The sequence below is a fragment of the Kitasatospora sp. NPDC023176 genome (assembly GCF_055560495.1).
The window spans coordinates 55325-111304 of the sequence record NZ_JBVHIP010000031.1; the positions used below are offsets into that span (position 1 = coordinate 55325).

54 protein-coding genes (1 of these 54 running past the window's edge) are annotated in these 55980 nt (G+C 73.5%); 11 read left to right on the forward strand and 43 right to left on the reverse strand.

Annotated features, from left to right (window positions below):
- The 4 genes from ACZ3YL_RS32320 to ACZ3YL_RS32335 all read right to left on the reverse strand — a co-directional run.
- Positions 1–855, reverse strand: the 5' portion of a protein-coding gene (locus ACZ3YL_RS32320) for a hypothetical protein (RefSeq protein ID WP_465660815.1). 207 nt of this gene lie to the left of the window's left edge; 855 of the gene's 1062 nt are visible here — the first part of the coding sequence; it begins with the start codon at positions 853–855; its stop codon lies off the left edge, out of view.
- A gap of 299 nt (positions 856–1154) precedes the next feature.
- The gene (locus ACZ3YL_RS32325) at positions 1155–2132 is read right to left on the reverse strand and encodes a hypothetical protein (RefSeq protein WP_223243250.1); all 978 of its coding nucleotides are present in this window, start codon (positions 2130–2132) and stop codon (positions 1155–1157) included.
- Positions 2133–2378: 246 nt separating this feature from the next.
- The gene (locus tag ACZ3YL_RS32330) at positions 2379–2888 is read right to left on the reverse strand and encodes a hypothetical protein (protein WP_465660817.1); all 510 of its coding nucleotides are present in this window, start codon (positions 2886–2888) and stop codon (positions 2379–2381) included.
- 351 nt (positions 2889–3239) lie between these two features.
- Positions 3240–4691 carry an amidase gene (locus tag ACZ3YL_RS32335; protein WP_465660872.1) on the reverse strand — a complete coding sequence of 484 codons (1452 nt, stop codon included), beginning with the start codon at positions 4689–4691 and terminating at the stop codon, positions 3240–3242.
- 138 nt (positions 4692–4829) lie between these two features.
- Here ACZ3YL_RS32335 and ACZ3YL_RS32340 point away from each other — a divergent pair, with 138 nt between their 5' ends.
- Positions 4830–5444 carry a TetR/AcrR family transcriptional regulator gene (locus ACZ3YL_RS32340; protein WP_188308674.1) on the forward strand — a complete coding sequence of 205 codons (615 nt, stop codon included), beginning with the start codon at positions 4830–4832 and terminating at the stop codon, positions 5442–5444.
- 141 nt (positions 5445–5585) lie between these two features.
- Here the strand turns inward: ACZ3YL_RS32340 and ACZ3YL_RS32345 are convergent, their stop codons facing one another.
- The 5 genes from ACZ3YL_RS32345 to ACZ3YL_RS32365 are packed head-to-tail and all read right to left on the reverse strand — an operon-like array spanning position 5586 to position 11502.
- Positions 5586–6362, reverse strand: coding sequence for a 3-oxoacyl-ACP reductase (locus tag ACZ3YL_RS32345; protein WP_223243251.1), 777 nt, complete (start codon positions 6360–6362; stop codon positions 5586–5588).
- The gene (locus tag ACZ3YL_RS32350; RefSeq protein WP_188308676.1) at positions 6359–7732 is read right to left on the reverse strand and encodes an aldehyde dehydrogenase family protein; all 1374 of its coding nucleotides are present in this window, start codon (positions 7730–7732) and stop codon (positions 6359–6361) included. The genes ACZ3YL_RS32345 and ACZ3YL_RS32350 overlap by 4 nt, the downstream gene beginning before the upstream one ends.
- Positions 7729–8520, reverse strand: a complete 792-nt coding sequence (locus ACZ3YL_RS32355; RefSeq protein WP_465660819.1) for a gamma-glutamyl-gamma-aminobutyrate hydrolase family protein — start codon at positions 8518–8520, stop codon at positions 7729–7731. Before ACZ3YL_RS32355 ends, ACZ3YL_RS32350 begins: the two co-directional genes overlap by 4 nt.
- Positions 8517–9875 carry a glutamine synthetase family protein gene (locus ACZ3YL_RS32360; RefSeq protein WP_465660821.1) on the reverse strand — a complete coding sequence of 453 codons (1359 nt, stop codon included), beginning with the start codon at positions 9873–9875 and terminating at the stop codon, positions 8517–8519. Before ACZ3YL_RS32360 ends, ACZ3YL_RS32355 begins: the two co-directional genes overlap by 4 nt.
- Before the next feature lie 43 nt (positions 9876–9918).
- Positions 9919–11502 (reverse strand): amino acid permease, encoded by a 1584-nt coding sequence (locus ACZ3YL_RS32365; RefSeq protein ID WP_465660823.1) that lies wholly within the window; start codon positions 11500–11502, stop codon positions 9919–9921.
- A gap of 214 nt (positions 11503–11716) precedes the next feature.
- On the opposite strand from ACZ3YL_RS32365, the gene ACZ3YL_RS32370 reads away from it, so the two are divergent.
- Both ACZ3YL_RS32370 and ACZ3YL_RS32375 read left to right on the forward strand, forming a co-directional pair.
- Positions 11717–12466: a FadR/GntR family transcriptional regulator gene (locus ACZ3YL_RS32370; protein ID WP_317621402.1), complete on the forward strand. Its 750-nt coding sequence runs from the start codon at positions 11717–11719 to the stop codon at positions 12464–12466.
- 376 nt (positions 12467–12842) lie between these two features.
- Positions 12843–14318: a protein kinase domain-containing protein gene (locus tag ACZ3YL_RS32375; RefSeq protein ID WP_465660825.1), complete on the forward strand. Its 1476-nt coding sequence runs from the start codon at positions 12843–12845 to the stop codon at positions 14316–14318.
- A gap of 78 nt (positions 14319–14396) precedes the next feature.
- On the opposite strand, the gene ACZ3YL_RS32380 is transcribed toward ACZ3YL_RS32375, so the two are convergent.
- From ACZ3YL_RS32380 to ACZ3YL_RS32390, 3 genes are all read right to left on the reverse strand, one after another.
- Positions 14397–15872: an FAD-dependent monooxygenase gene (locus ACZ3YL_RS32380; RefSeq protein ID WP_465660827.1), complete on the reverse strand. Its 1476-nt coding sequence runs from the start codon at positions 15870–15872 to the stop codon at positions 14397–14399.
- A gap of 75 nt (positions 15873–15947) precedes the next feature.
- Entirely contained in the window at positions 15948–16340 is a 393-nt protein-coding gene (locus tag ACZ3YL_RS32385) for a nuclear transport factor 2 family protein (RefSeq protein WP_465660829.1), read from the reverse strand.
- A 266-nt stretch (positions 16341–16606) separates the two neighbouring features.
- Entirely contained in the window at positions 16607–17014 is a 408-nt protein-coding gene (locus tag ACZ3YL_RS32390) for a DUF3291 domain-containing protein (RefSeq protein WP_188308681.1), read from the reverse strand.
- A gap of 104 nt (positions 17015–17118) precedes the next feature.
- Between ACZ3YL_RS32390 and ACZ3YL_RS32395 the strand changes: the two genes are divergently transcribed.
- From ACZ3YL_RS32395 to ACZ3YL_RS32405, 3 genes are all read left to right on the forward strand, one after another.
- The gene (locus ACZ3YL_RS32395; RefSeq protein ID WP_188308682.1) at positions 17119–17745 is read left to right on the forward strand and encodes a MerR family transcriptional regulator; all 627 of its coding nucleotides are present in this window, start codon (positions 17119–17121) and stop codon (positions 17743–17745) included.
- 125 nt (positions 17746–17870) lie between these two features.
- Positions 17871–18068: an RICIN domain-containing protein gene (locus tag ACZ3YL_RS32400; protein ID WP_465660831.1), complete on the forward strand. Its 198-nt coding sequence runs from the start codon at positions 17871–17873 to the stop codon at positions 18066–18068.
- Positions 18069–18207: 139 nt separating this feature from the next.
- On the forward strand, positions 18208–18978 hold the full coding sequence (locus ACZ3YL_RS32405) for a carbonic anhydrase (protein WP_188308684.1): 771 nt from the start codon (positions 18208–18210) through the stop codon (positions 18976–18978).
- Positions 18979–19387: 409 nt separating this feature from the next.
- On the opposite strand, the gene ACZ3YL_RS32410 is transcribed toward ACZ3YL_RS32405, so the two are convergent.
- Positions 19388–19591, reverse strand: a complete 204-nt coding sequence (locus tag ACZ3YL_RS32410; protein ID WP_465660833.1) for a hypothetical protein — start codon at positions 19589–19591, stop codon at positions 19388–19390.
- A gap of 92 nt (positions 19592–19683) precedes the next feature.
- Between ACZ3YL_RS32410 and ACZ3YL_RS32415 the strand changes: the two genes are divergently transcribed.
- Positions 19684–20775 carry a DUF5937 family protein gene (locus tag ACZ3YL_RS32415; RefSeq protein ID WP_188308686.1) on the forward strand — a complete coding sequence of 364 codons (1092 nt, stop codon included), beginning with the start codon at positions 19684–19686 and terminating at the stop codon, positions 20773–20775.
- Between the two features lie 67 nt (positions 20776–20842).
- Here the strand turns inward: ACZ3YL_RS32415 and ACZ3YL_RS32420 are convergent, their stop codons facing one another.
- The 3 genes from ACZ3YL_RS32420 to ACZ3YL_RS32430 all read right to left on the reverse strand — a co-directional run bounded on the left by ACZ3YL_RS32420 (position 20843) and on the right by ACZ3YL_RS32430 (position 23459).
- Positions 20843–21304, reverse strand: coding sequence for a mannosyltransferase YkcB-related protein (locus ACZ3YL_RS32420; protein WP_465660835.1), 462 nt, complete (start codon positions 21302–21304; stop codon positions 20843–20845).
- 242 nt (positions 21305–21546) lie between these two features.
- Positions 21547–22410, reverse strand: coding sequence for a serine hydrolase (locus ACZ3YL_RS32425; RefSeq protein ID WP_317621407.1), 864 nt, complete (start codon positions 22408–22410; stop codon positions 21547–21549).
- 101 nt (positions 22411–22511) lie between these two features.
- Positions 22512–23459 carry a LysR family transcriptional regulator gene (locus ACZ3YL_RS32430; RefSeq protein ID WP_465660837.1) on the reverse strand — a complete coding sequence of 316 codons (948 nt, stop codon included), beginning with the start codon at positions 23457–23459 and terminating at the stop codon, positions 22512–22514.
- A gap of 136 nt (positions 23460–23595) precedes the next feature.
- On the opposite strand from ACZ3YL_RS32430, the gene bla reads away from it, so the two are divergent.
- Positions 23596–24567, forward strand: a complete 972-nt coding sequence (gene bla, locus ACZ3YL_RS32435; RefSeq protein ID WP_188308690.1) for a class A beta-lactamase — start codon at positions 23596–23598, stop codon at positions 24565–24567.
- Positions 24568–24678: 111 nt separating this feature from the next.
- On the opposite strand, the gene ACZ3YL_RS32440 is transcribed toward bla, so the two are convergent.
- The 11 genes from ACZ3YL_RS32440 to ACZ3YL_RS32490 form a co-directional block, all read right to left on the reverse strand.
- Positions 24679–25290, reverse strand: coding sequence for a hypothetical protein (locus tag ACZ3YL_RS32440; protein ID WP_188308691.1), 612 nt, complete (start codon positions 25288–25290; stop codon positions 24679–24681).
- A 52-nt stretch (positions 25291–25342) separates the two neighbouring features.
- Positions 25343–26479, reverse strand: a complete 1137-nt coding sequence (locus tag ACZ3YL_RS32445) for an eCIS core domain-containing protein (RefSeq protein WP_465660839.1) — start codon at positions 26477–26479, stop codon at positions 25343–25345.
- A 247-nt stretch (positions 26480–26726) separates the two neighbouring features.
- The gene (locus ACZ3YL_RS32450) at positions 26727–27326 is read right to left on the reverse strand and encodes a hypothetical protein (protein ID WP_465660841.1); all 600 of its coding nucleotides are present in this window, start codon (positions 27324–27326) and stop codon (positions 26727–26729) included.
- A gap of 78 nt (positions 27327–27404) precedes the next feature.
- Complete coding sequence (locus ACZ3YL_RS32455) at positions 27405–28217, reverse strand: maleylpyruvate isomerase family mycothiol-dependent enzyme (RefSeq protein WP_188308694.1); 813 nt, start codon at positions 28215–28217, stop codon at positions 27405–27407.
- Between the two features lie 115 nt (positions 28218–28332).
- The gene (locus ACZ3YL_RS32460) at positions 28333–29439 is read right to left on the reverse strand and encodes a YncE family protein (protein ID WP_465660843.1); all 1107 of its coding nucleotides are present in this window, start codon (positions 29437–29439) and stop codon (positions 28333–28335) included.
- A gap of 56 nt (positions 29440–29495) precedes the next feature.
- Positions 29496–29624: a hypothetical protein gene (locus ACZ3YL_RS32465; protein ID WP_262986099.1), complete on the reverse strand. Its 129-nt coding sequence runs from the start codon at positions 29622–29624 to the stop codon at positions 29496–29498.
- Between the two features lie 258 nt (positions 29625–29882).
- A complete protein-coding gene (locus ACZ3YL_RS32470; protein WP_188308696.1) occupies positions 29883–30296 on the reverse strand; it encodes a hypothetical protein in 414 nt (137 codons plus the stop codon).
- A gap of 198 nt (positions 30297–30494) precedes the next feature.
- Positions 30495–31586: a vWA domain-containing protein gene (locus tag ACZ3YL_RS32475; RefSeq protein ID WP_188308697.1), complete on the reverse strand. Its 1092-nt coding sequence runs from the start codon at positions 31584–31586 to the stop codon at positions 30495–30497.
- Positions 31587–31805: 219 nt separating this feature from the next.
- On the reverse strand, positions 31806–32243 hold the full coding sequence (locus ACZ3YL_RS32480; protein WP_188308698.1) for a tautomerase family protein: 438 nt from the start codon (positions 32241–32243) through the stop codon (positions 31806–31808).
- A 47-nt stretch (positions 32244–32290) separates the two neighbouring features.
- On the reverse strand, positions 32291–32917 hold the full coding sequence (locus ACZ3YL_RS32485; protein WP_188308699.1) for a 2OG-Fe(II) oxygenase: 627 nt from the start codon (positions 32915–32917) through the stop codon (positions 32291–32293).
- A gap of 65 nt (positions 32918–32982) precedes the next feature.
- Positions 32983–34059 (reverse strand): CaiB/BaiF CoA transferase family protein, encoded by a 1077-nt coding sequence (locus tag ACZ3YL_RS32490; protein ID WP_465660846.1) that lies wholly within the window; start codon positions 34057–34059, stop codon positions 32983–32985.
- Between the two features lie 201 nt (positions 34060–34260).
- On the opposite strand from ACZ3YL_RS32490, the gene ACZ3YL_RS32495 reads away from it, so the two are divergent.
- Complete coding sequence (locus tag ACZ3YL_RS32495; protein WP_188308701.1) at positions 34261–34683, forward strand: organic hydroperoxide resistance protein; 423 nt, start codon at positions 34261–34263, stop codon at positions 34681–34683.
- A 121-nt stretch (positions 34684–34804) separates the two neighbouring features.
- Here the strand turns inward: ACZ3YL_RS32495 and hemL are convergent, their stop codons facing one another.
- The 12 genes from hemL to ACZ3YL_RS32555 all read right to left on the reverse strand — a co-directional run bounded on the left by hemL (position 34805) and on the right by ACZ3YL_RS32555 (position 48794).
- Positions 34805–36133, reverse strand: coding sequence for a glutamate-1-semialdehyde 2,1-aminomutase (gene hemL / locus ACZ3YL_RS32500; protein ID WP_188308702.1), 1329 nt, complete (start codon positions 36131–36133; stop codon positions 34805–34807).
- Positions 36134–36224: 91 nt separating this feature from the next.
- Positions 36225–38267 carry an acetate--CoA ligase family protein gene (locus ACZ3YL_RS32505; RefSeq protein ID WP_188308703.1) on the reverse strand — a complete coding sequence of 681 codons (2043 nt, stop codon included), beginning with the start codon at positions 38265–38267 and terminating at the stop codon, positions 36225–36227.
- Positions 38264–39580, reverse strand: a complete 1317-nt coding sequence (gene hemA / locus ACZ3YL_RS32510) for a glutamyl-tRNA reductase (protein WP_188308704.1) — start codon at positions 39578–39580, stop codon at positions 38264–38266. The genes ACZ3YL_RS32505 and hemA overlap by 4 nt, the downstream gene beginning before the upstream one ends.
- 118 nt (positions 39581–39698) lie before the next feature.
- Entirely contained in the window at positions 39699–40724 is a 1026-nt protein-coding gene (gene hemB / locus ACZ3YL_RS32515) for a porphobilinogen synthase (protein WP_188308705.1), read from the reverse strand.
- A 132-nt stretch (positions 40725–40856) separates the two neighbouring features.
- Positions 40857–41657: an aspartate/glutamate racemase family protein gene (locus ACZ3YL_RS32520; protein ID WP_188308706.1), complete on the reverse strand. Its 801-nt coding sequence runs from the start codon at positions 41655–41657 to the stop codon at positions 40857–40859.
- Positions 41658–41726: 69 nt separating this feature from the next.
- Positions 41727–42929, reverse strand: coding sequence for an FAD-dependent oxidoreductase (locus ACZ3YL_RS32525; protein ID WP_188308707.1), 1203 nt, complete (start codon positions 42927–42929; stop codon positions 41727–41729).
- Complete coding sequence (locus ACZ3YL_RS32530) at positions 42926–43675, reverse strand: maleate cis-trans isomerase family protein (protein ID WP_465660849.1); 750 nt, start codon at positions 43673–43675, stop codon at positions 42926–42928. The genes ACZ3YL_RS32525 and ACZ3YL_RS32530 overlap by 4 nt, the downstream gene beginning before the upstream one ends.
- Positions 43676–43832: 157 nt before the next feature.
- Entirely contained in the window at positions 43833–44369 is a 537-nt protein-coding gene (locus ACZ3YL_RS32535; RefSeq protein ID WP_262986100.1) for a helix-turn-helix transcriptional regulator, read from the reverse strand.
- A gap of 102 nt (positions 44370–44471) precedes the next feature.
- Positions 44472–45410: a DMT family transporter gene (locus ACZ3YL_RS32540; RefSeq protein WP_188308709.1), complete on the reverse strand. Its 939-nt coding sequence runs from the start codon at positions 45408–45410 to the stop codon at positions 44472–44474.
- Between the two features lie 224 nt (positions 45411–45634).
- Entirely contained in the window at positions 45635–46600 is a 966-nt protein-coding gene (locus tag ACZ3YL_RS32545) for a LysR family transcriptional regulator (RefSeq protein ID WP_223243255.1), read from the reverse strand.
- Positions 46601–46689: 89 nt separating this feature from the next.
- Positions 46690–47607 (reverse strand): TIGR03619 family F420-dependent LLM class oxidoreductase, encoded by a 918-nt coding sequence (locus ACZ3YL_RS32550; RefSeq protein WP_188308710.1) that lies wholly within the window; start codon positions 47605–47607, stop codon positions 46690–46692.
- Positions 47604–48794, reverse strand: a complete 1191-nt coding sequence (locus tag ACZ3YL_RS32555; protein ID WP_188308711.1) for an MFS transporter — start codon at positions 48792–48794, stop codon at positions 47604–47606. Before ACZ3YL_RS32555 ends, ACZ3YL_RS32550 begins: the two co-directional genes overlap by 4 nt.
- A 363-nt stretch (positions 48795–49157) precedes the next feature.
- On the opposite strand from ACZ3YL_RS32555, the gene ACZ3YL_RS32560 reads away from it, so the two are divergent.
- Positions 49158–50732, forward strand: coding sequence for a glutamate--tRNA ligase (locus tag ACZ3YL_RS32560; RefSeq protein WP_317621405.1), 1575 nt, complete (start codon positions 49158–49160; stop codon positions 50730–50732).
- A gap of 129 nt (positions 50733–50861) precedes the next feature.
- Here ACZ3YL_RS32560 and ACZ3YL_RS32565 read toward each other — a convergent pair whose 3' ends face one another.
- From ACZ3YL_RS32565 to ACZ3YL_RS32575, 3 genes are all read right to left on the reverse strand, one after another.
- On the reverse strand, positions 50862–51545 hold the full coding sequence (locus ACZ3YL_RS32565; protein ID WP_223243256.1) for a helix-turn-helix transcriptional regulator: 684 nt from the start codon (positions 51543–51545) through the stop codon (positions 50862–50864).
- Between the two features lie 578 nt (positions 51546–52123).
- Entirely contained in the window at positions 52124–53215 is a 1092-nt protein-coding gene (locus tag ACZ3YL_RS32570) for a ParB/RepB/Spo0J family partition protein (protein ID WP_465660852.1), read from the reverse strand.
- 285 nt (positions 53216–53500) lie between these two features.
- The gene (locus ACZ3YL_RS32575; protein WP_465660854.1) at positions 53501–54070 is read right to left on the reverse strand and encodes a hypothetical protein; all 570 of its coding nucleotides are present in this window, start codon (positions 54068–54070) and stop codon (positions 53501–53503) included.
- Between the two features lie 227 nt (positions 54071–54297).
- Here ACZ3YL_RS32575 and ACZ3YL_RS32580 point away from each other — a divergent pair, with 227 nt between their 5' ends.
- Positions 54298–54999 carry a DUF4328 domain-containing protein gene (locus ACZ3YL_RS32580; protein ID WP_465660856.1) on the forward strand — a complete coding sequence of 234 codons (702 nt, stop codon included), beginning with the start codon at positions 54298–54300 and terminating at the stop codon, positions 54997–54999.
- A 66-nt stretch (positions 55000–55065) separates the two neighbouring features.
- Here the strand turns inward: ACZ3YL_RS32580 and ACZ3YL_RS32585 are convergent, their stop codons facing one another.
- Positions 55066–55911: an SAM-dependent methyltransferase gene (locus tag ACZ3YL_RS32585; RefSeq protein WP_465660858.1), complete on the reverse strand. Its 846-nt coding sequence runs from the start codon at positions 55909–55911 to the stop codon at positions 55066–55068.
- Positions 55912–55980: the final 69 nt, after the last annotated feature.

The window sequence follows — 55980 nt, forward strand, 5'->3', positions numbered from 1 at the left end:
TCCGCCGGGGGGCCAGATCGGCGGGGCGGTGGACGGGAACAGTTTGCCGGCGCGGGCCATGAGTGCCTTCATGCCCTGGCTGCTCGTCGGGCCGACGAGTTTGTCGTCCGCGAGCAGTGTCAGCAGTCTCGCGAGCTGCCGTGCGGTGGTGCCCTGGGCGGTGTCGACGTCGTTGACGCACGGGATGCGCGCGGCCGGCCAGATCCCGGCGTAGTCGCCCGCCAGCCACAGCCCCTGGGAGGAGGCGCCGTCGAAGAGGCCGCCGTCGGCGAGCTTGCCGTCGAGGTACGGGTAGCCCAGGCCGTGGATCGTCGTGGTGGCTCCCGGGTCGTTCTGCTGCACCATCATGTCTTCGAGGGCGGCCACCTGCGCCGCGGTGAAGTCGACCGTGAAGTCCCCACCAGGAGCGCCGAGTTGGAGGACAGCCGAGTAGTCCGGCCGCCTGTTCTTGTCCTCGGCGCGCAGCGTCGTCGACGTGTTGATCTGGGACGGTGTGTGGGTGGCGATGTCCGGGTCGAAGGTGGCTTCGAGTGCGGCCTCGATGTCCGGCCAGGCGGTCAGTGCCTGGTCGGTGGCCAGTTGGTCGGCGCTCGCTCGCAGGTCGAAGGCGGTGTACATCGCCGAGGTCTTGAGCAGGCTGGCCGAGTAGCACTCGTCCTGGTCCCGGATCGCCGCCCAGGGGTGGTTGAGCCCGCCCTCGAATCCGGTCAGTGCGACGACGATGACGGCCAGGTCGTCGACCGTCGGGGTGCCGGCGTCCGAGAGCTGTTGCCGTGTGGTGTTGAGGGCGTCCTGCATGGGCGGGTTGTTGTTGAACGCGAGCGGGTCGTCGACGGGGCCGGTGAAGAGAGGCATGACGGTTCCTCGGCATTCTGGATCCGTGGGTGCGACGCGGTCGGCGACTCGAGGCGTCCTTCTCACGTCCGGCGCACCGGCCCGCGCTCCGCACGGGCTGCCATGTCCAGCGTCACCCGTTCGGCGGACACGCGCAACCCGGCGGGGCCGTGCCGATTCGGGGGTGCGGCCGTCGGGCGGGTGTGGGCGGAGGTCGGCCGGCAGGCGCCGGGGGGCCAGCGCAGCCACCCCGGCGACACCGCCGACCATCAGGCGTCCGCGACCTCACACGGGTCCGAGAAGCCGTACTCGCGCGAGTGTCATGCCGGGGGCTTCTGCAGCCAGTCCGCCTCGGTGGTCCAGAACATCTGGCGCGCACCGAGGTAGTCGTGGGCGAAGTCCGTGAACCGTTCGCGGGTGTACGGCTGACCGGTCCTGGGGTCCTTGGCGTTGATGTCGGGTTCCTGGACGGCCATCGCGACGAGGGGGAGGGCGTTCTTGTACTCGTGGAGGAACTTGTAGGAGTTCTCCATCTGGTACGGGCGGTCCGGCAGGGTGTCCGGTCCTCCGATGCCGATCTTGTCGGCCCTGGCGAGGTCGAACATTTCCCTCATGCGCTTGTGGTCGTCGTCATCCGGCAGGAAGTTGACGTACTGGATGAACTGCGTCCTGGCGAAGACCTTCTTGCCGTAGCGCATGTTGTCGATCTCGGCATCGATGTAGGAGCCGGAGGTGTACGCGGTCTGATCATTCGCGGTGTCCACCTCGACCGCGGTCTCCGGAAGGTTCACCCCGGCGAGCTTGCCGTCGAACTTCTCCGCCATCGCCTTCAGCATGGCCTGGAAGTCCGCTCGCACCTGCTGGTTCCACTGCGCGACCACGGCCCCGTGGGTGGTGGGGTTGTCGGGGTTCTCATCGACCGTCGGCGCGAGTCCGCCCTCGTCCTTCACATACTGAGGGACGTTGGCGTCCTTCAGGGCCACATCGAAGAACCGGTCCTGCACCTGGACGAACAGCTTCTTGTGGCGTTCCTGGAGATACCGCAGGGCACCGTCCAGTCGCGACCACGTGTATTCGCCCTTCTTCCCCTCAAGAGCCTTCCAGGGTGCCACGACCTGTACGCCGCCGATGTCCGGACGGTCGATCATGGCCTTGACCTTCGGGTCCTGGCCGGACGTGGCATCCTCGAAGGCGCCGAGCGACATGTACAGATTGGCCGTCACCTTGCTGTGGGACACCGAGGCGGCGGGCCTGCCGGGGGCGGGGGCCGCGGCGGCCACTCCGACGGTGGTCGTCAAGGCCAGGGCTGTGAGGGCGACAGATCCGACTGCACCACGCTGCATCATCATGAACGAGACGCTAGGGGAAGCATTCTAAGAAGAGTTTAAGAGCGTCCGTCGTCACTCCCGGCGTTGGCACCCACCGTCACCGGAGCTGACGCCCAGTCATGAAGTGGCGCATTTCTCGCGTTCCACCTCCACCCCGCACCCGGCGACGCCTCCTGAGGACGCCATCGGCGCGACGCCGTCACCCCCCGCCCGCCGTCACCCCCGCCCGCCGGGACCGGCAGCGAGGCGGCCGAGCATCGCCATCACGGTGATCCGCAGCTTCTTGTCGTTCGTCACCGCGCAGTGGGCGTCGACGCCCCGCTCGTCCGGTGCCTCATCCGGATCGGCCAGGCCCAACCGGATCAGGTCGACGGCGTACTCCTGGCACCGGGAGTAGCCCTCCGCGGCGCTCACCGCCTCGACGTGGTCGATGCGGCCCGGGTCCTCGGCGCGCAGCAGCGCCGGGGTGGGCACGGGGCCCAGCACCTCCCCGATCCACTCCGAGACGGCCTCCCGGGGGCAGCCCCGCTCCAACTCGGAAGCGGACGCGGCGGTCAGCGCCAGGTGGACGAGGAGCGATCCGAACCACCGGGCGGCCTCGGCCGGCGGGGTGTCCCCGCCCGCCGGGGGCATCACGGCCTGGTACAGCGCGGCCAGATCATCGGCACCCGCGGCGGCGACGACCGCCTTCACGGCACTGCCGAGGGCGGCCTGGTCGGTGGTCACGGCGGTGGTCCTCCCCGTAGTCGGCAGCCGTCAACTTACCGCTCCCCTGGGGGGATCGGTGGGATTTGGCGATTCGACCGCAAGGAGGCCTCCCGGTCGGGTAGAGCACCCGCCCGTGGGCCGTCCCGGGATGGGGCGGCTTTCCCTCGTTCGCCCGCACACCAGGGTGCCGGCGCGCCGGCGGCCCGGAGAACGACGCTCGCCGGACGCTTCCCTGGCACTTCGTCCCGTAGTGAAGTCGGGCGCGGGCTCCTGGGCGGTGACGACGCCGGCCGCGGAGGCGGATGCGGCCGACCGGCCCGGCACTGTCGGGTGCCGGGCCGGTCGTGGGCCGGCGCTGCGGGGCGGCCGTCAGCGGTTCGGGTGGTTCCCCGCCCACACGGCGGGGGTGCGGTCCGACCACGGGGCGGCCTGTTCGAGTTGTCCCGCGAGGCGGAAGAGGCGGCCCTCGCGCCCGTGGCCGGCGGCGAACTGCATGCCGACCGGGAGCCCCGTTGCGGTGTCGGCCGTCACCGGCACCGACATGGCGGGCGTGCCCGCCACGTTGAACGCCGCGGTGAAGGGCGAGAGGTCGAACAGCCGGCGGAGCCAGCCGGGGCCGTCCAGCGCCTCCGCGCCGCGGCCGTGGGTGCCCAGGGGCACCGGCAGGTCCGGCACGGTCGGGGTGAGCAGGACGTCGTACGCGTCGAAGAACCGCGCCAGGGTGCGGGAGACCCGGTTGCGGACGGCCAGCGCGGTCACCAGCTCGGTGCCGGTGACCCGGCGTCCGTAGTGGTAGCTGGCGAGGATCGGCGGTTCGAGGGTCGAGAAGTCGACCGGCCGGCCGGTGGCGGCGGCCAGTTCGTCGACCGACACCGCGAGGTTGGCCGCCCACTGGCGGGCGTTGGCCAGGACGAACTCCTCCCAGCCGACCCCGAGTTCGGGTTCGGCCTGCTCCACCCGGTGATCGAGGGACTCCAGCAGGCGCACCGTGCGGGACAGCGCGTCGGCCACCGGCGGCGCGGTGCGGTGGCCGCCCCAGGCCTGGGCCAGGACGCCGATCCGCAGGGAGCCCGGATCCCGGGTGACCTCCTGCGCGTACGGGCGGGCCGGTTGCGGGGCGACGTAGGGGTCGCCCGGCTCCGGGCCGCTGACCAGGTCGAGCAGGACCGCACTGTCGCGCACGGTGCGGCTGACGCTGCCGTGCACGGCCAGGCCGTTGAAGATCTCGTCGGCGGTGGGACCGACGGGTATCCGGCCGCGGGTCGGCTTCAGCCCGAACAAGCCGTTGTAGGCGGCGGGGATGCGGATCGAGCCCGCCGCGTCGGTGGCGTGTGCGAGCGGCACGATCCCGGCGGCCACGGCCGCGCCCGCGCCCCCGCTGGAGCCGCCGGCGCTGCGGGTGAGGTCCCAGGGGTTGCGGGTCGGGCCGTACAGCACGGGTTCGGTCGTGGTGCTGTAGGCCATCTCCGGGGTCGCGGTGCGCCCGAAGGTGACGAGGCCGGCACGGCGGAAGCGGGACATCAGGGTCGAGTCGGCGGTGGCGACGGTCCCGGCCGCGAGGCGGCTGCCGAGATCCGTGCGCCGGCCCGCCATGGTGATCCCGAGGTCCTTGATCAGGAAGGGGACTCCCGCCAGCGGTGCGCTGCCGGGGCGGGGCTCGTCGTCGGCCGGCCAGGTCTCCACGACGGCGTTGAGCCGCGGGTCGACGGCCTGCGCGGCCTCCCGGGCGGCCGCTTCCACTTCTGCGGGGGTCACCTGGCCCCGGGTGATCAGGTCGGCGAGTCCGACCGCGTCGAAGCTCACGTACTCCTTGACGTCCAACTGGGTCACTCCTGGAATCGAGAACGGTACCGCTCAGTCTTTGACGATACCGATCGGTATCGTGCGGAACGGACTGGTACCGTAACAGGAAGTGCAGGGAGCGGAAGACCAGCAAGCGGCCGGAGGCCAGGAACAGCCATGACATCGCCCGCCAGACGACCGAGCCGGGTGGCGAAACTGCCGCCGCGCGAGCGCATCCTCGACGCCGCGGAGGAGCTCTTCCAGAGCGAGGGGATCCGGCGGGTGGGCGTCCAGGCGATCGCCGAGAAGGCCGAGACGACCAAGATGGCGATCTACCGTCACTTCGAGACCAAGGACGCCCTGGTCGCGGAGTGGCTGCGGATCGTCGCCGCCGACTACCAGGCGGCGTTCGACCGGGTCGAGGCCGAGCACCCCGGCCGGCCCAGGGAACAGATCCTCGGCCTGGCCCGCTTCATCGCCGAGGGACTGCCGGCCGTCTCGCACCGGGGCTGCCCCTTCATCAACTCCATCGCCGAGCTGCCCGACCGCTCCCACCCCGCGCGGCAGGTGATCGAACGGCACAAGGAGCGCCAGACCCGCCGGCTCGTCGGCATGTGCGCGCAGGCCGGGCTGCCCGACCCCGAGCAGACGGCGGCCGAGATCACCTTCGCCCTCGAAGGCGCGCAGGTCAGCACGCAGAACAGCAGCGTCGACCGGACCGGGGAGCGCCTGATGCGGATCGTCGAGGGGATCGTGGACCGGGCCGCGGCCTGCCCACCGATCACCCGCTGACACCGGCAGGGCCCGTCCGGGCTCGGCTTCTCCGGCGTCCCGGACCTGCGGAAGGGCCCGCCCCCGATGGTGGGGGGCGGGCCCTGGGTGAGGCGGGGTGAGGCAGGGTGAGGCGGGGCGTCCTGCCGGGGGCGGGCGCCGCTACTGCGGGGTCACGTAGGCGCCGGAGATGCCGCCGTCGACGAGGAAGGTGTTGGCGGTCATGAAGGAGGAGTCGTCGGAGGCGAGGAAGGCCACCGCGGCGGCGATCTCCTCGGGCTCGGCGAAGCGGCCCAGCGGGATGTGGACCAGGCGGCGGGCGGCCCGCTCCGGGTCCTTGGCGAAGAGTTCCCGCAGCAGCGGGGTGTTCACCGGGCCGGGGCACAGGGCGTTGACGCGGATGCCCTCGCGGGCGAACTGCACGCCCAGCTCGCGGGACATGGCCAGCACGCCGCCCTTGGAGGCGCTGTAGGAGATCTGGGAGGTGGCCGCGCCCATCACGGCGACGAACGACGCGGTGTTGATGATCGAGCCCTTGCCCTGGCGCTGCATGTGCGGGATCGCGTACTTGCAGCACAGGTAGACGCTGGTGAGGTTGACCTCCTGGACGCGCTTCCAGGCCTCCAGGCCGGTGGTGAGGATGGAGTCGTCGTCCGGCGGGGAGATGCCCGCGTTGTTGAAGGTGATGTCGAGGCGTCCGTACTCGTCGACGGCCCGCTGGAAGAGGTCGCGCACCGCGGCCTCGTCGGTGACGTCGGCCTGGATGAACAGGCCGCCGACCTCGTTCGCGGCCTTGGCGCCGGTCTCGGGGTCGAGGTCGACGCAGACCACCTTCGCGCCCTCGGCGGCGAAGCGGCGGGCGGTCGCCAGGCCGATGCCGCTGCCGGCGCCGGTGATGACGGCCACGCGGCCGTCGAGTCGCTGGGTCATGCTGATCATTCCTCCGTGGAGATGAAGACGTTCTTGGTCTGGGTGAAGGCGTCGAGGGCGTCCGGGCCGAGTTCACGGCCGAGTCCGGACTGCTTGAAGCCGCCGAACGGCGTGGTGTAGCGCACCGAGGAGTGCGAGTTGACGGAGAGGTTGCCGGCCTCGACGCCGCGCGAGACCCGCAGGGCGCGGCCGAGGTCCCTGGTCCAGATGGAGCCGGACAGGCCGTACTCGGTGGCGTTGGCGATGCGCAGGGCGTCCTGTTCGTCGCGGAACGGGACGACGGCGACGACCGGGCCGAAGATCTCCTCGGTGAAGGCGCGGTCGTCGTGCCGCACGGGCGCGAGGACGGTCGGCGGGTACCAGAAGCCGGGCCCGTCGGGGGCGCTGCCGCGGAAGGCGACGGCCGAGGTGTCCGGGACGTAGGAGGAGACCCGCTCGCGGTGGGCGGCCGAGATCAGCGGGCCCATCTCGGTCTTCTCGTCGCTCGGGTCGCCGACCCGCACGCCGCGCACGGCCGGCTCCAGCAGCGCCATGAAGTCGTCGAACACGGACGCCTCGACGAGGATCCGGGAGCGGGCGCAGCAGTCCTGGCCGGCGTTGTCGAAGACGGCGTAGGGCGCGGTCGCGGCGGCCTTGGCGAGGTCGGCGTCGGCGAAGACGATGTTGGCGCTCTTGCCGCCGAGTTCGAGGGTGACGGGCTTCACCTGGGCGGCGCAGCCCGCCATGATCTCCTTGCCGACCCGGGTCGAGCCGGTGAAGACGACCTTGCGCACGTCGGGGTGGGTGACGAAGCGCTGTCCGACGACCGGGCCGCGGCCGGGCAGGACCTGGAGCACGCCCTCGGGGATCCCGGCCGCCAGGGCGAGTTCGGCCAGGCGCAGCGCGGTGAGCGGGGTGAGTTCGGCCGGTTTGACGATGACGGTGTTGCCGGCGGCGAGCGCCGGGGCGAGGGCCCAGGCGGCGATCGGCATGGGGAAGTTCCAGGGCACGATGACCCCGACGACGCCGATCGGTTCCTGGAAGGTGACGTCGAGGCCGCCGGCGACGGGGATCTGCCGGCCGAACAGCCGCTCGGGGGCGGCGGCGTAGTACTCGATGACGTCCCGCGCGTTGCCCGCCTCCCAGCGGGCGTTGCCGATGGTGTGCCCGGCGTTGGCGACCTCCAGGGCGGCGAGGTGCTCGCGGTCGGCGTCGACGGCGGCGGCGAAGGCGCGCAGCAGCCGGGCGCGGTCGGCGGGGGCCACCCGGCGCCAGGTGTCGAAGGCGGCGCGGGCGCGGGCGACGGCGGCGTCGGTCTCGGCGGGGCCGGCGAGTTCGACGGTGGTGATCACCTCCTCGGTGGCGGGGTTGACGACCTCGAAGAGGTCCGGTTCGGTCATCGGGCGGTCTCCCTCTGGCTGGCGGTGATGAACGCGTGGAACAGGCGCGGGTCGTCGGGGTCGGTCTCCGGGTGCCACTGGACGCCCAGGGCGAAGCGGTGGCCGGTGAGTTCGAGTGCCTCGACGGTGCCGTCGGCGCTGTGGGCGGTGGCCCGCAGGCCGGTGCCGATCCGGTCGACGGCCTGGTGGTGGTAGCAGGAGACCTCGGTGACGGGCCCCAGGACGGCGGCGATCCGGCTGCCGTGCGCCGGGGTGACCCGGTGGCGGACGAAGCGGGCGGGGGCGATCTGGTGGCTGTCGTCGGGCAGGTGCTGGAGGAGGGTGCCGCCGAGTTCGACGTTGAGCAGTTGCATGCCTCGGCAGACGCCGAGGACCGGCAGGTCCCGGGCGAGGGCGGCGCGCAGCAGCCGGCTCTCCCAGTCGTCGCGGGCGTGGTGGGGCGGGCCGGTGCGGGGGTGGGGGGCGGCCGCGTAGCGGGCCGGGTCGACGTCCGGTCCGCCGGTGAGGACGAGTCCGTCGAGGGCGTCGAGGAGGTGGCCGGCCGCGCCGGGCTGGGGCGGCAGCAGGACCGGGGTGCCGCCCGCGCGGGCGATGGCGTCGACGTACGTCTGGGGTACGAGGGCGGCGCGCTGGTTCCAGACGGACCAGGCGGCGGCGTCCTGGTAGGTGCTGATGCCGATGAGCGGTCGTCGGCGGTCGTCGGGGCCGGTCGCGTCGGGGCCGGTCGCGTCGGGGCCGGTCGTGTCGGTGGCGGTCACGTCGGTGGCGGTCACGTCGGTGGCGGTCACAGTCGCTCGAATCCGCGGCGCCGCTCCCAGTCGGTCACCGCCCGCTGGTAGGAGGCGAGTTCGGTGCGTCCGGCGTGGGTGTAGTGCCGCACGACGTCCTTGCCGAAGGCCTCGGTGGCGACGGTGCTGCGCTCGAAGGCGTCGACCGCGTCGCGCAGGGTGGCGGGCACCCGGGGCGCGTCGGAGGTGTAGGCGTTTCCGGTGAACTCCGGCTGGAGTTGCAGCTGTTGCTCGACGCCGTGCAGTCCCGCGGCGATCAGGGCGGCGACCGCGAGGTAGGGGTTGACGTCGCCGCCGGGGACGCGGTTCTCGAAGCGCAGCGACGGGCCGTGGCCGACGACGCGCAGGGCGCAGGTGCGGTTGTCGCGGCCCCAGGCGATGGCGGTGGGCGCGAAGCTGCCGGGGACGTAGCGCTTGTAGGAGTTGACGGTGGGGGCGAACAGCAGGGCGAAGTCGGCGAGGCAGGCGAGCTGGCCGGCGAGGAAGTGCTCCATGGTGCGGGAGAAGCCGTGCGGGCGGTCTCCGGCGAACACCGGGGTGCCCTGCTCGTCACGCAGGCTCAGGTGGATGTGGCAGGAGTTGCCCTCGCGTTCGTCGTACTTGGCCATGAACGTGAGGCTGCAGCCCTCCTGGGCGGCGATCTCCTTGGCACCGGTCTTGTAGACGGTGTGGTTGTCGCAGGTGGTGAGGGCGTCGGCGTACTTGAAGGCGATCTCGTGCTGGCCGAGGTTGCACTCGCCCTTGGCGGACTCGACGGTGAGGCCGGCGCCGGCCATGCCGTTGCGCAGGCGGCGCAGCAGGGGTTCGATGCGCCCGGTGCCGAGGATGGAGTAGTCGACGTTGTACTGGTTGGCCGGGGTGAGCCGGGTGTAGTCCTTGTCCCAGGCCTGTTCGTAGCTGTCCCGGAAGACGATGAACTCCAGTTCGGTGGCGGCCTGGGCCTGCCAGCCGTGGCCGGCCAGGCGGTCGAGCTGGCGCTGGAGGACCTGGCGCGGGGAGACGGCGACCGGGGTGCCGTCGTGGTGGACGACGTCGCACTGGACCATGACGGTGGCGGGGTGCCAGGGGACGGAGCGCAGGGTGGCGAGGTCGGGGCGCAGCGTCAGGTCGCCGTAGCCGTTCTCCCAGGAGGAGACCTCGTACCCGTCGACGGTGTTCATGTCGACGTCGACGGCCAGCAGGTAGCCGCAGCCCTCCGCGGCGCCGGTCACGACGTCGTCCAGGAAGTACTCGGCGGCGACGCGTTTGCCCTGGAGGCGCCCCTGCATGTCGGTCATGGCGAGCACGACGGTGTCGACGGACCCGTCGGCGACGCGGGTGCGCAGTTCGTCGAGGGTGAGCCGGGGGGTGGTCATCGGGTCTCCGGATCGGTGTCGGGGGTGGGCGGCTGCGGGCTGGTCATCGGGGCTCCGGTCCGGGGACCGGGGCGTCGGGCGCGTAGGGCTTGGACGGCGCGGACGGCGCGGCGCTGATGTGCGGCCCGGTGAACCAGTGCCGGGCGGAGGCCAGCCACCACACGCCGGCGAAGCCGCCCACGACGGCCACGGCGACCGGGGTGTAGTTGAAGCTCTCGGCGGTGATCGGGCTGGCGGTGGGCAGCATGAACAGGACGCTGATCACCGCCGTCCAGACGACGGCGACGACGCCGATCGGCCGGCTCCAGCGGCCCAGGTGCCAGGGGCCGCGCGGGAAGTCCTCGCCCTGGCGCAGCCGCAGGTACACCGGGATGACGTAGGAGATGTAGAGGCCGATGACGGAGATCGAGGTCACGGCCGTGTAGGCGGTGTTGTTCCAGAGCGCGGGCAGTCCCAGCAGCAGGGCGCCGCCGGTGGCCAGCCAGACCGCGTTGGTCGGGGTCTGGGTGCGCGGGGAGATGCGGTGCCAGAGGCGGGAGCCGGGCAGCGCGCCGTCGCGGGAGAAGGCGTAGATCATGCGCGAGTTGGCGGTGACGGAGGCCATGCCGCAGAAGAACTGGGCGCCGATGACGATGAGCAGCAGGAACTGGGCACCGCCGGAGCCGATCGCGTCGATGAAGATCTGCGCGGGCGGGACCTGGGTGTCGCTGTTGAGCGCGCCGTCGTAGTCGCGGATCGCGAAGGTGATGCCGAGCAGCAGGATCCAGCCCGCGACCAGGGAGACGGTGATGGCGTTGACGATGCCGCGGGGGCCGGAGCGGGCGGCGTCCTGGGTCTCCTCGGTCATGTGGGCGGAGGCGTCGTAGCCGGTGAGGGTGTACTGGGCCATCAGCAGGCCGAGCATCGCGACGTAGAACTGGCTGTGGAAGCCGGTCCGGTTGACGAAGTCGGTGAAGACGGAGGAGGCGGAGGCGTGCCGCTCGGGGAACAGCGCGAGCGCGCCGACGATGATCGCGACGCCGGCCAGGTGCCACCAGACGGAGACGCTGTTGAGGACGGCGACCAGGCGCACCCCGAAGGTGTTGAGCAGGCCGTGCGCCAGCAGGATGACCGCGAAGATCTCCATGGTGTGCGCGGGGGTGGCCGCGACGCCGTAGCGCAGGTCGAGGAAGGCGTTGGTGAAGAAGGCGGCGCCGTAGTCGACGCTGGCGGTCACCGCGACCTGGCCGAGGAAGTTGAACCAGCCGGTGAACCAGCTCCAGGCCGGGCCGCGGCTGCGGGTCAGCTTGGCGGACCAGTAGTAGAGCCCGCCGGCCGTCGGGTAGCTGGAGCAGATCTCGGCCATCGCGAGGCCGACGCAGAGCGTCAGCAGGCCGACCACCGGCCAGCCCCAGATGATCAGGGCCGGGCCGCCGGTCTTCATCCCCGTCCCGTAGAGGGTCAGGCAGCCGGACAGGATCGAGACGATGGAGAAGGAGACGGCGAAGTTGGAGAAGCCCGTCATCGAGCGGGCCAGCTCCTGGGTGTAGCCCAGCTCGCGGAGGCGTTGTTCGTCGGCGGAAACAGGGGAGGAATCCACCGGGAACACGGCGGGGCCAGGGTGGTCGGGTGAGCGTGCGTCGGTCATGGGCACCCCTGGGGGTTGAGGGTGTGCCGGGGTGCGCGCGGCCACGACGGCGTGGGCGCACCCGCCCCGGCGGCTTCGACGGTCGGACGGCTCTTCAATGGTCTAAAGTCAGACCATTGGGTGGGTGAGCAGCATCGTTCCGGCTGGACGGTGGCCACGTCAAGGGCAGGATGGGAATGAGTGCGGGATATCCGTGCGCAGGTACGATTCCGGCGTGGACGTGGACGTGACGCGTGAGCAGGCACGGCTCGACTGGGAGGCCGGGGCGATCTTCCGCCCGATCCGGACCGGCAACGCCTTCGAGGAGACCGTCGAACGGCTGCTCCAGGCGATCAAGCTCGGCGTCTTCGGCCCCGGCGACCGGCTGCCCGCCGAACGCGACCTCGCCGCCCGGCTCGGCGTCAGCCGCGAGACCCTGCGCGAGGCGCTCCGCACCCTCCAGCAGGCCGACTGCGTCGCACCCCGCCGCGGCCGCTACGGCGGAACCTTCGTCACCTACCGGATGCCCGAACCGGACGTCGCCGACCTGCGCCGCGCCGCCCGCGACCTCGGCGGCGCGCTGGAGGACGCGCTGACCTACCGGCAGGTCCTGGAGGTCGGGGCCGCCGAGGCCGCCGCCCGGCGCCCCCTCTCCCCCGAGCAGCGCGCCCACCTGGAGGACCGGCTGACCGAGCTGGACGCAGCCCCGGCGGAGCAGTACCGCCAGCTGGACTCGCGCTTCCACCTCGCCATCGGTGAACTCACCGGCTCACCCGCCCTCGCCGCGGCCATCGCCGAGGCCAGGATGCGCCTCAACGACCTGCTGAACGCGATCCCCATACTGGAGCGCAACATCGAGCACGCCGCCGAGCAGCACCGGGCGATGGTCCGGGCGATCCTCGACGGCGACGGCGACGGCGCCCGACGCGCCACCGAGGAACACCTCGCCGCGACGGCCTCACTGCTGCGGGGCTTCCTGGCCTGACACTCCCCCGGGACCACCGGCCGTCCAAACGCTCCAAGGCTCTGTTTCCACTGCACGGCACGGGAGGTGGTGCCACCGCCCGGTGGCACCACCTCCCCGGCGGACCGCTACTCGGTCAGCTGATCGACGGGTTGCCGGGCAGGCCGGGTGCCGGCTACCTCCAAGCCCTGGCGGAGATGGTCCAGCACGGCAGGGATCTCTTGCCACGATTGCCCGATGACCGCCTCTTCGCCGCGGCCCTGGCCCGACGCTGCTCCGAGCCGGGCGGTTCCGTGAACACGGGCCCCGCAGGGGATGCTTCTGGAAGACTGCTGCCGCATGATGCGGCGTCAGGGCAGGGAAGCCTGCGGGGTGGGGGGCCACTGTGGAACCGGTCTTGATCCTTCTGATCATTCTCGTGGTGCTGGTCTTCTGTTTCCTTGTCAAAGCGATCCAGATCGTCCCGAATGCCAGCGCCGTCGTCGTGGAGCGGTTCGGGCGCTACAGCCGCACGCTCGACGCCGGTCCGCACTTCGTGACCCCGTTGATCAACACCATTCGCAGTCGGGTCGACCTGCGCGAACAGAGCATGGCGATTGCACCGCAGGAGGTGACCACGCGGGACCACCGGCGCGTCGACATCGACGTGACCGTCGGGTACCAGGTGGCGGATGCGAGGGCCGCTGTCTACGGCGTGGACTCCTTCACCCGAGCGATCGAGCAGCTCGCTGTCGCTACGGTGCGTGGCACCGTCGACGGCATGGACCTGGAACCGGCTCTGACGTCCCGCGAGGTGATCAGCACGGTCCTGCGGAGTGCCCTCGACCGGGACGCAGTGCGCTGGGGCGTCGCGATCCGCCGCGTCGATTGCCGGGTGGCCGCCGCGTCCGGCCCGGTCACGGGCTCACCGGCGATGGAGGTTCACGCTGACCCGTACACGAGTCCCTTCGCTCCGAACGGCGGCAGCGCGGGGCCGCGGAATCCACCGCAGCCGCTCGCACGGACCAGCTGTGTCCCCGGGCACCGTCCGCTGGGGCAGGGCGATCCTCGCCGGATCGGCCGCTACAGCCTGACGGCGGTGCTGGGGCAAGGGGGGATGGGCACGGTCTATCTCGGCCAGTCGCCCGGCCGGCGCCTGGTCGCGGTCAAGGTCATCCGGTCGGAACTCGCCGAGGACCCGACCTTCCGGAGGCGGTTCGCCATCGAGATCAGCGCCGCGGGCCTCGTCGGCGGATTCCACACCGCGTCCGTGGTGGACGCCGACCCCCACGGTGACCCGCCGTGGCTTGCCACTGAGTACATCCCCGGCCCGTCACTGCAGGAGGTTCTCAAGCAGCAGGGCGCCATGCCCCCGAGGACCCTGCACACCCTGGCGGTCGGCGTCGCCGAAGCACTGGAGCGCATCCACGCCTGCGGCATCGTCCACCGCGACCTCAAGCCCGCCAACATCATCATCTCCGACTCAGGCCCTCGCATCATCGACTTCGGCATCGCCCGGGCTCTCGACAGCACCGGGCTCACCAGCACCAACTACGTGATCGGCACCGAGGGGTTCGTCGCCCCGGAACGGCTCACCGGTGGGGCGGTCACTGCTGCCGCGGATCTCTACGCCTTCGGCATGGTGCTGTGCCATGCCGCCGGAGCGGCGCCACTGGCGGCCGGTGAATCCCTGGCGTCCGCCGTCAGCCTGCTGCCCTCCCGGCTCGCCGGCACCGTCAACCGGTGCCTCGACCACGACCCCCGGCACCGCCCGACGGCCGCCGAGGTGCTCGAACTGCTTTCCCAGGACGACCTGTCGGCCGGAGACTGGCTGCCGCTCCCCGTGCGCACGATGGTCGACCTGTACAGCCCCTCGTCCGGCTCGGCACCATGAGCCGCCTGGCGGTGCACCGGCCTGATCCGTGAGGACGGGCCGCCGGGCGGGAGGGCGGGTGGGCGCACCGGGCGGTGTTCAGCGGCACAGGGTGCGCAGGGTGGGGAGGCAGTCCGCGGCCCGGCGCTGCGGGTCGGTGTCGGTGCCGGCCCAGGCGATCCGGGCGTCCGGGCGGATGAGCACGGCGGTGACGTCCCGCCAGAGCGCGTGCGCCGTCTCGGTGTCGACGGTTGCGGCGCGCCGCTCCAGGCCGTCCGTCGGGCACGGCGTCGTCGTCCCGCCGAGGTCCAGCAGCAGTGGTCGGCCGTGGTGCATCAGCGGGTGGGCGGTGGGTGCGCCGGCCGGGGTGTTCAGGGCGAGGCCGGCCAGCCGGGTGCCGTTCAGCGGGTGCCCGCCGGGCTCGGTGCCGGCGGGGAGCGGGTCGTCGAAGCCGGCGATCCGGCGGGCCCACTGGTGGTTGGTCCGTGGTTCGGCGAGTGCGGCGGACCAGACCTCGCGCAGGGCGATCTGCTCCGGGTTCGCCGCCGCGAACAGGGCGAGCTGCGCGCGGGTGTTGTCGATGACGGCGCGGGCCGCCGGGCGGCGTTCGGTGTCGTAGCTGTCGAGCAGTCCGTCGGGCGCCCGGCCCTGGAGGGTGGCGGCCAGCTTCCAGCCCAGGTTGGTGGCGTCCTGGATGCCGAGGTTCATGCCCTGCCCGCCGGCCGGGAAGAACATGTGCGCCGCGTCCCCGGCCACCAGCACCCGTCCGGCCCGGTACCGGGCGGCCTGGCGGGTGGCGTTGCCGTAGCGCGAGAGCCACCGGGGGTTGCGCAGGCCCAGGTCCCGTCCCAGCAGTGCGCGGGTCTGCTCGCGCACCTCCGCCAGGGTCAGCGGTTCGCCGGTGCCGCGGTGCATGGTGGCCGTGGACAGGCCCGCCAGCCGGTGGACGCCGTCGCCGATCGGGGCCGCCAGGAACGAGCCGCCCGGCCCGGTGGCGGCGAGCGGCCCGGTGGGCGGATCGTCGAGTTCGACGTCGGCGAGCCACCCGGTCATGGTGGTGTCCTGACCGGGGAAGTCGATGCCCGCCGCCTGGCGCACCGCGCTGCGCGTGCCGTCGCAGCCCACCACCCAGCGGGCCCGCACGGTCCGGTGGGTGCCGCCGGCCCGGATCACCACCTCGACGGCGTCCGGCCCCTGGGTGAGCGAGACGACCTCCTGCCCGCGCAGCACCCGGGCGCCCACGGCGACCGCGTGCTCCTCCAGGAGCTGCTCGGTGACGGACTGACCGAGCGCCAGCATGAAGGGGTGGACCGCCCCGACCGCGGAGAAGTCCAGCCGGGTGGTCGCCGCGCCGAAGTGGCCGGTCGGCACCGGGGTGCCGCGTTCGATGAACCGCTGCGCGAGGCCGCGGGTGGCGAAGGTGTCCAGCGTGCCGGCCTGCAGGCCGACCGCGCGCGACCGCCCGTCCGGTGCCGCCCGGCGTTCCACGACGGCCACCTCCACCCCGTGCAGGCGCAACTCCGCGGCGAGCCAGAGCCCTACCGGGCCGGCCCCGGCGATGAGCACGTCGAGCATGACAACCACTTCCTCTCACTGCTGGGACGATGCGCCGGGACCGGGCAGCCTCGTGGCGCCGGGTGGGCGGGGTGGTCAGCGGGCGCTGCCGAGGTCCCGGTCGGCGTCGGCGCCCTCCAGCAGGAGGGTGGTCTCCTCGATGCGGCGGAAGCGGCCGTCGGGGGCGAACTCGGCGAAGAGGTAGACCTCCATGCGGACGGTGGAGCCGTCGGTCTTGGTGATCGTCATGGTGTGGCGGTCGGCGTAGCGGTCGCCGTCGGAGAGTTCGTCGTGGACCTCGACCGAGCCGCCGGCCACGACCGTGCGCAGGTGGGCGATGTGGGCGAGGAACTCGGTGCGGTTCGCCCAGCTTCCGTCGGTGCGCTGGCGGTAGTCGGGGGCGAAGTGCCGGTCGGCGGCCTCCTCGAGGACCAGGCCCGGGGTGAGGAGCAGGTCGGTCAGGGCGGCGCGGGCGTGGGTGCGGTTCACGGGGATTCCTTCGCTCGGATGCGGGAGTCGGCCCGTCGCGCATCAATCCGAGATGCGTGCTTCGGGCACGCTTGCCACTGTACAGGGAAAGCGTGTTTTACGCACGCAAATCTGGAACGGCCAAGGACTCGACAGGGCACGACACCCCAACGCCCCGCCCTCGGGCGGGCGGCCGGGTGCGGCCGGGCGGGCGGGCGGGCGGGCGGGCGACGGAGCTCGGCATCCTGACAGCGGGCCGCACCCGGCCGGAATCCAGGTCGAGGCGGTCAGCGGCCGGCGGCCCCGGCACGCTGGGCGTCGATGCGGGCATGGGCGTCCGGCCACCGGATCGGGAGCCGTTCGACCGGGGTGTCCCAGAAGGTGAAGGTGGACTCCCGCATGGTGGCGCGCAGGCCGGTCATGGTGCTGCGGTGGGGTTCGGCGGCGGCGAAGGCGTCCAGGGCCTCGCGGCTCTCCCAGGCGGACAGCGTCCAGAAGGTCCGCCGGAGCGGCCGGGCGATCAGCGAGGCACCCAACGCGCCTGGCGCGCTGCGCAGTTGGCGCCAGATGGCGAGCGACCGGACGAAGAAGCGCGGGACGTCGGCGAGCGAGCGGACCTCGAAGCGGGAGGCCATGACGACCGCCCGGGTGCCGGGGACGGCGGGGTTCGGGGTGATCCAGGGCAGGGTGGGCATGGCTGACTCTCCCCATCGGCGGAGGACGCCACATTGGGTAGTGGCACTATCTATGTTAGACAGTGCTGGTATCCAGATGCCAGGGGAAAGGACGAGTGCCGCCGGTGCGGATCTCCGAACTCAGCCGCCGCAGCGCGGTGCCGACCGCGACCATCAAGTACTACCTGCGGGAGGGCCTGCTGCCGCCCGGCCGGGCCACCGCCGCCACCCAGGCCGAGTACGACGAGAGCCACCTGCGCCGGCTGCGCCTGGTGCGGGCGCTGATCGGGGTGCGGGGGCTGAGCGTGAGCGCCACCCGCGAGGTGCTCGGCGCGGTGGCGGAACACGCGGGGCAGCGCCACCAGGTGCTCGGCCTGGTGCTCGGGGCCCGCCCGGTGGACGAGGAAGCGGAGCAGGCGCACGGGGAGCCGAAGCCGGGAACGGCGGAGGTGGACGCGCTGATCGGCGAACTCGGCTGGGAGGTCTCCGAGCACGCCCCCGCCCGGGCGGTACTCGGCGAGACCCTGGAGACCCTGCGCACGCTCGGCGCCGAACTCGACCCGGCGGCTCTGCGGGGCTACGCCGAACTGGCCGAGCGGACCGCCGTCCTGGACCTCGACCAGCTCGACCCGGCGGCCGACCCGCTGGAGCAGGCCGAACGGGCCCTGCTGCGGACCGTCCTCCTGGAACCGGCCCTGCTCGCCCTGCGACGGCTGGCCCAGGAGAACGAGTCCGCCCGGCGGGAGCGCTGAGCGCCACGACGACCGAACGGGCCGCCCGCCGAAACAGCCCCAGGACGGCAGCCGGCCTCGGCTCGCTGTCGATCGAACCCTCGGCCCTCGCGGTCCAGGACTCCAGCACCGAGGCCAACGCCCGGGTGATCCGGACCGCGTGCACGAACGACGCCGGGCAGTCCCGGCGCATCGAGGAGCGGCCGGGCGGCATGCGCTTCGTCAACGGCAACAACCGGCTGTGCCCCGCCGTCTCCTACGGCAGCAGCGCCCCGCACGCGCCCCTCGCGCAGTACCCGTGCGGGGCGCTGCTCCGCTACGGGGCCTGCGGCCCGCGCCGCTGATCCCGACGCCTGTGGGCCGTCCGCAGCAATGTGGCCCGCGCCCGCTTGCGCCTGCCGCCACGGCCCCTCCCCCAGGCCGAACAATCGGCCTGGTCGGGACACAGGGACCATTCCGAGTGGCAGTGAGGGGAACGAACCGATGGACGAAGCCGGTCGCCCGAGTCGTCGAGCGCTGCTCGCCGGCGGGCTGGTGAGCACCGCGTTCGCGCTCGCGGGATGCACGACGACCAGGGCGGACTCCCCCGCCCCCCTCGCCTCGCCGGCCTCGCCCACGGGCAGTGCCGCGCCGTCGTCGACACCGCAAGCACAGCCCACCACACCCGCCGCGGCGTTCACGAGGCTGATGGACGGCAACAGGCGCTGGGTCAGCGGAGACCTGCAACACCCCGACCGGGACCCGAACCGGCGTCAGCTGGTCGCCCAGGAGCAGGAGCCGTTCGGGTCGATCCTCTCGTGCATCGACTCGCGGGTCCCGCCCGAGCTCCTCTTCGACACCGGCCTCGGCGACCTGTACGTCATGCGCACGGGCGGTGAGGCGGTCAGCCCGGTGGTCACCGGGTCCGTCGAGTACGGGCCCATGACGAGCGGCACCCCCCTCATCGTGGTCCTCGGGCACCAGCGCTGCGGCGCGGTCAAGGCGGCGTACGAGTCCATCCGGGACGGCAAGCCGCTGCCCGGCAACCTGGACGCGATCGCCAAGGCCCTGCGGCCGGCGTACGACCAGGCGGTCCGGGAGGGCGGCGCCGACCCGGTCGAGACGATGTCCCGCGCCCAGGTCACCCTGACGGCAGCCGACCTGCGCTCCAACCCCGACCTGGCCCCCCTCGTGGCCAAGGGCACCCTGGCCGTCGTCGGCGCCTACTACTCCCTGGACACGGGCGTCGTGGAAGTCCTGTCCGGAGCACCCTGACCGGTCGGACGGGCCCCGGCCCACGGCCGACGGCACGTTCACCGGGCGCGGGCCGAGGCGCCGGCCGCCCGGCGAGCCGTGGTCGCCCTTACGAGACCGGCGTGGTCGAGGAACTGCGCCGCCGGACCGGGGCCGTCGGACCGGCCGTCACGTGCCGGATCTCACCGCTCTGCGGCACCATCCCGATCCCATGCACCGTCGTTTCCTCGCCTCGGTCCTGTGGCACCGACACCTCCTCACACCGGCCGACCGCGCCTCGGAGGTCGCCCAGGATGCCGACTTCCTGGCGTCCTGGGCGCAGGACGAGGCCGACGGACGCTGGGCGCCACCTGATTCGGCCCGGCACGGATGTGCGAGCGGGCGGGTGCGAGCGGGTGGGCCGCGAGCGGGTGGGTGCGACCCGCCGTTGTCAGCCCTGGGCGCTCAGCCAGCGGCGGACCGCGAAGCGCAGGCGGCCGGGGGCCGGGCGGCCGGTGAGGACCGCTTCGAAGCGGCGGCGGTCGCGGGCGGCCCGGAGCACCGCGAGGTCGTGGGTGCCGGGGGCGGGCGGGGCCGGTTCGGCGTGCTGGGCGGCACGGTAGCTGTCCAGGAGGTGCTGGTGCAGTGCGTTCATGCGCTCACCGTGCACCACCGCCGGCCCGCCGGTCCCGCCGATTGACGACCCCCGTCAAATGACGTGGTCACCCGGCCCGGCACCATAGGGAGGTGAGCGTGACCATCGACATCACCGGGCTGCCGCACGAGCGGATCGTCTTCCACCCTTCGCCGCTGGCCGAGCTCGGCAACGCGCTGCACGCGCTCGCCGAGCCGGCCCACCACCCCCGGTTGCAGGCGTGGACGACGGCGACCTCCGGCACGCTCGAACCGGAACTGGCCGGCCGGATGCTGGAGGCCGACTTCATGTGGCGCTCGACGCGCTCCGACTTCCTGATGCCCGCCCAGCCCCGGCGGACCCTCGCCGAGGAACTGGACGACCTCGACCGGATGGAGGACGAGAGGTTCGTCGGCGCGGCCCTGGAGATCTCCTGCAGCACCAACCACTACCCCAGGGGCCTGCCCTCGCCCCTGGTCGACGCGTGGTCGCGACGCCGTGCGCTCGACCTCGCGGCGGCCCGCGGTCCGCACCAGGCGGCGTTCGTCGAACGGATGCTCACCGACCCCACCGCCACCCGGGCGTGGATCCGCCGGCTCCTGGAGGACTGCGACCGGGCGTTCTTCGCCGACACCTGGCGCCGGGTCCGCGTCCAGCTCACCGCCGACGCCCAGGACAAGAGCGAACTGCTGCGCCGCAAGGGCCTGGCGGAGGCGCTCACGGCGGCGTCACCGGCGCTGAGCCTGGAGGAGGACGAGCACGGCAGCCGCATCGTCGTCGACAAGCTCGTGCACGGCCGCACCGACGCCCGCGGCACCGCCGTCACCCTGCTGCCCAGCGTCTTCGGCTGGCCGCACCTGTTCACCCTGTACGGGCCGGGCTGGCAGCCCGTGATCCAGTACCCGGCCGCGGCCCACGAGATCGGCGGCGCCGAGCCCGTGGAGACGGTCAAGCTGCGCCTGGACGCGCTGACCCACCCGATGCGGATGAACCTGTGCCGCAGCCTGGCGCGCGCCGCGTACTCGACGAACGAGCTGGCCGACGCGTACGGCCTCACCGCCCCCGAGATCTCCCGCCACCTCGCCGTCCTGCGGAAGGCCGGGCTCCTGGTCACCCGGCGCCGGGGGCGCTACGTCCTGCATCAGCTCGACATCTCCGTCGTGGCCCGGATCGGCAGCGACTTCCTGGAGTCCGTGCTGCGCTGAGGTCCACCCGGTGGCGGTGTCGCGCGGCGCGGTGGGCGAGCAGTGCCGGTGCGTCCCGGGGCGCCGCTCAGTCCGCGCGCGGGCAGCGATAGAGCTGCCGGCCGTCGGCCGTCGGCGCCGGGCCGGGCACGTCGGTGGCCGGCACCTGGGTGCAGGCGCTCCGTACCCAGGACTGGACCTGCGCCGTGGTCGTCGCTCCCGCCGAATCGTCACCGCCACGGTGGTCGGTGCCGAGCAGGACGTAGCGCAACTCGCCCTTCCTGATCAGTTGTCGGAACTCCGCCAGGGTGGGCGAGGGCGCCGATCCGCTGAAGCCGCCCATCGGCAGGACCTCCTCGCCCGTCGCCAGGATGAACGGTGCGGCGGCGCTCCAGTCGGAGGCGGCGAACAGGTAGCGGGCGCCGTCCCGGTGGGCCCGCAGGTAGTCGAACAGGGCCTGCGCGGGCGCCGTCAGGTGCCCCGAGGAGCCGGCGAACCCGCCCCCGCCGTGCTGCGCACGCGGCGCGGCCACGGCGGCGGTGGAACCCATCGGCACTCTCGGACGCGTCCGTGAGAGATGCCCCGGGAGGCGCCCCGGTTTGGTCAGATCTATACCTACGGCGCACCGATCGGCCCACCCCTCCCCCGCTGCCCGCCCGAGGAGCCGACGGCCTCGGCACCGGGCGGCCCGCCGACGGTGCGCGGCGGTCGGTGGGCGGGGGCGGATGCGAACCGCCGTAGCCGCGCTGATCGAGCAGAGGTGCGCGGCGGAGCCTTGGCGGGCGGTCCCGGTCAGTGCGGCGCGGTGGTGGGCGCTGGTGCCCGGAGGGCGTCGACGGCGAGGCGGGCGGCGGTTCCGATCGCGGCGTCGGCGGCGGGCAGGGTGATGGTGGTGGCGGCGGCGCGGGTGAAGACGGCGAGGGCGTAGCGGCCGCCGTCGGGGTATTCGACGACGCCGACCTCGTGGCGCAGGGTGGGGAGGGTGCCGGTCTTGCCGTGGACGCGGACGTCGTCGAAGGGGAAGCCGGAGGCCAGGCGGTGTGGCCAGACCTGGAGGCCGAGGAGGCGTCGCAGGGCGGCGCCGTGGTCGCCGGGGCAGGCGTCTCCGTGCCAGAGGGCGGTGAGCAGGGTGGTCATGTCGCGGGGGGTGCTGTGGTTGGTGAAGGCGGGGTCGAGGACTCTGAGGCGGGCGACGACGGCGGGGTCGACCGGGGAGTCCGGGCCGGTGTCCTCGGCGAGGGCCGCGATGAGGTCGCGGAGCTTGTGGACGGCGACGGTGCGGTTCAGGCCGAGGTCGGCCATGGTGCGGTTGACGGTGTCGAGGCCGATCTCGTCCCACAGGGTGTCGGCGGCGGTGTTGTCGCTGACGGCGGCGGTGAGGTAGGCGAGGTCGCGCAGGGAGAGGCGGGCGGGGTCGAGCATGGCGGCGAGGCCGGTCCCTCCGGGGGTGCGGCCGGTGGCGGGGACGTCGACCTGCCGGGTCAGGTCGATCCGTCCGGCGGCGGCCTCGCGGTACAGCGTCACGAGCAGGCAGAGCTTGTGGACGCTGGCGGTGCTGACGGCGGTGTCGGCGCCGAGGCCGATCTCGGCGCCGGTGTCGAGGTCGCGCGCGTGCAGTCGGCCGGTGACGCCCGCGTCGGCGAAGGCCGCGGCGATGCGGGTGCGCGCGGCCCGGTCGTGCGGGGGCCGGTCCTGCGCGGCCCGGCTGCGCGGGGGCCGGTCGGCAGCCGGGTGGTCGGCTCTGGTGCGGTCGCTGGTCAAAGCGGGAACTCCATTGCGGGCCGGGGGTAGAGCGGGCGGTGGGGCGGCTGGGGCAGCAGGCCCCCCGGTCCGGTCAGCGCCTCGTGGGCGGCCTGGGCGAACAGCCGGACGGCGGGCCCGCCCCGTCCGGCCGGCCAGGCCGTGGAGGTCCGCCAGGCCAGCGGGGTGCCGGTGAGCGGACGCCAGACTGTACCCGGTGGTGGCGCGGTGCGCGGCACCAGGGCGATGGCGCTGCCGGTGAGCACGAGCGCGCCGGCGACGTCCGGTCCCGGCGGGTCGACGACGGCCTCGGGGGTGCAGCCGTGCCTGGTCAGCGTGGTGAGCACCTCGTCGTACAGGGCCGGGGCGGTGGCGCGCGGGAAGAGGACCAGGCGCAGGCCGGTCAGTTCGGCCACCGCGAGTTCCGCGCGGTCGGCGTACGGGCTGCGCGCGGCGAGCAGGATGCCGAGCGGCTGGTGCAGGACGGGGCCGAAGGCCAGTCCGTCGGCGGGGCAGGGGTGGCGGACGACGGCGACGTCGACGGTGTGCTGGGCGAGTTCGCGCACCACGGCCGCGACGGGCAGTTCCCGCAGTTCGAGCCGGGTGCCCGGGGAGGCGCTCTCGAAGCCGGTGAGCAGCGCGGCGAGGGTGGCCGGCCCGAGTTCGGGCGGGACGGCCGCGCGCAGGGTGCCGGCCCGTCCGCTGCGCAGGTCGGCGGCGGTGGCGAGGAGGCGGGCGGCGCTGTCCAGCGTCTCCTCGGCCTCGGCGAGCAGCAGCCAGCCCGCCGGGGTGAGGTCGACGCCGCGCGGGCCGCGGTCGAACAGGGTCACGCCGAGTTCGCGTTCGAGGCGCTGGATCCGCTGGGAGAGCGAGGGCTGGGCGATCCGCAGGCGCTCGGCGGCGCGGCCGAAGTGCCGTTCCTCGGCGACGGCGCGGAAGTGGCGGAGGTGCCCCAGCAGGTCCATGGGCAGCCATCATAGGTGTTTTCTTATCATCCACTTCATGATTGCGGTCTTGGACTGGGGAGTCGGCGGCCTGTTTAGCTGAGCGGGCCGGCGCGATCGCGGCGGTGACGGCACGAACGATCCGGGAGACCCTTCGATGACGCCCCTCCTCCTCCGCCCCCGTACCACGCTGCCCGCCGTGGCCCTGCTCGTGGCCGCGCTGATCGGCGGGTGCGGCGGGGCGGGCAGCGCCTCGACGGCGTCGACGGCCGGCGGCACCGCTTCCGGTGCGACGGCTTCCGGCACGACGGTGGCGAGCGGGCCCGCGGCCGCCTCGGCTGACGCCTCGGCGGACGCCTCCTTCGCGGCGCTCGAGCAGCGGTTCGGCGCCCGGCTCGGCGTGTTCGCGGTGGACACCGGCAGCGGCCGGGAGGTCGCCCACCGGGCCGACGAGCGGTTCGCGTTCGCGTCCACGATCAAGTCGCTCGCCGCCGGGGCCCTGCTGCGGAAGGCGTCCGACGCGGACCTGGACAAGGTCGTCCCCTACCGGCAGGAGGACGTGCTGGAGTGGGCGCCGATCACCTCGAAGCACGTGGCCACCGGCATGACGCTGCGTGACCTGGCCGCCGCCTCCATCCAGTACAGCGACAACACCGCGGCCAACCTGGTCACCGCCGAGCTCGGCGGCCCGGCGGCCGTCCAGCAGTCCCTGCGTGACCTGGGCGACTCGACCACCAGCGTCGACCGCACCGAACCCACCCTCAACGAGGCGACCCCGGGCGACACCCGCGACACCAGCACCCCGCGCGTCTTCGCCGCCAACCTGCGCCGCTACGTGCTCGGCGACGTCCTCCCGGAGGGCCGGCGCGGGCTGCTGACGGACTGGCTGCTCGGCAACACGACCGGCGGCCCGTACATCCGCGCGGGGGTGCCCGCCGACTGGAAGATCGGCGACAAGACCGGCAACGCGGGCTACGGGACCCGCAACGACGTCGCCGTGGCGTGGCCGTCGGGCGGGCGCAGCCCGGTCGTGATCGTCGTCCTGTCCGACCGCGGCAAGGCGGGCGCCACCTCCGACGACGCCCTGATCGCCGAGGCGACCAAGGCCGTCGTCAGCGCCCTCGGCTGACCCTCCCCCACCGACCAGGAGCCCCGGGCGGATGGTGTTGCCCGCGGCCGCGGAACCGGCGCGGCGGAAGGGCGGCCCCTCCGCGGCGCCGGTTTCCGGCGGTGCACGGGCTCAGTGCTGCGCCGGGTGGAACAGCGTGTCGTCGTAGTCCGGGAAGATGACCGGCATCGCGCGGCGGAACGCGGTGACCTCCGTGCTGTCCTCCAGGCCCCGGCAGAGCGTCTGCGGCCAGTACCAGAAGCCGCGGGAGGCGATCAGCCGTTCCAGGTAGGCGTCGAAGGAGTAGCCGGTGTCGTGCGACTCCTCGCCGAGGTAGTGGTAGTGGACGGAGTCGAGGGGGGGAACGAACGCCGCGCAGGCTTCGGGGACGAACCTGTCGAAGGGTTTGACGGCGCGGAACTCCTGGTCCTCCGCCGAGTGCCAGGTGACGCCCTTCCAGTCGCCGAAGACGTCGCGCAGCGGCAGCAGGTTGATGAGGCCCTGGTCCGAGAGGTCGTTGTTCAGGAGTTCGGGAACGGTGTGCCGCCACGTCAGGCGGACCGCGCCGACCTCGCGGTAGAAGGCCTCGACGCCGTCCGGGAGACGGCCGTCGGCCAGGCGGGTGGCGAGTTCGAGGTCGGCGGCTGGGGTCGGTGGCGCGACGGTGGCCTCCTCGAGCTGCACGCGGGGGTTGCGCTCCAGGTCGGCGATCATCGCGGTCAGCCGGGCACGGGGGTTGATCACGTACGTACGTCTCCTTCGGCGCCTTCGGCGGCGCCAGCGGGTGCGGTCGGTGCTACAGCCGGTTGTTCTCGATCTCCCACGCGTCGCCCTTCAGTTCGTTGCCGGCGGTGTCGTAGACCGTGTACTCGGCGTGGAGCTTGCCGGCGAGTTTGGCGGCGTAGTTGGCGTCGATGTCGGCGTCCAGGTTGGCGTCGCCCGTCTGGAAGTCCTGCGCGTCGGGGTGGGTGCTGTAGTCGGCCTCCACGTAGTACTCGACCACGTTGCCCTTCGTCAGCACCTCGTCCTTGACGGTCTTCTCGACCTTGGAGTGGTGCGAGGAGTTCGCCGACCCGGTGATCGGCGTCATGTTCTTCATGACGCCGGGGCCGCCGACGTTGTGGTTGAGCAGGTGCCCCTGCACCATGAAGTTCTGGAACCAGAGGCCGGTCGCGCCGGTCTTGGGCCACCAGGACGGCTGTTCCTTGGGTGCGGAGCCCTTGCCGAGCTGCCCGGGCCAGAGTTCGGCGTGCATCGTGGTGCCGACGCCGTTTCCGTTCACCCCGCCGTAGGTGACGTACGGGCTGCCGGTGAACGCCCGCTGCACCGCCAGCTCCTGGTCCGCGGACGGGGCCGGCTCGGCGACCCGTTGGACGGCCTCGGGCACGGGCCCGCTCAGCGCCCGGACGGCGTTCGCCTCGGCGGCGCGTTCGAAACGGTCGCCGGGGTCGCTGACGGACAGTCCGTTCCCGTGGTCGGTGCCGGCCACCGGGCCCGATCGCTGCTGGATGACATGGGTCAGCTCGTGGGCCAGCGTGTGCTTGTCGGTGCCGCCCTGGCCGAGCACGACGTGCTCGCCGGAGGTGTAGGCGCGGGCGCTGATCTCGGCCGCCGAGCGGGCCGCGACGGGGTCGTCGTGGACCCGCACGCTGCTGAAGTCGGCGCCCAGTCGGGCCTCCATCTCCGTCCGCACGCTGTCGGCCAGCGGACGGCCCGGGGACCGCAGCACCTGGGGGACCGTCGAACGCTGTACCGGCGCTTCTTCCGACTCCCGCTGCTGCCTGATCAGTTGGGCGACGGCCGCGTTGCCTATGGTGCGCTGCAGCGCGCTGATCGAGCGGGGATCCGGCGGTGCGGACTGCCGCTGCGCGGTCGGCCGGCTGCGGTCACGGCGCCCGGACTCGCTCCGCGTCTTCTGGTCATGCGCGTGCACATCCACCTCCTGGACAGGCGGTTCAAGCCGCAGTCTCTGTCTGTCCATGCCGGTCTATGGCAGGTTCCGTGGCGCGCGCAAGGACCCGAGGGACAGTGTCGGGGGCAACCTCGGGGGAACCCGGCGGTCGTCATGCGCCGAGCGGCCGGCCCACCGGTGCGGCGACCGCCGCCCGATGTGACCTGCGGCGGGACGAGGGACCACCATGGTCACGGGTCTTCCGGCCGCCGTGCCGCTCGCCGAAGCCTCAGGTGGTGGCCGTCGGAGCGGGAGAGGCCGCGCCGGTGGGCGGGGCCTGACAGGGCAGGGTGACGATGACGCCCACGCCCTGGCCGGGCTTCGTGCCGCCGGCCAGGGAGACGGTGTAGCGGTCGGGCTCGTGGACGGCGTCGAAGTCCCCGGTCGGCGCGCCAGCCGGGCCGGCCGGACCGTTCGAGGTGATCGTGAAGCCCTCGCCCGCGAGCTTCTCCCGCAGTGCCCGGAGCACCTCGGGGCGCTGGTCGTCCGTGGTCTTCAGCTGAATCGCCGAGCTGAGTTGGTACGCCTCGCGCTCATCGGCTATTCCCGTCCCCCGGCCCGGGCACCTGTAGTAGCCGACGAGCTTGATCCACGGATCCCGCTCGAGGCCCGTCAGCGCACGCACGTGGTCCTGGACCCGTTCCGCCCGGGTCAGCGCCTCCGCCCGGGACTCGACCTGTGTGGGCTCGTCCACCTTTCCCGGTCCCCCGCCCGCCGACCCCACCAGCGAGCAGGAGCCGAGCACCAGGGCGCCCGCCACCATCAGCGCGGACGCGCGGGCCACCCGTGCGGCAGCCCCGGACGGCACGGCCGTCGCTCTCTTGGACAACTGTGGTACTCCCCCGTGAACAGGTGTGCGCTGTGCCGTCCGGATGCTACGGCACCACCGGGGCCGGGCGGGTCCGCGTCAGGGGGCGGTGAACAGCCGGGGGAAGGCCGGGGCCAGCCAGGGCCGGCGGCCCCAGGCGAGCACCTTGCCCCGCAGGAGCGCGTCGGTGGCGCTGGAGCGGCCCAGCGCGATGAGGAAGAACGCCACCGGCTCGGTGAGGATCGTGCAGTCGGGGCGGCGCGGCGGCTCCTGGCTCACCTCGGCGGCGCCGTCCGTGAAGGTCACCGCGAATCCCTCCAGGCCGCGCACCCGCAGCCGGTAGCAGGCGTGGTGGCCGGCCGCGGCGCGTGCGTCGACCACCCACGGCATGGCCGTGCGCAGGAACGGCATCGTCAGCGCGACGCGCGGCCGGTCGAGCGGGTGCGGCCGGCCGAGGGCGCGGGCGACGTCGTAGAGGTGGGCCAGCATGTGGGTCAGCAGGTAGGAGCCGAGGGTGTCCAGGTCCATCGGGCCGAGCGGGGTCCGCACCGGTTCGGTGCCGCTGCGCGGGGCGGCGGCGGCCGTGAACTCCCTCGCCCACCGGGCGATCTGCTCGGCGAGGACGGCCGGGTCCCGTTCGGGGCGCCGGGCCAGTGCGGCGGCGTTCGCGGCGGCCAGCGAGGCGGGGGTGCCGTCCCCGTACGGGCGTTGCTCGCCGGCGGCCAGGGCGGCCATCAGCTCGTTGGCCATCGCGAGGTGGGCGGCGGCTTCGGCGACGGTCCACTCGGATCCGGGGACGGGGGTCTCGCCGTGGCAGCCGGCGAGCAGGGCGGGGGCCTCGTCGCCGACCGCGGTCACCGCTTGGAGGAGTGCGGTGCGTGCGGCGGCGGGCCGGGGCGGCGGGAGGTCCATGGTGGAGAAGAGTGACCGACTCCGGTGTGGCTGTCCAGCGTTGCGGCGCGGCCCTGAGCGGCGTGACGGGCCGGCCCCCGCCCGCGTGGGCGGGCGGGGGCCGGTTCGTGGCCGGTCAGTGGGCGATGATCTGCAGGTTGGCGTTCCGTCCGACGGTGCCGCCCACGTAGAAGGTGTGGCCGTCGGGGCCCAGGGCCAGGCCGGTGAGGCTGTCCTCGTCGAGGTCGCCGGCGCTCTCGGCGGGGACGGGGGCGCCGGTGGCGGTGTCGAGGGCGAGCACCGAGGCGGTGCTCGTGCCGTAGTTGCTGTCGGTGAGGTAGAGCCGGGTGCCGTCCGCGCTGACCTGCGGGTTCTCCAGTGCGTCGCCGCTGCCGGCGGGGTGGAAGGTGGTGGTCACGGCGTCGGTGGCCGGGTCGATGAGGGTGCTCGCGCCGGTGCCGAGTTCGGCGAGGCCGAACAGGCGCTTGCCGTCGGGGGTGAACGCCAGGTCGTAGTCCAGGTTGGTGGCGGTGCCCTGGACGGTGGCGGCCACGGTGGGCGTGGTGGCGGCCGCGCTCACGTGCACCACGCCCTGGCTGGTGCCGACGTAGACGTCGCCGGTGCCCGGGCGGGCCGCGGGGGCGCCGACGTAGGGGGCGGGGATCTGGACCGTGGTGGTGAACGCCTGCTGTGCGGTGGCGAAGGCCAGGATCCGGCTCTGGCCGTTCTGCCGGTAGGCGGTGGGCCCGCTCTGGGAGACGTAGAGGGTGGATCCGTCGGGGCTGAAGGCCAGTCCGGAGGTCGAGCCCGCGGCCCAGCCGGCCGGGCGGGGCTGGTCGGGCAGGGTGACGGTGGCGAGCAGGGTCAGCGTGGCGGTGTCCACCACGCTGAGGCGCTGGCCGTCGAGCACGTACAGGCGGGAGCCGTCCGCGCTGAGCGCCGGGTGGGCGCTCCACTGGAGGGTGCCGAGGGCCAGCCGTGCGGTGACGGCGCCGGACTGGGTGTCGACCGCCTTCACCGTGGAGGTGTTGTCGGCCTCGGTCACCGCGACGTAGGCCTTGGCGCCGTCGGGGCTGACCACGGGTGCGGCGTTGCGGGCGCCGACCGTGACGGTCGCCTCGTTGCCGGACAGCGGGGTGTCGGCCGCGGCGGCGGTGCCGGTCAGGGCGAGCAGGGCCGCCGCGGCGGCGGCGAGCGTCGCGGCGGTGCGGCCGGTGGTGGTGCGGGTGGTGGTGCGGGTCATCGGTTTCCCCCTCGTGGAGCGCGTGAATGTGGTGGCGCGGCGCGGGCCGGGCGCCGTCAGTGCCGGATGGTCTGCGGGCTGGTGGCGGCCCCGTCCGCCGGCGCCGGCAGCAGCGCCGACGGGAGCACCGCGACCGCGGGTGCGGCGGCGGAACGACGCGTCGCCCCCGAACGAATACCGGACATCAACTTCCCCTCCCCCACCGCGCCTCGCGGTGCCGGGGGGCAGGCTAGCCGATACGTCTGAAGATCCGACCGGCGTCCGGGCAGCCGTCCGGTGACCACCGGGCGCTACGTACGGTGACGATCCGCCCGCACCCTTCTCCGGAGGGTTCAGGGCGTCAGCGGCTCGACGGGTGGCGGGGGTTCAGCGGTGGGCGGGGCTGGGCGTGCGACAGCCCGTCGCCGTGGGGACGGGACGGGCTGCCGGGGTGGGGCCGTGGGTCAGTGCACGGTCACGGTGAAGACGGGCGACGCGGCGCCGCCGCCGATGATGCGCAGTTCGTTGAGGCCCTTGATCCCGAGCTTGACGCCGAGGGAGTAGGAGCCGGTGCGGGTGGTGTGCACGGAGGCGGGCAGGGTGACCCACGTGCCGTGCTGCTTCTGCTGGAGGGTCACCGTGGTGCCGGCGGTGAGACCGGTGGTGGTGCCGGTGACGCGGAACAGCTGCCAGGCCGGGACGGAGGTGGCCGAGGGCTTGGCGGCGATGGAGGCGGCGGTGGTGGTGGCGGCGGCCACCGGGGCGGCGGCCGGGGTGGCGGGGGCGGCGGCCATGGCGGTGCCGGCCGTTCCGATGAGCAGCGCGCTGAGGGTGGCGACGGCGGCCAGGCGCAGGGAGTTCCGCTTGGAGACGATCACGGGTGCACCCCTTTCAGGGGGGAGGTGGTCGTTTCGCCCGTTGGCACGGTCGGTGCGGTTCGGGTGCTGTCTTTCATGAGGACGATTCACCCGGCGGCACCGGTTGTGTGCGGAACGTCACTGTCCTGTAACAGTCGCGCGGCTCGCGGGAGTTCGGGTGTCCGGGCCCGGCCGGCGGGGCGGCGGCGCGGCGGCGGGTCAGAGGAGGACGAGGAGCTTGGTGCCCGGGACGAGCTTGCGGTTGACGGAGGTGGACTGGACGAAGACGGTGTAAGAGGGGTTCTCTCCGGGCTTGACGGCGGCCTCGGCGGCGGGCAGGCCGAGGAGGCGGCGGGCGGCGGGGCCGGAGAAGACGCGGCCGGTCATCCGGCCGGTGGCCGGGTCCTTCTCGGCGACGGCGAGTTGCTTGTTGCCCTGGATCTTCTCGCGCTTGGAGAGCTCGTAGAAGGCGCAGCCGGTCTTGTAGGGGTGGCCGGCGCTGGTGACGAAGTCGCGGATGGGGCTCTGCTCGTCGACCGGGATCAGGATGTACTTGCCGGCGTCCAGGGCGTCGAGCTCGGCCTTGACGTCGGCGGTGTTGAGGTCCTGGCCCATGGCGAAGAGGTTCTTGGTGCCGCGTACGCCGTGTTCGCGTCCGCGCAGGAAGCTGGTGGCGGCGGACTTGACGGTGCCGATGGCCTCCTCGACGCCCTGGCTGGAGTCGGCGTCCCAGATCGCGATGTTGCCGGCCGGGAAGCCGTACTCCTGGGCGGTGCGCTTGGCCAGGGAGTTGGGGACCAGGATCGCCGAGGTCCAGTGGTCGGGGAGGTTGTCCATGGCGCCCTGGATGCGCTCGATCCAGGTGCGCAGGACGGTGGTGCCCTTTCCGGCGCCCATGCGGGTGTGCATCTGGCCGCTCTGGGAGCAGCCGGAGGCGTTCTCCTCGCCGTCGGTGACGACGACCTGGAGGAAGGAGTGCTCGCCGTAGCCCTCCCAGATGTTCTTGAGGTCGTCGAGGGACTTCACGCCGGCCTCGATCAGGGCGGTGGCGCCGTTGTCGACCTGGTAGAGGCCGCGCAGGGAGGGCAGGTGCTTGACGTCCATGTCCCAGACCAGGTTCTGCACCTCGTGGTCGAAGGCGTAGAGGCTGATGCGGGTCTCGTGGCCGAGGCGGTCGGATTCCTCCTGCAGGCCCTTGACGAATTCGTCGACGACGCGGATGAGTTGGGTCTGGTGCTGGCGCATCGAGCCGGACTTGTCGACCACGAGAGAGACGTGGTTGACCTTGTGCTTGATCCTGTTCGTGGACATGGCTCTCCCCTTTATCCGGCGTCTTTTCGCGGTGGTTCCACGCTGCTTTCGCGGTGTATTCCGCGGGGCCTTTCGGCGTTCCCTGCAGCGTGGTTTCCACTCTAGGGGCGGGCACTGACAATCCGTCGGGGCCGATGCCGCGCACCGGCGGCGCGCACGGCACCGCCCCCGCCCGGGGGCCGGCGGGGGCGGTGTCGCGGGGGTGGGTCAGGAGGCGGGTCAGGAGGCCGCGGGGGCGCTCTGGGCGATGAGTTCGTCGATCTTGGCGCGGCGGGTGAGGTTGCCGTTGACGCTCCAGTTGCCCTCGGGGATCTCGTGGACGATCACCCAGACCGTGGACTCGGCCTCGGTGGCCGGGGTGGCCGTCGACTGGATGAGGCGGGTGAGTTCGACGGAGAGCTGCTCGGTGCGCTCGGGGGTCAGGAAGTCCTCCAGGGCGGTGACCTTGACGATGAAGCCCGGGGCGGTCGCGGCGGCGCCGGTGGCCGAGGTCTTCTCGGGCGCCTCGTGGACGTAGACCCAGGTGGCGGAGCGGAAGAAGTCCGTCAGCGGCAGTTCCATCCACTGGAGCACCGTGTCGGCGACCTGCTGCTGGAGGCCTTCCAGGCGGTCCGGGGCGATGGAGCCGGCGGGGGCGGTGATGTCGACCAGGGGCACGGGGGTTCTCGATTCTTCTGCGGGGTGGAGGGGGCGGGAGGGGAGGGTCACTCGGCGCGGCGGGGGCGCACCCGCCAGAACTCCAGGACGGCCGCCCGCAGCGTGCGCGGGGCGGTGACGGTGGAGGTGGCGTGCCACACCGAGGAGTCGAAGGCGATCAGGGAGCCGGCCGTGGGCGGCAGCGAGCGCACCGGCGGGCGGCCGCCGTGGTGGGAGGCGCGGACCTCGAAGTGGCCGCCGCCGTCGGCGGGCCAGTCCTCGTTGAAGTAGAGCACCACGGTGAGGGCCTTCTCCGGCTCGTCGTGGTGCGGGGAGATGAACTCGCCCTCGGCGTGGGTGAACAGGCCGATGTCGCGCGGCAGGGCGGCGAGGTCCATGTCGACCTCGGTGCTCAGCCGGGCCAGGAACGCCGGGCCGGCGAGCTGGTCGAGCAGGCGGGTCCAGGCCGGGTCCAGTTCCTTGAGGGCGGGCAGGTGGGCGCCGTCGCGGTGCAGCCAGAGCGAGCCGAGCTGGAAGCGCTTGACCTCGGTGGCGACGACGACCTTCTGGAACCGGTCGTCGGCGGGGAAGGTGTCGTTGAGCTCGCGGACGGACTGCGCGGTGAGCAGCTGCTCGGTGAGGTGGGCCCCGATCGCGGGGTCGGGGCGGTGGAAGGCGGGGGCGGTGTTCAGCATGGGGTCCTCCGTGGGGGCCGCGGGCGGCGAGGTCAGGGGGGTGCGGGCGTCAGGGGGTGCGGGCGTCAGGCGCTCGGGGTGGGGGCCCAGTCGCGCAGGACGGCGGCGGTGTGCTCGCCGGGCTGCGGCGCCGGCCGGGGGGCGGGGGCGGGGGTGCGGCTGAACCGCGGTGCGGGAGCGGGCTGGTGGCCCGTGCCGACGGACGCGTAGGTGCCGCGCTCGCGCAGGGCCGGCTGTTCGGCGGCCTCCTGGGGGGTGAGCACGGGCACCACGCAGGCCTCGTGCTCCTCGAAGACCTTGGTCCACCAGTGGCGCGGGCGGGTGGCGAAGCGCTCGCCGATGCGCTCGCGCAGGGCCGGCCAGTTGGCCTGGTCCTGGCGGTCCAGGGTGTCCTCCAGGCCGAGCTGCTCCAGCAGGACGGCGTAGTAGCGGTCCTCGATGGCGCCGACCGCCAGGTACTGGCCGTCCTGGCAGCGGTAGGTGGTGTAGTGCGGGGCGTCGGTGACGGTTACGTGGCCGGGCACCTGGCGCCACTGGCGGATCATCACGTCCAGCACGGCGGCGCCGTCCAGCATGGCCGCGTCGACGACCTGGCCGCGCCCGGAACCGGCCCGCTCGTGCAGCGCCGCCAGCACGCCCAGGGCCTGGAGCATGCCCCCGCCGGCGAAGCTGGACAGGTAGGTGGACGGCGGGGCGGGCGCCGCCCCCTCGGCGCGGTCGGCGTCCAGGGCGCCGGAGGCGGCCAGCAGCGCGATGTCGTGGGCGGGGCGCTGCGCCCAGGGGCCGATCTGCCCCCAGCCGGAGATCCGGCCGATGACCAGGCGGGGGTTGTCGGCGAGCAGGCCCTGCGGGTCCAGGCCCAGGCGTTCGCAGACGCCGGGGCGGAAGCCCTCCAGCAGGACGTCGGCGCTGGCGGCCAGGGCGCGCACGGTGGCGAGGTCGGCCGGGTCCTTGAGGTCGGCGGTCAGGGAGCGGCGGCTGCGGCCCAGCGGGTCGCTGTCGGGCGCGGGTGCGGCGCCGGGGCGGGCCGGGCGCTCGATGCGCACGACGTCCGCGCCCAGGTCGGCGAGCAGGGTGGCGGCGAAGGCGCACGGGGCGGTGCTGGCGAGTTCGATGACGCGGATTCCGGCCAAGGGTCCCACGGTGGTTTTCTCCTTCTGGTACGGCTGCGGGCGGTCGTCACGGACCTTGGTATGTCGGCGCCCCACTTCGAGGCCCCTGTCCGGCGCCGGTATTTCGGCGCCCGTATTCGGGTTTCCGTATTCCTGGTGCTTTTCCGGCGGGCCTATGGTCATCGAGGCTTTCCGCCGGAGATTTACGCCGATTTGAAAGGGAGTTGGGTGATGGCTGTCATTTACACCGCCGAGGTGACGTCGTCCGGAGACGGTCGCAACGGCACCGTCCGCTCGTCGGACGGGATCGTGGACCTCGCGCTCGCCGCGCCGAAGGAGGTCGGCGGTCCGGGGACCGCCACCAACCCGGAGCAGCTGTTCGCGGCCGGCTACTCGGCGTGCTTCCACAGCGCCATGCGGATGGCCGCGCGCGAGGCCCGGGTGCGGCTGGACGGTGACACGGTGACCGCCCTGGTGGACCTGGAGCGGGACGAGTCGGGGTACCGGATCGGCGTCCAGCTGCGGGTGGCGCTGCCCGGCGTGGAGCCGGACGCCGCCCGGCGGTTGCTGGACCAGGCCCACGCCCGGTGCCCGTACTCGCGGGCGATCAGCGGGAACGTGCGGGTGGAGATCGCCCTGGCCCCCGGGGCCTGAGGCGCGCCGGGCGGGAGTCCGAGGACCCTCGCCCGGCCGCCGGCCCGGCCTGCGCCGGCTCAGTCGGCGAAGGCCCGGGCGGCGGCTCAGGCGGCGGCTCAGGCGAACCTCAGGCCGCGGCTCAGGCCGTGGCGGCCGCCGCGGCCCGGGCCGCGTAGGGCAGCGCCTCGACCACCCGCTCGATCGCCCGGTCGTCGTGCGAGGCGGAGACGAACCAGGCCTCGAACGGCGACGGCGGCAGGTAGACGCCCCGGCGCAGCATCTCGTGGAAGAAGGCCCGGTAGCGGTACGCCTGGCTGGCCTTGACCTGGTCGTAGTCGGTGACCGGCTGGTCGGCGAAGAAGACCGAGAACATGGTGCCGGAGTACTGGAGCCGGTGGGCCACGCCCTCGGTGTCCAGGGCGGCGGAGACCGCGGCGCCGATGGTCTCGGAGACGTGGTTCAGCCGGGCGTAGACCTCGTCGGTGCAGTTGCGCAGGGTCGCCAGGCCCGCGGCGGTGGCGACCGGGTTCCCGGCCAGCGTGCCGGCCTGGTAGACCGGGCCCTGGGGGGCGAGTTGGGCCATCACGTCGGCGCGGCCGCCGAAGGCCGCGGCCGGGAAGCCGCCGCCCATGACCTTGCCGAAGGTCAGCAGGTCCGGGGCGACGTTGTCGCGGCCGTACCAGCCGGCCCGGCTGGCGCGGAAGCCGGTCATCACCTCGTCGGAGATGTAGAGGGCGCCGTGGCGGTGGCACAGGTCCTTCAGGCCGGCGTTGAAGCCCGGCAGCGGCGGCACGGCGCCCATGTTGCCGGGGGCTGCCTCGGTAATGACGCAGGCGATCTCCTGGCCCCGCTCGGCGAAGAGCTTCTCGACGGCGGCCAGGTCGTTGTAGGGCAGGACGATGGTGTCGCCGGCCTGGGCGCCGGTGACGCCGGGGGTGTCGGGCAGGCCGAGGGTGGCCAGGCCGGAGCCGGCGGCCACCAGCAGGGCGTCGACGTGGCCGTGGTAGCAGCCGGCGAACTTGACGATCTTGGAGCGGCCGGTGAAGCCGCGGGCCAGCCGGATGGCGGACATGGTCGCCTCGGTGCCGGAGGTGACCAGGCGCACGCTCTGGACCGGCGCGACCCGGCGGGTGATCTCCTCGGCGAGGGCGATCTCGCCCTCGGTGGCGGTGCCGAAGGAGGTGCCGTGGGCCAGGGCCTCCTGGACGGCCTCCAGGACGGCGGGGTGGCGGTGGCCCAGGATCATCGGGCCCCAGGAGCAGATCAGGTCGACGTACTCGTTGCCGTCGACGTCGGTGAGGTAGGGGCCGTCGGCGGAGGCCATGAACACCGGGTTGCCGCCCACCGATCCGAAGGCCCGCACCGGGGAGTTGACGCCGCCGGGGGTCACCGTGTTGGCACGGTCGAACAGGGTCTGGGAGTGCTGGGTGGCGCCGGCCGGGCCGATGGTCCGGGACGTCGTGGTCATCGTGGTGCCTTTCGGAAGGGGTGATGGGTGGGTCGGGAAGGGGGGCGCGGTGGGGCCTGGGGGCGGCGGCCCCACCGCGCCGGGGAGGGGGTCAGTCCTGGGCGGGCGCGGTGACGGTGTAGGCGGCGTCCAGGACGACGGCGCCCTTGGGCAGGACGCGCACCGGGTTGAGGTCCAGCTCGAAGCCGTCCGGCCAGGCGGCGACCAGGTCGGCGACGCTCTGCAGCAGCTCGGCCATGGCGTCCTTGTCGGCCGGCTCGGTGCCGCGGGCGCCGTCCAGCAGCGGGGCGCCGCGCAGTTCGGCCAGCATCCGCGCCGCCTCGCCCGGGGCGAGCGGCAGCAGGCGGTGGCTGACGTCGTCGAGGATCTCGGCGAAGATGCCACCCAGGCCCACGGTCAGCACGGTGCCCAGCGGGGTGCTGCGCGCGCCGACCAGCAACTCCACGCCCTCGGCGACGAGTTCCTCGACCAGCACGTCCCCGCCCAGCGCGGCGAGGTCCTGGAAGGCCTGCGCGGCCTGCTCGGTGGTGACGCCGACCTTCACGCCGCCGGCCTCGCTCTTGTGCAGCAGGCCCGGGACGACGGCCTTGGCCACGGCCCGGCCGCCGACCTCGCGCACCGCCTCGACGGCCTCCTCGGCGGTGGTGACGGTGCGTCCGCGCGGCACCGCGATGCCGGCCTGGGCGAGCAGCTGCTTGAGCTGCGGCTCGCTCGCGCCCTCGGCGGGGGCCGCGGTGGCCGCGGCCGGGGCCTGGGCCTCGGCCCGCGGGCGGCTGACCTGCCACAGGTTGGCGGCCGCGCGCAGCGCCCGGGCCGGGGTGGGGAAGTCGGGCAGCTGGGCGGCGCGCATCTGCTGCGCCGCGTCGGGGGCCAGGAAGTCGGCGGCGGTGCGGGCCACGAACACCGGCTTGCCGCCCTTGCGGGCGGCCTTGGACAGCGCGGTGACGGCCTTCTCGACGTCGGGGCCGGCCATGACGCAGAAGCAGGCCAGGATGATGTCGACCTCGTCGTCGGCGATCAGCACGTCCAGCGAGCGGTCGAACAGCGTCGGGTCGCTGAGCACGGTGGCGGTGATGTCGACCGGGTTGTCGACCGAGCCGAACGCCGGGACGATCTCGGCCAGCGCGGCGGTGCTCTCCGGGGAGAGGCGGCTGAGCTCCAGGCCGGCGTCGATGGCGTCGGCGGCCAGGATGCCCGAGCCGCCGGAGGTGGTGACCACCGCGACCTTCGGGCCCTTGGGGCGCAGCGGGAACTCGAACGCCTGGGCGGTGTCGAGGAGTTCGTCGATGTCGTCGACGCGGGCGATGCCGAGCTGCTTGAGCGCGGCGTCCAGGACGCGGTCGTCGGTGGACAGGGCGCCGGTGTGGGAGGCGGCAGCGCGGCTGCCGGCCTCGGTGCGGCCGGACTTGAGGAGGGCGACGGGCTTGCCGGAGGCGCTGAGGGCCTTCAGGGTGGCGATGTCGGGGATGTCCTCGAGGTAGCCGACCAGGCCGGTGCACGCGGGCTCGTCGGCGAGTTCGCGCAGCACCTCCAGGGCGGTGACGTCGGCGTCGTTGCCGGTGCTGACCACCCAGCCGGGGCGCAGTCCGCGCTGGAGGGCGAGGCTGGCGGCGCCGAAGCCCAGGGCGCCGCTCTGGCTGACGAAGCCGAGGGTGCCGGGCTCGAAGGGGACGTCGTCGGCGCCGAACAGGGGGCTGAAGGTGGCCAGGACACGGGTGTTGTAGCTGACGGCGCCGATGCAGTTGGGGCCGATCAGGCGCAGTCCGCCGGCCCGGGCGGTGGCGACGATCCGCTCCTGGAGGGCGGCGCCCTCGGGGCCGGTCTCGGCGAAGCCGGAGGAGGCGATGACGGCCAGCGGGACGCCGGCGGCCACGCAGTCGTCGACGGCGCCGGCGACGCGGTCGGCGGAGACCATGATCAGGGCCAGGTCGACGGTGCCGGGCACCTCACGCAGGCTCGGGTAGGCGGGCACGCCGAGGATCTCGCCGCCGCGGGGGTTGATGGGCAGGATGCGGCCCTGGTAGCCGTAGCGCAGGAGGTAGTCCATGGGCTTGCGGCCCAGGGCGCCCTTGCGTTCGGTGGCGCCGATGACGGCGATCGAGTCGGCGTTCCACAGCGCTGATATCGCGCTCATACCAAAGCCTCCTGGGCGCCTGCGGGGGCGCGGGTTTCGGGGGTGAACAGGGCGTGCAGGGCCTGGACGTAGACGTCGCCGTCGGGGGCGGCGGCCAGTTCGCGGGCGCGGACGGTGGGCTGGTGGAGCATCTTGTCGACGATGCGGCGGATGCTCTGGGCGACGGCCTCTCGGGCCTCTTCGTCCAGGGCGTCCAGGCGGCGGGCCAGCCGGTCGAGTTCGGCGGTAGTGGCCTCGGCGGCGCTGGTGCGCAGGGCGGCGAGGATCGGGGTGGCGCGGGCGGCGCGCTGGGCGGCCTTGAAGGTGTCGACCTCGGCGTCGACGATGCGGTGGGCCTCCTGGACGCTGGAGACGGACAGTTCGTCGTCTCCGCCGTCGCGGGCGATGCGCTGGAGGTCGACCAGGACGGTGCCGGGCACCTCGCCGGCCCGGGGGTCGATGTTGCGCGGCAGGGCGAGGTCGAGCAGGTAGAGCTCGCGTCCGGCGCGCTGGGTCATCGCGTGGGCGACCTGGTCGTGGGTGACCAGGGGTTCGGTGGCGGCGGTGCAGCTGACGACGACGTCGACGTCGGCGAGCAGCCGGGGGATCTCCTCGAGCGGGTAGCCCTGGCCGTCGGCGGTCTCGGCCAGGCGCTGGGCCTTCTCCGGGGTGCGGTTGGCCATGTGGATGGTGGTCAGGCCGGAGCGGCGCAGGGCGGCCAGGACGACGCCGCCGAACGAGCCGGCGCCGATGACCAGGGCGGTCTTGCCGTCGAGGGAGCCGACGGTGCGTTCGAAGAAGGCCAGGCCGGCGGTGGCCAGGGAGCGGCCGGCCTCGTTGAGGCCGGTCTCGTTGCGGGCGCGCTTGCCGGTGCGCAGGGCGGCCTGGACGGCCTTGTTGAGGCTGGCGCTGGTGGCGCCGGCGCGCTGGGAGCGGTCGAGGGCCTCCTTGATCTGGCCGAGGATCTGGTCCTCGCCCAGGACGACGGAGTCGAGGCCGGAGGCGACCTGGAAGAGGTGGCGCAGCGCGTCGTCGGCGGTGCGCACGTACTGGTAGGGGGCGATGTCGTCGGCGTCGACGCCGGTGTGACGGGCGATCAGGTCGCTGAGGGCGGGGGCGGGGTCGTCGCCGGGGGCGGCTTCGAGGTAGACCTCGAGCCGGTTGCAGGTGGACAGGACGACGGCGTTGCCCAGGCCCTGGGTGTTGATCTCGCTGACGAGGTCGTCCAGGGGGTTGGGGGTCTCGTAGAGCTGTTCGAGCAGTTCCAGGGGGGCGGTGGCGTGGCTGAGCCCCACCGCGACGAGGGTGCTGCTCTCGGGAGTCGGTCGTTGCACGGTATTTCACACCTCAGTAGTCCGACGGGGCCCGGCCGGGGCGGGGCCCGGCCGGGGGCGGTGACGGCCCGTCGGCCGGCCGGGGCGCGGCCGACGGGTGTCGTCTCGGTGCGGGGCCTCAGGCGCCCAGGCGCGGCGCGAACTCGGTGGCCCAGTAGGTGATGATCTGGTCGGCGCCGGCGCGGTGGATGGACAGCAGGCTCTCCAGGACGGACGCGTCGCGGTCGAGCCAGCCGTTGGCGGCGGCGGCCTCGATCATGGAGTACTCGCCGGAGACCTGGTAGGCGGAGACGGGGACGTCGACGCGGTCGGCGATCATGCGGACGATGTCCAGGTAGGCCATGGCGGGCTTGACCATCACCATGTCGGCGCCCTCGGCGAGGTCGAGGGCGACCTCGCGCAGGGACTCGCGGATGTTGCCGGGGTGCTGCTGGTAGCTGCGCCGGTTGCCTTCCAGGCTGGACTCGACGGCGTCGCGGAACGGGCCGTAGAAGGCGGAGGCGTACTTGGCGGAGTAGCCGAGGATGGCGACGCTGCCGTGGCCGGCGGCGTCCAGGGCGGCGCGGATGTGGCGGACCTGGCCGTCCATCATGCCGCTGGGGGCGACGATCTGGGCGCCGGCCTCGGCCTGGACGACGGCCGCCTGGGCGTAGAGCTGGACGCTGGCGTCGTTGTCGACGTCGCCGTCCGGGCCCAGGACGCCGGTGTGGCCGTGGGTGGTGTACTCGTCGAGGTTGATGTCGCCGATGACGACGGTGTCCGCGCCGACCTCGGCGGTGACGTCGCGCAGGGCGACCTGCAGGATGCCCTCGGGGTCGAGGGCGCCGGTGCCCTGGGGGTCCTTGTGCTCGGGGATGCCGAAGAGCATGACGCCGCCGACGCCGGCCCGCACGGCCTCGGTGGCGGCCTTGCGCAGGGAGTCGCGGGTGTGCTGGAAGACGCCCGGCATGGAGGGGATCTCGCGCGGCTCGGTGAGGCCCTCGCGCAGGAACAGCGGCTGGATCAGGTTGCTGGCGTTGACCTGGGTCTCGGCGGCGAGGCGGCGCAGGTGGGGGGTGCGGCGCAGTCGGCGGGGGCGGTGCAGCGGGGCGCCGGCCGGGGTGCTGAACGGGGAGGGGCCGAGGATCGACTGGTGGTTGCTCATGACGGGTCGGTGCTCCTTAGCGGGGCTCGTGCTTGACGGGCTGTTCCTTGACGGGGCTGGGGTGGTACGGGCGGGGCCTCGGTGGGGGGCGGGCTCCGGGTGGGACGGGGTGGGGCGGGGTGCGGGCAGGTCTCAGAGGGTGGCGCCGAGGAAGACCTTCTCCAGGTGGCGGGTGATCTCCGGGTCCGGCCGGTGGAACCAGTAGCCGGCCGTGGAGCGGTTGAAGATGCCCAGGCGCTGGAGGGTGACGGACAGTTCGGCGAACTTGACGGCCAGGCCGGCCGGGTCGATGACGGGCAGGCCGTGCAGTTCGCGGATGCCGCGGTTCCAGAGGATCTCGTTGGGGATGCCCTCGGCCGGGATGATGACCTCGGCGCCGGCCTTGGCGGCGCGTTCGGCGGCCTCGGTGTAGGTGGTGAGGAACAGGTCGTCGTCGCCTTCCAGGGCGCGGTGGACGCCGTCCCAGCCGCCGGGGACCACCTCGTAGCTGGCGAGGGAGGAGTCCAGGCCGTAGCGGGTCACGTTGGCCTGGATCGGCTCCTGGAGCGGCGGCATGAAGCCGAGCAGGCCGAAGCGGTAGCCGGCCATGGCGGAGAGGTGGAAGGCGGTCTCGCCGTAGCCGAGGGTGGGGATGCCGGCCAGGTGGCGGGCGTCGCGCAGGCCCGGGTCCTGGCCGGCGGCGACCACCCAGGCGTCGTAGCCGGCCCGTTCGGCGGCCACGGCGCTGTGGGCGAAGTGCTCGCTGAACAGGACCTGGGCGGCGTGGTGGCCGACCAGGCCGAAGGGGGTGTTGGAGGGGTAGGTCTGGGCGGGCAGGGTCTTGATGTCGATCTCGGTGTCGGGGCCCTTGATCGCGTCGAGGTGCTCGCGGTACCAGGTGTCCAGGAGGGGCAGGCGCCCCTCGACGGTGTGTTTGTGGAACCAGATGCGCACGTGTCTCATCTCCTGGGGTCGCAAGGACGGCGGGGACGGTGGGGACGGCGGGCGGGTGGTGCCGGCGGGTCAGTGGCTCAGCTGCGGACGGGGGGCGCAGTCGAGCAGGGACGCCTTGATCAGGTATTCGGTGGTGCGCTCGGGGTCGGCGGCGGTGCGGCCGATGTCGTCCAGGGCGCGCTGCAGGGCGCTGGTGTCGTCGAGGCCGGCGGTGCGGGCCTCGCTGCGGGGCAGGACGGCGTCCAGGACGGCGGCGCGGCGCTGGGCGGCGGTGGTGGTCAGGGCGGTGTCGGGCAGCCAGCCGCCGTGGACGCCCGCGAGGGCGCGGCCGAAGGCGACGGCGTCGTGCAGGCCGCAGTTCATGTTCATGCCGCCGGCGGTGGAGGTCAGGTGGGCGGCGTCGCCGGCGAACAGCACCCGGCCGGCGCGGTAGTCGGGCAGGACGAAGCGGGCCAGCCGGTAGGTGTGGGCGTCGGTGACGCCGACCTGGTCGGCGACGCCGGGCAGGGCGCGGCGCAGCAGGTCGCGGACGTGGGCGGGGTCGGCGGCGTGGTCACGGTCGGTGGCCTGGGGCATCCGGAAGATCAGGCGCCAGTGGTCGGGCATGCCGAGGATGCTGAAGGACTGGGCCGGGTCGCGGACGTAGGCCAGGGGTGCCAGGCCGGGGATGAGGGCGTCCAGCGGGGTGTCGGTGACCACCCGCAGGGCGTAGGAGGGGTAGGGGCGGGCCTCGGAGGGCAGGTGGAGGGCGGTGCGCACCAGGCTGCGGCTGCCGTCGGCGGCGACCAGGTGGTCGGCGTCCAGGGGCAGGCGCAGGCCGCCGGGGCCCTGGGTCCACAGCCGGACCGTGTCGCCGTGGGGGCGCACGTCCAGGACGGTGGTGTCGAAGTGGACCTCGGCGTGGGGGTGGGTGGTGAGGGCGTCCAGGAGCAGGGGGGTGAGGCGGGACTGCTCGACGTGGACGCGGTAGGGGTGGCGGGTGTGGCCGGCCAGGGGGGCGTAGGGCAGTTGGTGGATGACCCGCTGGTCGAGGGCGCGCCACTGGATGTGTTCCACCCGGCGGCCGGCCGCGATGAGGTCGTCGGCGACGCCGAGTTCCTCCAGGAGGTCGAGGGTGGCGGGGTGGAAGGTGGAGGCCTTGGAGGCGGTGGAGAGGGCGGGGCCCTGTTCCAGGACGGTGACCGGGACGCCGGCGCGGGCCAGGACGAGGGCGGTGGTGAGGCCGACCGGGCCGGCGCCGACGATGACGACGGGCCGGCGGGCGACGCTCATGCGGTGCGGCCGGCGGCCTGGACCGCGAGGCGGTTCAGCTGCCAGGGCTGCGAGGTGACGCCGGCCGGGGCACCGGTGTGCTTGTACGCCCAGCGGGCGGAGCAGATGTTGGACGTCAGCAGGACGCGGTCGTTGCCGGTGCCCAGGGTCTGCAGGGCGTCGAAGGTGAACATGCCGGTGCCGGTGAACAGCAGGGCGGCGTCGGCGGCGATGTTCGCGGCCTCGACCTGGCGGACCAGGTCCTCGGTGGTGACGTCGTAGGGGGAGAACCGCTCCCCCGCCTGGATCGGCAGCACCCGGGCGACCTTGAGGCCGGCCTGCTCCCAGTAGCTGCGGGAGAGTTCGGTCAGCCACGGCTCGTACGGGGAGACCAGGACGAGGTCGGTGATGCCGAGGTCGGCGCAGGTGTCCAGGGTGGCCAGGGTGGAGGAGGTCACCGGGTAGCCGGCGCTGTCGCCGAGCTGGTCGCACAGGCGGCGGTCGCCCTGGGGGTCGAGCAGGTAGTGCGATCCGCTGCAGGCCACCACGGCGGCGTCGAGGGCGAGCTTGCCGAAGGTGCTGAGGACCTGCGGGAGGATCTCGTTGTAGGTGTCGAGGCGCTCGCGCAGCCCCTGGCCCGGCAGTTGCGGGAACCGGGCCGTGTGCACGTTGGCGGTGGGGCGCATCAGCTCGGCGATCTCGGGCTCGGCCGCGGCGTTGCCGGAGGGGACGATGACGCCGACGCGCGCGGCGGAGTGCAGGGACATGACGGGACCTCATTCAGCGGTGGGAGATGCGTCCGTAGGGCTCGGGCCCTGGCGCGGGAGGTGTCCGCGCCCTTCCTGGGCGGCCGGTGCAACACTAGGAACGCTCCGCTGGGGAGGCACTACGGAATCACGCAGTGAGTGGTTCCGCGGTGGGCGCTCAGGCGGTGAGCAGTTCGGGGCGGGTCGGCAGGCGGTGCACGGTGGCGCCGTGCAGGGCGTTGGCCAGTTGGGCGCGGCGCTGGATGGACAGCTTGCGGTAGATGCGGGTGATGTGCTGCTCGACGGCGCGGCAGCCCACGCCCAGGCGCTCGGCGATGGCCTGGTTGGTGTACCCGTCGAGCATCAGCCGGGCGATGCGGCCCTCGTGGGGGGTCAGCGGGCCGTGGCCGGCGGCCTTGTCCTCGGTCTCGGGGCGGCCGGTCAGGGCGGGGTGGCCGAAGGCCAGGTGCCACTGGCGCACCTGGGAGCGGGCGACCAGGCTGTGGCGGGCCAGCGGGTCGGTGCGCAGCAGGCGGTGCAGGGAGACCTCGTCGGAGACGTTGAGGACGAGGAGTTCGCCGCCGTCGCCCTCCCAGGTGCCGCCGCCGATGAGCAGGCCGCGGTTCTCCAGGCCCTGCAGGAAGGAGCGGTGCTGGGTCCAGGCCTGGTGGTTGCTGGTTCCGTCGCGGAAGGTGCGTTCGGCGATGTACGGCATCGGGGTCTCCGGGTGTGCTGGCGGGGCGGGTCGGGGTGCGGGGTCATGGGTCGGGCCCGGGGAAGGTGGTGGCCTTCCCCGGGCCCGGGTGGGGGTGGGTGGTTATTCGGCCGGGACGGCGGCGGGGACGGGCGTGGCCGTGGCGGCGGGGGCGGCGGGGGTGGCGGCCGGCTGGGGCTTGCGGCGCAGCAGGACGGTGGCGCCCAGGACGGCGGCGGTGCCGGCGATGACGGTCCAGCCCAGGGGCTCGCCGAGGACGACGCCGCCGAGGATGACGGAGACGACGGTCATCAGGTAGACGACGGTGGCGGAGGCGGCGGCGCCGTCCTTGGTGATGATCATGGTGTTGAGCAGGACGGCGAAGCCGGTGCACACGATGCCGAGGACGATCAGGGCGATGGTGGCCTTGGCGGTGGCGTGGATGGCGGGCAGGCCCAGGAACGGGGCGGCGATGGCGCTCAGGACGGCGGCGGTGGACAGCTGGCTGCCGGCGAGCATGAACACCGGCATCTTGCGGGGGGCCAGGAAGCGGCCCACGTAGGCGAAGCTGGAGCCGAAGCTGATGGCGCCGACGACGCAGCAGACGAGGCTCTCGGTGGTGACGTGGGTGTCGTGGCTCCAGGGGGCGGAGACCAGGACGACGCCGAGCACGCCGAGGGCGATGCCGCCGATGCGGCCCAGGCCCAGGCGCTTCTCGGAGCCGAGGGCGACGGCGGCGGTCATGGTCCACACGGGTGCGGTGCCGCTGAGGATGCCGGCGATGCTGCTGGATCCGGTCTGCTCGCCGTAGGCGAAGAGCAGCCAGGGCAGGACGTTGCCGAGCAGGGCGGCGACCACGATGTGGCCCCAGGTGCTGCGGCCCTTGGGCAGGCTCTGGCGCTTGGCGAAGCCGATGCCCAGGACGACGACGGCGCCCAGGACGAGCCGGGCGAAGACCATCTCCACGGGCGAGAAGCCGTCACCGGCGAGCTTGATCCAGAGGAAGACGGATCCCCAGACGAGGCTGAGTACGCTCAGACGGATCAATGCGGCCTTCGACATGACATTCCCTCTTCTCACGCACGCCCCGGCATGGTGGGGATCCGGACGGGGATCCGTTCCGGGCACGGCGGATCGCGGGAGGGCAGCCGTGGCTGCTCCCGGACTTGCCGTGTTGGGAGGGGTTCCGCGGGGACGTGGTCGCGGGCCCTTGTGAGTAAGAGCGTCACATCCGCGTCCCTGCGGCGTCCATCAAACTCTGCTACCGATGATCTTGAAGCGGGAGCTTAAGCATCCTGGTCGGCGGCGCGCAGGGCGTTGGACTCCTCGGCGGCGGCGGTCTCGCGCAGGGCGTCCAGGACGGCGGCGATCTGCGGGACGCGCTGTTCGCCGCGGCGTACGGCCGCGAACACCCGGCGGCTGGGCGCGTCGGTGAACTCCCGCACCACCACGCCGTCGCGGGCCACCGGGCGGGCCAGGCGCGGGACCAGGCTGATGCCCAGGCCCGCGCGCACGGCGGCGAAGGTGGCCTCCCAGTCGCCGATGGCGTGGGTGGCCTGGGGCACGAAGCCGGCGGCCGCGCAGGCGGCCAGCGGGATCTCCTGGCACATCCCGACGGTGGCGAAGATCCAGGCCTCGTCGGCGAGGTCGGGCAGGCCCAGGGTGGGGGCGTCGATGAGGTGGTGGCCGGTGGGCAGGGCGACGTCGAAGATCTCGCGCATCAGCGGGACCTTGTCGAAGCGGGCGTCGTGGGCGGGGGCGTCGGGGGCCTCCACGGCGATGGCGACGTCCGTCTCGCCGCGGGAGAGGCGCTCGAAGCTGTCGGGCGGGTCGACCTCGGCCAGCGCGGTGCGCAGCCGGGGGTGGGTCTGCTTGAGCAGGCCGGCGGCGGGGAGGATCAGCGGGGCCAGGGTGGTGGCGAATCCGGCCACCGAGACCTGGCCGGCCTCGCCGTCGCGCTGGGCGGCGAGGTCGTCGAAGAGGCCCTCGATGGTGTCGAAGATGCGGGTGGTGTGCTGCAGGACGAGTCGGGCCTGGGCGGTCAGGCGCAGCCTTCGGCCCACCGGTTCGGTCAGTCGTACGCCCAAGTCCTTGCTGAGGGCGGCGAGTTGCTGGGAGATCGCGGAGGGGGTCAGATGCAGGGCGGCGGCGACGGCGCTGACCGTGCCGTGCTGTTCGAGTTCGGCGAGGAGCTGGAGTTTGCGCAGGTCCAGTTCGCTGGGGTGCCGCAGGCGTCCGGGGGCTGATTCCATGTCAGGGCACAACGTCCGGTGGTGGGGCCGCTGTTCCGTGCGGGGAGGGGGGTTGCCTGCCCGTACGGAACAGCGGCGGGGGTGCGGGGTCAGGCGACGGTGCCGGTGGCGAGGTCGACGACGTCGCGGGCGAGGGTCTCCAGGGCGGCGAGGTCCTGCTCCTCGCGGCGGCGGGTGCGGGCCTCGCCGGGCATGGTGGGGTCCAGGACGACGTTCTCGACGCCGAGGTCCGCCAGCAGGTTCAGGTCGGAGCGGATCTCCTGGGGGGTGCCGATGCCCATCACCCGCTCGCGGCCCAGCGGGCGGTCGGTGAGGCGCAGTTTGATCCGCGGGGCCAGGGCGGGCACCGGCAGGTCGAGTTCCTTGGCGGTGGCGCGCAGCGCCGGCAGGCCGATGTTGACCAGCCATTCGGCGGTGACGGAGGTGGGGTGCCAGGCGTCGCCGTAGCGCACCGCGCGGCGCAGCGCGCCGCGGCTGTGGCCGCCGACCCACACCGGCGGGCCGGCGGGCTGGACGGGCAGCGGGCCGGTGCTCAGGTCGGTGAAGGAGACGTAGCGGCCCTGGAAGGAGGCCCGCTCGCCCGCCCAACAGGCCTTGATGGCGGCGAGGTACTCGTCGCTGCGGGCGCCGCGCTGGTTGTACGGGACGCCGAGGGCGGCGAACTCCCCCGGCGCCCAGCCGGCCGCGACGCCCAGGGTGAAGCGGCCGCCGCTGAGCTGGTCGATGTTGGCGACGGTGCGGGCGACCAGGAGGGGGTGGCGGTAGGGCAGGATCGCCACGGTGGTGCCCAGGCCGATGCGGCTGGTGGTGCCGGCCAGCCAGGCCAGCACGGTGAACGGGTCGTAGAAGGGGGCGGCGAACAGCCGCTGGACCTCGGGGGTCAGGGCGACGTGGTCGGAGACCATCAGCTGGTGGTAGCCGAGCTCCTCCAGCCGGGCCGCCCAGCGGCTCATCCCCTGGGGGGTGGCCGATTCACCGTAGTTGGGAACGTTGACGCCGAACTTCACCGCGGCCTCCGGGAGATGGACTGGATGGGGTGGATCGTCTCCGCGCTCGTCTCCGGGCCGGCGGGGCGCAGCCGTAGCGCGGCCGTGTGGAGGAGCAGGGAGCCCAGTGCGCCGGCGGCTGCCAGGACCGGGAGCAGGCGGACGTCGGTGCCGGCGGCCAGGACGGCTCCGCCGGCGGCCGCGCCCACGGCGCCGCCGAGGTAGGTGGCGGAGCTGTTGAGGGCCAGGGCGCCGGCCCCGGCGCTGGGCCCGAAGCCCAGCAGGCGGTGCTGCTGGGGGACCACGAAGGCCCAGCCGGCCGCTCCCCACAGGAACAGCAGCGGCAGGGTGGCGGGGCCGGGTGCCGCGGCCAGGCACAGCAGGGTCAGGGCGAGGACGACCAGCAGGATCGCGGCCACCCGGCCGGGGCGCCCGACGCGGTCGAGCAGCGGGCCGATGCCGAAGCTGCCCACGACGCCGCCCAGGCCCCACAGCCACAGGCCGAGGGTGGGCGAGCCGGCGTGGTGGGCGTTCAGCAGGGGCACCAGGTAGGTGTACAGGCCCAGGCTGGCGATGGTCTGTCCGAAGGTGGCGGCGACGGCCAGGCCGACGCGGGCGTCGCGCAGTTGTTCCGCGCGGGCGCGCAGTCCGGGCATGGCGGCGCCGTCGACGGGGGGCAGCCACCGGGCGGTGCCGGCCCAGGCGACTGCGCCGAGGGCGGTGACCAGCCAGAACGCGACGCGCCAGCCGAGGTGTCCGGCGAGCAGGAGTCCGGCGGGCACGCCCAGGACGGTGCCGGAGCTGAGGCCGCCGAGCACGATGGCCAGGGCGCGGGCCCGGCGTTCGGGGCCGGCCAGGGCTGAGGCGGCGGTGGCGGCCACCGGCATGAAGACGCCCGCTCCGGCGCCGGCCACGCCGCGCAGCACCAGCAGGACGAGCGGGGAGGGCGCCAGGGCGCTGGCCGCGTTGGCGAGGGTGAAGACGCTCAGGGCGGCCAGCAGGACGGTGCGCACGTTCCAGCGGCCCAGTGCGGCTCCCAGCAGTGGCGCGAGGAGCGCGTAGCAGAGGGTGAAGGCCGTGACGAGCTGGCCGGTCTGCGCCATCGACCCGTGCAGGTCGTGGGAGATGTCGGGCAGCAGGCCGGCCGTCAGGTAGGCGTCCGTGCCGATGGACAGCGCTCCCAGGCCGAGTAGTAACGCGCGGAACACGCGACCTCCTTGGTTCGGTGCCGCCCGGCCGCCGCCGGTTCGTGCGGACCGGTGCCGGGCTTCGGTGATCAGCCTGTCCCAGCCGGGCCCGCGCAGCCGCACCGGGATGGGTCGGCGGTTCGGGATCCCGCACCGCCGGGCGGCCGGGCCGGCTCCCGGCGCCGGAAGCTGTCCTAGCTTCGAAACCGAAGGCAGTGGAGCTCGCTGTCGACGCCGCGCCCGACCGCGGACACACACTCGGCTACGGAAGGACCCGCAATGCTCGACCGCGCGCTCGCAGACTCGTGGTTCCCCTCGGGCCTGCCTGAGGTGCAGGAATGGGAGGAACGTTACCCGGAGCGTGGCCTCCCGACGGGGGCAGAGGTGACCCGCTTCGCCCCCAGCCCGACCGGTTCGCTCCACCTGGGCGGGCTCTATGTGGCCCTGCTGTCCAAGGAGTTGGCCCGGCAGACCTTCGGGACGTACCTGGTACGGGTGGAGGACACCGACACCGGCCGTGAGGTCGCCGGGGCGGCGCAGGCCTTCGCCGAGGCGTTCCGCTACTTCGACCTGGTGCCCGACGAGGCGGACTCCTCGGACGGGGCGCAGGGGGCCGGGGCCTGGGGGCCGTACCGGCAGTCCGAGCGGGAGGACGTGTACCTCAGCTACGTACGGGAGCTGGTGCGCCAGGGCCTGGCGTACCCGTGCTTCTGCTCGTCCGAGGTGCTGGCCGCCAACGCCGCCGGGCAGCAGCAGTCGCGCTCCCCGCTGGGCTACTACGGCAAGTGGGCGCGCTGCCGCGGGCTGGGCCCCGAGGAGGCGGACCGGCGGATCCGGGCCGGCGAGCCGTTCACGGTGCGCTTCCGCTGCCCGGTGGGGATCCCCGGCCGGGTGCGCTTCCAGGACCGGCTGCGCGGCTCGCTGACGATGCTGGACAACGGCAACGACGTCGTCATCCTCAAGTCGCCCCAGCAGGGCCGCAGTCTGCCGACCTACCACTTCGCGCACGTCGTCGACGACCACCTGATGCGGGTGACGCTGGTGGTGCGCGGCGAGGAGTGGATCTCCTCACTGCCGCTGCACCACCAGCTCCACAAGGCGCTGGGCTTCAAGCCCCCGCGGTACGCGCACATCGCGCCGCTGATGAAGGTGGAGGGCTCCAGCCGCCGCAAGCTCAGCAAGCGCAAGGACCCGGAGGCCGGCGTCGCGTACTACATGGCCGCGGGCTACCCGGCGGCGGCGGTGCGGCACTACCTGCGGGGGCTGGCCAACAGCCGGCTGGCCGACCTGCCGGTGGACAAGGCCGCCCAGCAGGCGCTCGCCCTGGACGAGGCCGGGCTGTCCGGCGCCATGGTGGACCTGGCCAAGCTGCGCTCGGTCAGCCGCGACCACATCGCCTCGCTGCCCTCCGAACGGTCCCTGGAGCTGCTGGAGTCCTGGGCCTGCGAGCACGACCCCGAGCTGGCCCGGGAGTTGAGTGCCAACCGGGTCCTCGCGCTGGGCGCACTGGAGCTGGCCGGGGCGGGCGGCGGACGCAAGGACCTGGCGTGCTGGAGCGAGTTCCGGGCCAAGTTCGGCTTCGCCTTCCCGGGGCTGCACACCCCGGTGACCCGCGCCGACGACGAGCGGTTCGCGCCGCTGGAGCCCGGCTGCGTCGCCGACCTCGCCGACGCGCTGCTGCGCGGGTACCGGCACGCAGGGCCCGACGAGCAGTGGCTGGACCGGCTGCGGTCGGTGGCCACCGACTACGGCTTCGCCACCGACTCCCGCTCCTACCGCGCCGCGCCGCAGGACTTCCGCGGCTCGCTCAAGGAGGTCGCCAACGTGCTGCGGGTCTGCCTGACCGGCTCGCGCAACAGCCCCGACCTGTACCGGGTGGCGCAACTCCTCGGCGAGGGCGAGGTCCTGAGTCGGCTGCAGGCGCTGCGCAGCGGCGCGGCGCTGCCGGAGCTGGTCTGACCGTGCCGGAACTGGTCTGACCATGCCGGACCGGACCCGGCGGCCGGGTCGGGCGCGCCGTTGTGGGCGGCGCGCCCGGCCCGGCCGCCGGGTCCCCGGGCCCAGGCCCGGTACTCCTGCCGGGAGGATTCAGCCACCCTCCCGGTACGGCGCCCGGGCCGCCCCGGTGCCGACCGGCTCGGCCGAGCGGTCCAGGGCCACCGCCAGCTGGGCCCGCCGGCTGATCGCGAGCTTGCGGTAGATCCGCGTGATGTGCTGCTCGACGGCACGCGGCGAGACGCCCAGCCGCGCGGCGATCTGACGATTCGTCAGACCGTCCAGGATCATCCGGGCCAGGCGCCGCTCATGGGCGCTGAGCGGCTCGGTGACGGGCTGGGGCCCGGCGGCCTCGCGCCCCGGTCCGGGGCGCAGCGCCCTGGCCGCCTCCAGGATGTTCTCCAGCTCCCGGATCCTGGTCCGCAGGATCAACCCCTGCTGGACGTAGGGGTCCTGGGCCAGGACGTGCTGCAGCGCCGCGCTGTCGGCGACCTGCAGCAGCAGGGTCTCCCCCGTGCCCTCGGTCCAGCTGCCGCCGTGCAGGAGGATCTCGAAGGCGGCCATCCGCCTCCAGTACAGGTGGTGCCTGGGCTCGGCGCGGCGCAGCAACTCCCCCGCGCGCAGCTCGCGTTCGATCAGGAACTTCACGGGCCCTTTGAGCGGGGCGGCGTCCGCCGGGGCCGGGTCGGCGGGGTCGGCCGGGTCGGCGGCCGGCTGCTCCGGCGGGTGCTGACGGGATCCGGTACTGCCGTTGATGGTGGTGAGTGCGTCAATCATGGCGTTGTCGTTTCCACCTCGAGCGCTGAGGGCGTAGGGAGGGGCCGAGCCGGTCACGCGGTACGGCCGCCGGCACGCTCGGCGTAACCGACGCGGATTGCGCTCTGCCGGACCGCGGGAATCCAGAGGCCGGATCGCCGTTCGTACACCGGGTTCTGGCCTCCCGGACCGGGATCACTCTGCCTTCCGGACGGGCCGTCACGCAAGCGCGGAATTCGCCCGGAACGGCAGCTGCGAAGGGCGGGTCCGGACCGTCCGGAATAGGCGAGGGAATGCACCCCCAGAGGTGGGGGGATCAGTTGCAGCGCCAAGTGGCCCGCCGTGCTCGGCGGGCCACTTGGCGCAGGTCACAGCCCCGGCCGGGCCGGTGGCACGGATGGCGGAAAGACCGTACGGGAGCGCGGCGGTGGCCGGTGTGCGGAACGTCACCGGCAATTCTTCCGCTCCGGCGGAATTCCGCCCGGCGGGGGGGCTGTCGGTCGTCCTTTGGTCAAGGGTGATGTGCGACTGATGAACCGAACCCATTTGCACGGCCGTTCGCCGGTGCGGCGGCGAACGGCCGTGCGGCCGGAGCGTGTTCAGGCACTCAGAGCGCCGGGGGCGGGCTTGGTGGTCTCCACCAGGCGGGCGAACTCGCGCCAGGCGGCGGCGCATTCGAGGGCGAGCTGGGATATCCGCTCGGCGCAGTGCGGGGGGACGCTGCGGACCAGCTGGTCGCGCTGGGCGGTGGGGGGCAGGCTGCTGGTGAGCATCCGCAGCAGGTGGCGGCCGCTCTCGTTGAGGCGCAGGGCGGGGTCGGTCATCAGGCGTTCCATGGTGCGGACCGGGTCCTGGGCGGCGGGCGACGCGGTGGTGGTGCGGCGGGCGACGCGGGGGCCCGCGGGTCCGGCGGGCTCACCGGGCCCACCGGGCTCGGCGGATTCGGCGGGCACGGGCACGGGCACGGGTTGCGGGGTGGCGGTGCGGCGGCCGGCGGGGAGGGGGTCCTCGCCGCGGCGCAGGCGGTCGCGGACGTCGCGGACGGTCCCGGGTGAGATGCCGGCCTCCTCGGCGATCGCGCGCAGGGAGGCCAGGGGGTTGGCGGCGATCAGCTCGCTGGCGCGCAGCCGGCCGCTGGTGCTGTCCAGGGGGCGGGTGCGGCCGTCGCGGCCGATCCGGGTCGCGACCGCCGGGATGGCGGCGGCGGTGTCGTGTCTCAGGGTGCGCACCGTCCGGGCGGACAGGCCGGTGACGGCGGCGACCATCCGGTCCGACCACCGGGGGTGGGTGGTGAGGATCCGTCCGGCCGCCGACAGCCGCTCCGCGCGGGACAGCGGCAGTCCGTGGCGGGTGTTGCTCTGCACCGCCAGGACGAAGGCGTCGTGCCGGGGCCCGTCGAAGTAGCGCACCGGGATGACGAGCGCGCCGTCGGCGGCGGCCGCGCGCAGCCGGTGCATGCCGTCGATCACCCGCATGCTCGGCCGGTGGACGATGATCGGCGGCAGCGCGGGGCCGACCTCGGCCAGCGTCCGTACGTGCTCCGGGTCCTCTCCCCCCTTCCGCGGGGAGTCCCCCGGCAGCAGCGCGGCCACCGGCACCGCCACCACTTCGGACAGCACCGGCACCCACTGCCCGGGTAACCGGAACGCGGGGCTCTCCTGGGCGCGGACGGCTGCGGTCTCAGGCTTCACGACGAGTCCTCCGACATGCGACACGGACCGAGGGGCATGCATCGCAGCGATCGTAGGAGATCTACATACCTTTGGGAAGGTATTTTAGCGGCCACATGGCATCGCTCCCGTGCCGAACGGCCATCGGCCTGCCGTTTCTGGCCGTATACCTTCGCCCAGGTATATTTTTGGACCGCGGAAGGACCTCCCAGGAGCAGGGCCGGTCAGTCCTCGTCAGCCCTCGTCAGCCCTCGTGAGGCCTCGTGAGGCCTCGTGAGGCCTCGTCAGGTCCTCGTGAGGCACTCGTCAGTCCTCGTCCCCGCCCTCGCCCTCGCCCTCGCCCTCGTCGGCCCGGGAGAGGGCGTCGGTGATCAGGCGGGTGGCGAACTCCTGGTCGTCGCCGCAGATCCGGTTGACGTACTCGGCGAGCAGGGTGGCGGTGGCCTCCAGGGGGTTCATCTCGGCGTCCGTCCACGGGCCGTACTGCGCGCGCCACAGGTTGGGGCTCAGGCCGCTGCCGGCGGCGACGAGCAGGCCGGCCATGGTGGGGATGACCTCGGGGCGGAAAGTCCTGGGCATCATCCGCATGGTGGCCACCAGGGTCGGCACCACGTACTCGATGACGTCCTTGCCGTGGTCCTCGCAGGCCGTCCGCAGCCAGTTCATGTACAGGTAGATGAGGGTGCAGGCGCCCTCCAGCAGGGCGCTGAAGTCGTCCGGGCCCATGGACGCGGCGAGGTGGTCGACCATCTTGCGGTGTTCGGGGTCGGTCCCGGTCCTGCCGTCGTAGAGGGCCTTGAGCCGGGAGTCGATCACCATGAGCGCCGCGCTCACATCGCCGGCGGGGGCGTACTGGGGGTCACAGGGCGAGGGCACGGGACTCCTCCTCCGGGGCGGGGCGCGCCGGGTGCGGCGACGGCGGGTTCCGTCGGCCGCTCCAGGAGAGCGGACCAGGGCCGGGCCGGGGGCCGGAACCACCCCCGCGTCACCCGGACGGGATCCCGGCGGCGGCCGGGCCGTTGACGAAACGGACTGTACGAACGGACGTGCGGGCCCTAGGGTTTCGCTCCGTCGTCCTGGTCCGCCCCTGGAGCCCCTGCCCGATGTCCTCGCCCGCCCTGTACCGCTCCGCGCGGACGGCCGCCACCGCCGCCACCGTCCTGCTCGCCGTCACCGGCGCCGCGGCGCTGTTCTCCTTCTACACCGACGTCCGGATGTTCGCGGCGGCCGACGACATCCTCACCCACTCCGTGCTGAGCGGCGACGCGTTCGGCGACGCGGACCGACTCGCCCGGGCCGCGAGCACGATCCACCTGGTGGCACAGGCGGGCTCGGTGGTCGCCTTCCTCGCCTGGTTCCACCAGGTGCGGGTGAACGCCGAGTTCCTCGCCCCGCACGGGCACCGCTACCGGCGGATGTGGGCGCTCGTCGGCTGGTTCGTCCCCGTCGCCAACTTCTGGCTCCCCCGGCAGATCACCGGCGACATCTGGCAGGCCGGCGCCCGCCCCGACGGGCTCGGGGTGCGCGAGCCGCTCCCCCATGCGCTGCTCAACTTCTGGTGGGTCACCTTCCTGGGGGCCGACCTGCTCGGTTGGCTGGGCAGCCGGTCCGACGAGCAGGCCTTCTACGCGGACGCCTACCGGGAGTCCGCCCTGTGGCTGGGCGCCTCCGACCTGCTGGAGCCGGTGGCCGCGGTCTTCGCCGTGCTGCTGGTGCGGCGGCTGACGGCCACCCAGGAGCGGCGCCTGGCCGAACTCCCGGCCGGGCCGGTGTCCGGGGTGCACGTCTCGACCGTCGAGGGCTGAGCCCGGCCCGGGACACCACGAAGGGCCCGCGGCGTCGCCGCGGGCCCTCGGCGTGCCGTCGCCGGGTCAGGGCTTGAGGGCGACGCCCGCGTAGAAGGAGACCTGGGCGTCGGTGACGTCGGCCGGCAGCAGCTCGGCGGTGCCCTCGGTGCCGTCGGGGTGCCAGCGGTGGGCGGGGACGATGCCCGGCTCCAGCAGGTCGAGGCCCTCGAAGAAGGTGGCGAACTCGGCCTCGGGGCGCAGCCGCAGGGAGGTGCCGGCCTGGTTGTAGATCTCCTGGACCTTGGTGGCACCGGGCGGGTCGAGTTCGGCGGTGGCGTGCGAGAGGACCAGGGCGGAGCCGGCCGGCAGCGGGTCCAGGAGGCACTTGACGATGGCGTGGGCGTCGTCGAGGTCCGGGACGAAGTGCAGCAGGGCGACCATCGACAGGACCACCGGCCGGGTCAGGTCGAGGGTCCGCGCGACCTGGGGGGTGGCCAGGATCGAGGCGGGGTCGCGGACGTCGCCGTGGACGTAGGCGGTGCGGCCCTGGGGGGTGCTGGTCATCAGGGCGCGGGAGTGGGCCAGCACGACGGGGTCGTTGTCGGCGTAGACCACCCGGGCGCGCGGTTCGACGGCCTGGGCGACCTCGTGGAGGTTGGGCGAGGTGGGGATGCCGGTGCCGATGTCCAGCCACTGGCGCAGGCCGCGGCGGGCCAGGGCGCGGGTGGCGCGGTGCATGAAGGTGCGGTTGGCCCGCACGGCGGTGCGCATGGTGGGAAAGACCGTCAGGACGCGCTCGGCGGCTTCGCGGTCGACGGCGAAGTTGTCCTTGCCGCCGAGGAAGTAGTCGTACATCCGGGCGCTGTGCGGGATGTCCTGGCGTATCGGTGGTGCCGCCGGCTCCGCGGGGTCGGGCTCGGTCGCGGTCATCCAGGTTCCCCCCATGATCATCCTTGTCCTTTCTTGATCACATCGGGCCGGGGCAGTCTAGCCAACTCG

Coding starts and splice junctions, on each gene's coding strand:
- ACZ3YL_RS32475 (WP_188308697.1), bottom strand. CDS start 31,586: ATGTCCACGAACAGGATCAAGCACAAGGTCAACCACGTCTCTCTCGTG.
- ACZ3YL_RS32345 (WP_223243251.1), bottom strand. CDS start 6,362: ATGATCAGCATGACCCAGCGACTCGACGGCCGCGTGGCCGTCATCACC.
- ACZ3YL_RS32340 (WP_188308674.1), top strand. CDS start 4,830: ATGACATCGCCCGCCAGACGACCGAGCCGGGTGGCGAAACTGCCGCCG.
- ACZ3YL_RS32390 (WP_188308681.1), bottom strand. CDS start 17,014: ATGCCCACCCTGCCCTGGATCACCCCGAACCCCGCCGTCCCCGGCACC.
- ACZ3YL_RS32420 (WP_465660835.1), bottom strand. CDS start 21,304: ATGGGTTCCACCGCCGCCGTGGCCGCGCCGCGTGCGCAGCACGGCGGG.
- ACZ3YL_RS32465 (WP_262986099.1), bottom strand. CDS start 29,624: ATGTCCGGTATTCGTTCGGGGGCGACGCGTCGTTCCGCCGCCGCACCC.
- ACZ3YL_RS32380 (WP_465660827.1), bottom strand. CDS start 15,872: ATGCTCGACGTGCTCATCGCCGGGGCCGGCCCGGTAGGGCTCTGGCTC.
- ACZ3YL_RS32455 (WP_188308694.1), bottom strand. CDS start 28,217: ATGGACCTCCCGCCGCCCCGGCCCGCCGCCGCACGCACCGCACTCCTC.
- ACZ3YL_RS32530 (WP_465660849.1), bottom strand. CDS start 43,675: ATGTCCCTGCACTCCGCCGCGCGCGTCGGCGTCATCGTCCCCTCCGGC.
- ACZ3YL_RS32545 (WP_223243255.1), bottom strand. CDS start 46,600: ATGGAATCAGCCCCCGGACGCCTGCGGCACCCCAGCGAACTGGACCTG.
- ACZ3YL_RS32410 (WP_465660833.1), bottom strand. CDS start 19,591: ATGAACGCACTGCACCAGCACCTCCTGGACAGCTACCGTGCCGCCCAG.
- ACZ3YL_RS32585 (WP_465660858.1), bottom strand. CDS start 55,911: ATGACCGCGACCGAGCCCGACCCCGCGGAGCCGGCGGCACCACCGATA.
- ACZ3YL_RS32565 (WP_223243256.1), bottom strand. CDS start 51,545: ATGATTGACGCACTCACCACCATCAACGGCAGTACCGGATCCCGTCAG.
- ACZ3YL_RS32540 (WP_188308709.1), bottom strand. CDS start 45,410: ATGTCGAAGGCCGCATTGATCCGTCTGAGCGTACTCAGCCTCGTCTGG.
- ACZ3YL_RS32505 (WP_188308703.1), bottom strand. CDS start 38,267: ATGAGCGCGATATCAGCGCTGTGGAACGCCGACTCGATCGCCGTCATC.
- ACZ3YL_RS32580 (WP_465660856.1), top strand. CDS start 54,298: ATGTCCTCGCCCGCCCTGTACCGCTCCGCGCGGACGGCCGCCACCGCC.
- ACZ3YL_RS32535 (WP_262986100.1), bottom strand. CDS start 44,369: ATGCCGTACATCGCCGAACGCACCTTCCGCGACGGAACCAGCAACCAC.
- ACZ3YL_RS32350 (WP_188308676.1), bottom strand. CDS start 7,732: ATGACCGAACCGGACCTCTTCGAGGTCGTCAACCCCGCCACCGAGGAG.
- ACZ3YL_RS32360 (WP_465660821.1), bottom strand. CDS start 9,875: ATGACCACCCCCCGGCTCACCCTCGACGAACTGCGCACCCGCGTCGCC.
- hemB (WP_188308705.1), bottom strand. CDS start 40,724: ATGAGCAACCACCAGTCGATCCTCGGCCCCTCCCCGTTCAGCACCCCG.
- bla (WP_188308690.1), top strand. CDS start 23,596: ATGACGCCCCTCCTCCTCCGCCCCCGTACCACGCTGCCCGCCGTGGCC.
- ACZ3YL_RS32460 (WP_465660843.1), bottom strand. CDS start 29,439: ATGACCCGCACCACCACCCGCACCACCACCGGCCGCACCGCCGCGACG.
- ACZ3YL_RS32525 (WP_188308707.1), bottom strand. CDS start 42,929: ATGAGCGTCGCCCGCCGGCCCGTCGTCATCGTCGGCGCCGGCCCGGTC.
- ACZ3YL_RS32485 (WP_188308699.1), bottom strand. CDS start 32,917: ATGCTGAACACCGCCCCCGCCTTCCACCGCCCCGACCCCGCGATCGGG.
- hemL (WP_188308702.1), bottom strand. CDS start 36,133: ATGACCACGACGTCCCGGACCATCGGCCCGGCCGGCGCCACCCAGCAC.
- ACZ3YL_RS32365 (WP_465660823.1), bottom strand. CDS start 11,502: ATGACCGACGCACGCTCACCCGACCACCCTGGCCCCGCCGTGTTCCCG.
- ACZ3YL_RS32430 (WP_465660837.1), bottom strand. CDS start 23,459: ATGGACCTGCTGGGGCACCTCCGCCACTTCCGCGCCGTCGCCGAGGAA.
- ACZ3YL_RS32405 (WP_188308684.1), top strand. CDS start 18,208: ATGGACGAAGCCGGTCGCCCGAGTCGTCGAGCGCTGCTCGCCGGCGGG.
- ACZ3YL_RS32495 (WP_188308701.1), top strand. CDS start 34,261: ATGGCTGTCATTTACACCGCCGAGGTGACGTCGTCCGGAGACGGTCGC.